The organism is Marinicellulosiphila megalodicopiae (assembly GCF_045862395.1).
Taxonomy (GTDB): Bacteria; Pseudomonadota; Gammaproteobacteria; order Pseudomonadales; family Natronospirillaceae; genus Marinicellulosiphila; species Marinicellulosiphila megalodicopiae.
On record NZ_AP023087.1, the window covers coordinates 2,364,531 to 2,422,201 of the forward strand.

51 protein-coding genes, 4 tRNA genes and 1 other RNA gene (1 of these 56 only partly in view) are annotated in these 57,671 nt (G+C 35.6%); 26 read left to right on the forward strand and 30 right to left on the reverse strand.

Annotated features, from left to right (window positions below; translation table 11 throughout):
• The first annotated feature begins 50 nt into the window (after positions 1-50).
• The gene (locus tag TYM08_RS10025; protein WP_422379011.1) at positions 51-1,004 is read left to right on the forward strand and encodes a tyrosine-type recombinase/integrase; all 954 of its coding nucleotides are present in this window, start codon (positions 51-53) and stop codon (positions 1,002-1,004) included.
• Positions 1,001-2,059, forward strand: a complete 1,059-nt coding sequence (locus tag TYM08_RS10030) for an IS91 family transposase (protein ID WP_422379012.1) — start codon at positions 1,001-1,003, stop codon at positions 2,057-2,059. The genes TYM08_RS10025 and TYM08_RS10030 overlap by 4 nt, the downstream gene beginning before the upstream one ends.
• Positions 2,060-2,274: 215 nt before the next feature.
• Here the strand turns inward: TYM08_RS10030 and TYM08_RS10035 are convergent, their stop codons facing one another.
• From TYM08_RS10035 to TYM08_RS10045, 3 genes are all read right to left on the reverse strand, one after another.
• Positions 2,275-2,547, reverse strand: coding sequence for a hypothetical protein (locus tag TYM08_RS10035; RefSeq protein WP_422379013.1), 273 nt, complete (start codon positions 2,545-2,547; stop codon positions 2,275-2,277).
• Positions 2,548-3,817: 1,270 nt separating this feature from the next.
• Positions 3,818-4,849 carry an IS110 family transposase gene (locus TYM08_RS10040; protein WP_422379014.1) on the reverse strand — a complete coding sequence of 344 codons (1,032 nt, stop codon included), beginning with the start codon at positions 4,847-4,849 and terminating at the stop codon, positions 3,818-3,820.
• A gap of 362 nt (positions 4,850-5,211) precedes the next feature.
• Positions 5,212-8,016 (reverse strand): bifunctional aconitate hydratase 2/2-methylisocitrate dehydratase, encoded by a 2,805-nt coding sequence (locus TYM08_RS10045; RefSeq protein WP_422379015.1) that lies wholly within the window; start codon positions 8,014-8,016, stop codon positions 5,212-5,214.
• A gap of 627 nt (positions 8,017-8,643) precedes the next feature.
• On the opposite strand from TYM08_RS10045, the gene TYM08_RS10050 reads away from it, so the two are divergent.
• Positions 8,644-9,444, forward strand: coding sequence for a putative RNA methyltransferase (locus tag TYM08_RS10050; protein ID WP_422379016.1), 801 nt, complete (start codon positions 8,644-8,646; stop codon positions 9,442-9,444).
• Between the two features lie 17 nt (positions 9,445-9,461).
• Here TYM08_RS10050 and TYM08_RS10055 read toward each other — a convergent pair whose 3' ends face one another.
• From TYM08_RS10055 to TYM08_RS10065, 3 genes are all read right to left on the reverse strand, one after another.
• Complete coding sequence (locus tag TYM08_RS10055) at positions 9,462-10,064, reverse strand: peptidylprolyl isomerase (protein WP_422379017.1); 603 nt, start codon at positions 10,062-10,064, stop codon at positions 9,462-9,464.
• A 25-nt stretch (positions 10,065-10,089) separates the two neighbouring features.
• Positions 10,090-10,872 (reverse strand): peptidylprolyl isomerase, encoded by a 783-nt coding sequence (locus tag TYM08_RS10060; protein WP_422379018.1) that lies wholly within the window; start codon positions 10,870-10,872, stop codon positions 10,090-10,092.
• An 81-nt stretch (positions 10,873-10,953) separates the two neighbouring features.
• On the reverse strand, positions 10,954-11,967 hold the full coding sequence (locus tag TYM08_RS10065; RefSeq protein WP_422379019.1) for a pirin family protein: 1,014 nt from the start codon (positions 11,965-11,967) through the stop codon (positions 10,954-10,956).
• Positions 11,968-12,133: 166 nt separating this feature from the next.
• Here TYM08_RS10065 and TYM08_RS10070 point away from each other — a divergent pair, with 166 nt between their 5' ends.
• From TYM08_RS10070 to TYM08_RS10130, 13 genes are all read left to right on the forward strand, one after another.
• Positions 12,134-13,168, forward strand: coding sequence for a PhoH family protein (locus TYM08_RS10070; protein ID WP_422379020.1), 1,035 nt, complete (start codon positions 12,134-12,136; stop codon positions 13,166-13,168).
• A complete protein-coding gene (gene ybeY, locus TYM08_RS10075) occupies positions 13,161-13,628 on the forward strand; it encodes an rRNA maturation RNase YbeY (RefSeq protein WP_422379021.1) in 468 nt (155 codons plus the stop codon). Before TYM08_RS10070 ends, ybeY begins: the two co-directional genes overlap by 8 nt.
• Complete coding sequence (locus TYM08_RS10080) at positions 13,625-14,479, forward strand: HlyC/CorC family transporter (protein WP_422379022.1); 855 nt, start codon at positions 13,625-13,627, stop codon at positions 14,477-14,479. The genes ybeY and TYM08_RS10080 overlap by 4 nt, the downstream gene beginning before the upstream one ends.
• 99 nt (positions 14,480-14,578) lie before the next feature.
• A complete protein-coding gene (gene purB / locus TYM08_RS10085; RefSeq protein ID WP_422379023.1) occupies positions 14,579-15,946 on the forward strand; it encodes an adenylosuccinate lyase in 1,368 nt (455 codons plus the stop codon).
• Between the two features lie 94 nt (positions 15,947-16,040).
• Complete coding sequence (locus tag TYM08_RS10090; RefSeq protein WP_422379024.1) at positions 16,041-17,153, forward strand: cupin domain-containing protein; 1,113 nt, start codon at positions 16,041-16,043, stop codon at positions 17,151-17,153.
• On the forward strand, positions 17,146-17,742 hold the full coding sequence (locus tag TYM08_RS10095) for a lytic transglycosylase domain-containing protein (protein WP_422379025.1): 597 nt from the start codon (positions 17,146-17,148) through the stop codon (positions 17,740-17,742). Before TYM08_RS10090 ends, TYM08_RS10095 begins: the two co-directional genes overlap by 8 nt.
• A 238-nt stretch (positions 17,743-17,980) precedes the next feature.
• A complete protein-coding gene (locus TYM08_RS10100; protein WP_422379026.1) occupies positions 17,981-18,925 on the forward strand; it encodes a WD40 repeat domain-containing protein in 945 nt (314 codons plus the stop codon).
• A 77-nt stretch (positions 18,926-19,002) separates the two neighbouring features.
• Positions 19,003-19,758: a ParA family protein gene (locus TYM08_RS10105; protein ID WP_422379027.1), complete on the forward strand. Its 756-nt coding sequence runs from the start codon at positions 19,003-19,005 to the stop codon at positions 19,756-19,758.
• 111 nt (positions 19,759-19,869) lie between these two features.
• The gene (locus tag TYM08_RS10110) at positions 19,870-21,120 is read left to right on the forward strand and encodes an imelysin family protein (RefSeq protein ID WP_422379028.1); all 1,251 of its coding nucleotides are present in this window, start codon (positions 19,870-19,872) and stop codon (positions 21,118-21,120) included.
• A 48-nt stretch (positions 21,121-21,168) separates the two neighbouring features.
• On the forward strand, positions 21,169-22,533 hold the full coding sequence (locus TYM08_RS10115) for a di-heme oxidoredictase family protein (protein WP_422379029.1): 1,365 nt from the start codon (positions 21,169-21,171) through the stop codon (positions 22,531-22,533).
• Entirely contained in the window at positions 22,533-23,507 is a 975-nt protein-coding gene (locus tag TYM08_RS10120; RefSeq protein WP_422379030.1) for an imelysin family protein, read from the forward strand. Before TYM08_RS10115 ends, TYM08_RS10120 begins: the two co-directional genes overlap by 1 nt.
• The gene (locus tag TYM08_RS10125) at positions 23,507-24,562 is read left to right on the forward strand and encodes a DUF1513 domain-containing protein (RefSeq protein ID WP_422379031.1); all 1,056 of its coding nucleotides are present in this window, start codon (positions 23,507-23,509) and stop codon (positions 24,560-24,562) included. Before TYM08_RS10120 ends, TYM08_RS10125 begins: the two co-directional genes overlap by 1 nt.
• Complete coding sequence (locus TYM08_RS10130; RefSeq protein ID WP_422379032.1) at positions 24,555-25,163, forward strand: DNA-J related domain-containing protein; 609 nt, start codon at positions 24,555-24,557, stop codon at positions 25,161-25,163. Before TYM08_RS10125 ends, TYM08_RS10130 begins: the two co-directional genes overlap by 8 nt.
• On the opposite strand, the gene TYM08_RS10135 is transcribed toward TYM08_RS10130, so the two are convergent.
• The 11 genes from TYM08_RS10135 to TYM08_RS10185 all read right to left on the reverse strand — a co-directional run bounded on the left by TYM08_RS10135 (position 25,153) and on the right by TYM08_RS10185 (position 35,034).
• On the reverse strand, positions 25,153-25,689 hold the full coding sequence (locus TYM08_RS10135) for a KdsC family phosphatase (RefSeq protein ID WP_422379033.1): 537 nt from the start codon (positions 25,687-25,689) through the stop codon (positions 25,153-25,155). The two genes, TYM08_RS10130 and TYM08_RS10135, sit on opposite strands and share 11 nt — an antisense overlap.
• A gap of 235 nt (positions 25,690-25,924) precedes the next feature.
• On the reverse strand, positions 25,925-27,766 hold the full coding sequence (locus TYM08_RS10140; protein WP_422379034.1) for a SurA N-terminal domain-containing protein: 1,842 nt from the start codon (positions 27,764-27,766) through the stop codon (positions 25,925-25,927).
• Positions 27,767-28,037: 271 nt separating this feature from the next.
• Complete coding sequence (locus TYM08_RS10145) at positions 28,038-28,313, reverse strand: HU family DNA-binding protein (RefSeq protein WP_422379035.1); 276 nt, start codon at positions 28,311-28,313, stop codon at positions 28,038-28,040.
• A 137-nt stretch (positions 28,314-28,450) separates the two neighbouring features.
• Positions 28,451-30,877, reverse strand: a complete 2,427-nt coding sequence (gene lon, locus TYM08_RS10150; RefSeq protein WP_422379036.1) for an endopeptidase La — start codon at positions 30,875-30,877, stop codon at positions 28,451-28,453.
• Between the two features lie 108 nt (positions 30,878-30,985).
• Positions 30,986-32,269, reverse strand: coding sequence for an ATP-dependent Clp protease ATP-binding subunit ClpX (clpX, locus tag TYM08_RS10155; RefSeq protein WP_422379037.1), 1,284 nt, complete (start codon positions 32,267-32,269; stop codon positions 30,986-30,988).
• A 102-nt stretch (positions 32,270-32,371) separates the two neighbouring features.
• Complete coding sequence (clpP, locus tag TYM08_RS10160; RefSeq protein WP_422379038.1) at positions 32,372-33,007, reverse strand: ATP-dependent Clp endopeptidase proteolytic subunit ClpP; 636 nt, start codon at positions 33,005-33,007, stop codon at positions 32,372-32,374.
• Positions 33,008-33,164: 157 nt separating this feature from the next.
• The gene (tig, locus tag TYM08_RS10165) at positions 33,165-34,457 is read right to left on the reverse strand and encodes a trigger factor (protein ID WP_422379039.1); all 1,293 of its coding nucleotides are present in this window, start codon (positions 34,455-34,457) and stop codon (positions 33,165-33,167) included.
• Positions 34,458-34,592: 135 nt separating this feature from the next.
• Positions 34,593-34,677: transfer RNA gene (locus TYM08_RS10170), tRNA-Leu, on the reverse strand.
• A 54-nt stretch (positions 34,678-34,731) separates the two neighbouring features.
• A tRNA-His gene (locus tag TYM08_RS10175) sits at positions 34,732-34,807 on the reverse strand.
• A 30-nt stretch (positions 34,808-34,837) separates the two neighbouring features.
• Positions 34,838-34,914, reverse strand: a tRNA-Arg gene (locus tag TYM08_RS10180).
• Between the two features lie 43 nt (positions 34,915-34,957).
• Positions 34,958-35,034 (reverse strand) — tRNA-Pro (locus TYM08_RS10185).
• Positions 35,035-35,263: 229 nt separating this feature from the next.
• On the opposite strand from TYM08_RS10185, the gene folD reads away from it, so the two are divergent.
• Genes folD through TYM08_RS10200 form a run of 3 tightly spaced genes read left to right on the forward strand, consistent with a single transcriptional unit; the run spans position 35,264 to position 37,371 of the window.
• Entirely contained in the window at positions 35,264-36,130 is an 867-nt protein-coding gene (gene folD / locus TYM08_RS10190; RefSeq protein ID WP_422379040.1) for a bifunctional methylenetetrahydrofolate dehydrogenase/methenyltetrahydrofolate cyclohydrolase FolD, read from the forward strand.
• A gap of 12 nt (positions 36,131-36,142) precedes the next feature.
• The gene (locus TYM08_RS10195) at positions 36,143-36,640 is read left to right on the forward strand and encodes a peptidylprolyl isomerase (RefSeq protein ID WP_422379041.1); all 498 of its coding nucleotides are present in this window, start codon (positions 36,143-36,145) and stop codon (positions 36,638-36,640) included.
• Complete coding sequence (locus tag TYM08_RS10200; protein WP_422379042.1) at positions 36,640-37,371, forward strand: UDP-2,3-diacylglucosamine diphosphatase; 732 nt, start codon at positions 36,640-36,642, stop codon at positions 37,369-37,371. Before TYM08_RS10195 ends, TYM08_RS10200 begins: the two co-directional genes overlap by 1 nt.
• A gap of 30 nt (positions 37,372-37,401) precedes the next feature.
• Here the strand turns inward: TYM08_RS10200 and ffs are convergent.
• Positions 37,402-37,498, reverse strand: an RNA gene (ffs, locus tag TYM08_RS10205) — signal recognition particle sRNA small type.
• A gap of 310 nt (positions 37,499-37,808) precedes the next feature.
• Here ffs and TYM08_RS10210 point away from each other — a divergent pair.
• From TYM08_RS10210 to TYM08_RS10220, 3 genes are all read left to right on the forward strand, one after another.
• Entirely contained in the window at positions 37,809-40,184 is a 2,376-nt protein-coding gene (locus tag TYM08_RS10210) for a sensor domain-containing protein (protein WP_422379043.1), read from the forward strand.
• Positions 40,185-40,211: 27 nt separating this feature from the next.
• Positions 40,212-40,862 carry a 7-carboxy-7-deazaguanine synthase gene (gene queE / locus TYM08_RS10215; RefSeq protein WP_422379044.1) on the forward strand — a complete coding sequence of 217 codons (651 nt, stop codon included), beginning with the start codon at positions 40,212-40,214 and terminating at the stop codon, positions 40,860-40,862.
• Positions 40,863-41,070: 208 nt separating this feature from the next.
• On the forward strand, positions 41,071-43,887 hold the full coding sequence (locus TYM08_RS10220; RefSeq protein WP_422379045.1) for an ATP-binding protein: 2,817 nt from the start codon (positions 41,071-41,073) through the stop codon (positions 43,885-43,887).
• Here TYM08_RS10220 and TYM08_RS10225 read toward each other — a convergent pair whose 3' ends face one another.
• Together TYM08_RS10225 and TYM08_RS10230 are read right to left on the reverse strand one after the other, a co-directional pair.
• On the reverse strand, positions 43,888-44,589 hold the full coding sequence (locus tag TYM08_RS10225; RefSeq protein WP_422379046.1) for a hypothetical protein: 702 nt from the start codon (positions 44,587-44,589) through the stop codon (positions 43,888-43,890). It lies immediately after the preceding gene.
• Positions 44,582-44,998 carry a cellulose binding domain-containing protein gene (locus TYM08_RS10230; RefSeq protein WP_422379047.1) on the reverse strand — a complete coding sequence of 139 codons (417 nt, stop codon included), beginning with the start codon at positions 44,996-44,998 and terminating at the stop codon, positions 44,582-44,584. The genes TYM08_RS10225 and TYM08_RS10230 overlap by 8 nt, the downstream gene beginning before the upstream one ends.
• Before the next feature lie 120 nt (positions 44,999-45,118).
• Between TYM08_RS10230 and TYM08_RS10235 the strand changes: the two genes are divergently transcribed.
• The gene (locus TYM08_RS10235; RefSeq protein WP_422379048.1) at positions 45,119-46,225 is read left to right on the forward strand and encodes a D-alanine--D-alanine ligase family protein; all 1,107 of its coding nucleotides are present in this window, start codon (positions 45,119-45,121) and stop codon (positions 46,223-46,225) included.
• Here TYM08_RS10235 and glpD read toward each other — a convergent pair.
• The 10 genes from glpD to TYM08_RS10285 form a co-directional block, all read right to left on the reverse strand.
• Positions 46,112-48,790, reverse strand: coding sequence for a glycerol-3-phosphate dehydrogenase (gene glpD / locus TYM08_RS10240; protein WP_422379049.1), 2,679 nt, complete (start codon positions 48,788-48,790; stop codon positions 46,112-46,114). The two genes, TYM08_RS10235 and glpD, sit on opposite strands and share 114 nt — an antisense overlap.
• A gap of 134 nt (positions 48,791-48,924) precedes the next feature.
• Complete coding sequence (tatC, locus tag TYM08_RS10245; RefSeq protein WP_422379050.1) at positions 48,925-49,776, reverse strand: twin-arginine translocase subunit TatC; 852 nt, start codon at positions 49,774-49,776, stop codon at positions 48,925-48,927.
• Positions 49,773-50,114 (reverse strand): Sec-independent protein translocase protein TatB, encoded by a 342-nt coding sequence (gene tatB, locus TYM08_RS10250; RefSeq protein ID WP_422379051.1) that lies wholly within the window; start codon positions 50,112-50,114, stop codon positions 49,773-49,775. The genes tatC and tatB overlap by 4 nt, the downstream gene beginning before the upstream one ends.
• A 19-nt stretch (positions 50,115-50,133) precedes the next feature.
• Complete coding sequence (tatA, locus tag TYM08_RS10255) at positions 50,134-50,385, reverse strand: Sec-independent protein translocase subunit TatA (RefSeq protein ID WP_422379052.1); 252 nt, start codon at positions 50,383-50,385, stop codon at positions 50,134-50,136.
• Positions 50,386-50,408: 23 nt separating this feature from the next.
• Complete coding sequence (locus tag TYM08_RS10260) at positions 50,409-50,747, reverse strand: histidine triad nucleotide-binding protein (protein ID WP_422379053.1); 339 nt, start codon at positions 50,745-50,747, stop codon at positions 50,409-50,411.
• A 14-nt stretch (positions 50,748-50,761) separates the two neighbouring features.
• Complete coding sequence (locus TYM08_RS10265) at positions 50,762-51,094, reverse strand: phosphoribosyl-ATP diphosphatase (RefSeq protein WP_422379054.1); 333 nt, start codon at positions 51,092-51,094, stop codon at positions 50,762-50,764.
• 26 nt (positions 51,095-51,120) lie between these two features.
• Positions 51,121-52,761, reverse strand: coding sequence for a ubiquinone biosynthesis regulatory protein kinase UbiB (gene ubiB / locus TYM08_RS10270; protein WP_422379055.1), 1,641 nt, complete (start codon positions 52,759-52,761; stop codon positions 51,121-51,123).
• The gene (locus TYM08_RS10275) at positions 52,758-53,390 is read right to left on the reverse strand and encodes a ubiquinone biosynthesis accessory factor UbiJ (protein ID WP_422379056.1); all 633 of its coding nucleotides are present in this window, start codon (positions 53,388-53,390) and stop codon (positions 52,758-52,760) included. The genes ubiB and TYM08_RS10275 overlap by 4 nt, the downstream gene beginning before the upstream one ends.
• Before the next feature lies 1 nt (position 53,391).
• On the reverse strand, positions 53,392-54,141 hold the full coding sequence (ubiE, locus tag TYM08_RS10280) for a bifunctional demethylmenaquinone methyltransferase/2-methoxy-6-polyprenyl-1,4-benzoquinol methylase UbiE (RefSeq protein WP_422379057.1): 750 nt from the start codon (positions 54,139-54,141) through the stop codon (positions 53,392-53,394).
• A 53-nt stretch (positions 54,142-54,194) separates the two neighbouring features.
• Positions 54,195-54,620 carry a hypothetical protein gene (locus tag TYM08_RS10285; protein ID WP_422379058.1) on the reverse strand — a complete coding sequence of 142 codons (426 nt, stop codon included), beginning with the start codon at positions 54,618-54,620 and terminating at the stop codon, positions 54,195-54,197.
• 162 nt (positions 54,621-54,782) lie between these two features.
• Here TYM08_RS10285 and gpmI point away from each other — a divergent pair, with 162 nt between their 5' ends.
• The 3 genes from gpmI to TYM08_RS10300 all read left to right on the forward strand — a co-directional run.
• Complete coding sequence (gpmI, locus tag TYM08_RS10290; RefSeq protein ID WP_422379059.1) at positions 54,783-56,321, forward strand: 2,3-bisphosphoglycerate-independent phosphoglycerate mutase; 1,539 nt, start codon at positions 54,783-54,785, stop codon at positions 56,319-56,321.
• A 71-nt stretch (positions 56,322-56,392) separates the two neighbouring features.
• Positions 56,393-57,541, forward strand: a complete 1,149-nt coding sequence (locus TYM08_RS10295) for a murein hydrolase activator EnvC family protein (RefSeq protein WP_422379060.1) — start codon at positions 56,393-56,395, stop codon at positions 57,539-57,541.
• 13 nt (positions 57,542-57,554) lie between these two features.
• Positions 57,555-57,671, forward strand: partial view of a S41 family peptidase gene (locus TYM08_RS10300; protein WP_422379061.1) — the 5' end (the start) only. Its footprint extends 1,233 nt past the window's final position; the window shows 117 of its 1,350 coding nt (coding positions 1-117); its start codon is at positions 57,555-57,557; the stop codon falls past the right edge of the window.

Sequence of the window (57,671 nt, forward strand, 5' to 3'; positions counted from 1 at the left end):
ATCGCTCATACTTCCAACACCAATTCTGGTTTAATTTGGGAGTCAATGCGATGAATATTCAAGATTCTACCCGTTTTCAACACCTTTACCAACAACATATTGAAACACTCACTCTTCAAGGCAAATCCCCTCGCACCATTGATATGTACTCGCGTTCCTTGCGACAACTTGCTGATTTTTTTGATTGTTGCCCTGACAATCTTTCTCAAGAACAATTAAAATCCTTTTTTCTATACGTGGTCGAAAATCTTTCTTGGAGCCACGTTAAAATAGATCGAAATGCCATTCAATCATTTTATAAACACGTATTACACAAACAATGGCAGTGGGTCGACATTATTAAACCACCCAAAATCCAACCACTTCAAGACGTGCTCACTGCCAACGAAGTCAATGACATCATCAACCATACTCGAAAATTATCTTACCAAACCTACTATCTCACCACATACAGTTTAGGATTACGTTTAAGCGAGACACTTAATTTAACGACTGCAGATATCGATCAAAATTTAATGCGTGTCCATATTCGAGCCGCAAAAGGCAACAAAGATCGTTTTGTTTCTTTGCCTAATTTTACGTTATTAGCTTTGCGCCAATTTTTGCAAACCCATCGACACCCAACACTACTTTTTCCAGGTGGCACCGCCCCAACCAATCACACCAGTTACAAAAAAATCGATAAAGGAGGGTTACAAAAAACCATAAAAATTGTCGCTAAAGAATGTCATATTTCAAAAAATGTTCACATCCACACATTGCGCCACAGCTATGCCACCCACTTACTAGAATCAGGATTAAACCTCCACTCAATTCAAATATTATTAGGACACGCAAGTCCGATCACTACCGCACGCTACCTTCATTTGACCGATGAAATCTCCCAAAACAGTACTCTAGTTTTAAATGAAATGATCGAACGACTTGAAATACACTGGCAAACCGACAAAAAAGACAACATCAACACCAACACCAACACCAACAAAAAGGAAAATGCATCATGAAACTCGTCGAATTATTTGAAAAATATCAAACTGATATTTACAAACAACCTATCAGTCAAGAACAAAAGTGGGCAGTCCATCAAATGTTACAATGCAAAACTCAACGAGCGGGACAGCTAGACTATGAATGTAACCAGTGCCATCAACACAGTTATATCGACCATAGTTGCGGTCACCGATTTTGCCCACAATGTGGATTTCAAGCCAACCAAAAATGGTTAACTCGCCAACAACAAAAGCTACTTCCCGTTGATTATTTTATGGTGACATTCACCTTGCCATTTGAATTGCGAATGCTTGCCAAACAAAAAAGCAAAGAAATTTACACGATTTTAATGCGACAAGCGGTTGCCACGGTTCAAACTTTTGCAAAAAACGATCAACACTTATCGGGTCAACTCGGTGTAACAGCCGTATTGCACACACATTCAAGAAACTTAAATTATCACCCGCATGTACATTTAATGATTCCTGCAGGTTCACTATCAAAACAAAAAAACTGGCAAGCTAAACGAAAAAAATACTTGTTTAACACCAAAAATTTAAGCAGTGTGTTTAGAGCTAAATTTATAGAATCCTTAAAAACTCAAGACATCCATTGCCCAACCACCTATCCAAAAAACTGGATCGCGCATTGCAAAAAAATAGGCAATGGTTCACCTGCATTAAAATACCTGTCTCAATATTTATATCGAGGTGTATCCAGTGAAAAAAACCAACTGTCATTAAAACAAGACCAACTGACATGGCGATATAAAGACAGTAAAAGTAAGCAATATGTCGTAAAAACAGAACCTATCATGAATTTTTTATTAAGATTATTGCAACATGTATTACCAAAAGGATTTCAGCGAGTTAGAAATTATGGATTATTGCATGGCTCAAATCGAACATTATTAATGAAAATCCAACTCATGCTAAGAGTAACCTTGCCTGAACTTTGTGAATCGTTTCATTACGAAGTCATCTGTCCTTGCTGTAAAAAAGTAATGACATTTTGTGGAATTAAAAAAACAAAAATGAAGATAGAAAAAATGCGAACGATCGGGGCGTAAAAAAGGATAGGTATACGGGATAGGTTTAAATCAGAAAACTAATGGGGTAAAAATATTATATGACACTGAATTAATTAAGCATTACTTGAATAGATGAGAGTAAGGATGCCTCTCAAATTTTAAACATGAAAAAGTTGAAGGAAGCATAATCACAGAAAAGAAATACACTATAAATGAAGACCGGGCTACGCGCAACCTATTCTTATTTATTATAGCTAAATCTGCTGCTCAAGATACTTTTTCAATAAATGAACACCTACATCACCCACCTTATCAGCGACCTTACCAAGAAATCCCTGCAGTTTTTGCCACGATACAGTTCTCTCATTTGAAGATAATGACTCATCTTTAAGCTCATCAAGAGCAGATTTTAATTCAGTCTTCTCAGCAGTGGTTGTTATGTGAGTTTCAATTAGTGCACGCAATTGATCATCTTCAAGTGTACTACTAAAATTACCTGTTACTTCGTTAGCGATAATACCTTCCATAGAATCTATGTGATTATTGGTAATATTTACTACAGACGCATTAATCTGATTCTGTGATGAACCTAGTAGCACACCACTTGGGTTGGAAATCTGGGGGAAGGAGCTTTCAACAAAGGCTGCAATATCTTGGCTAATCTCAGCTTCAAATATTTCACTTTCGAAACGTTGCTTGATGCAAAGAATCTTGCTTTCTCTTTAATGCTTCAAGTCGATAATTAATCGTTTAGATTCTTTTGTGTATCGATTAATAATCCTCCCTAAGTCTTTCTTAGGGATGCCTGATTTCTCAAGTAATCGCTTTGCCTCATCAACATCTTTTGAACAAAGATCAAGAAAAGTAGAGAACTCCTCGAACAGACTGCCAATATTATCTTTATCAATCTACCCATCATTTGAATACAGAGAAAACGTAACACCTTTACCTGTTCGATTTTGAATAACCTTGACACCACTATTCACTGCAGTTGAAGCATAGTCTCTAAAAAGAATAACAAAGCGGTCAAGTTCTCTCGCCCAAAGACGCTCATTAGGAACATACACCCTAAAAATTAGCCCTTGATCCACGCTTTCTATATAGTTCTGGCCTGCAATTTCAATATCGACTAATTTTCGATAAGGTATAACATTAAATTCAGCCTTGTTAATATCTTTTACAAATCTTTTTACTTTCTCTTCATATATATCACTATCTGTACTGATACCTTTTTGTTTTAGCCATGTTTCAAGGCTAGAGTCGCCGCTAAATGTGGAAACAAAACCCTCCTCGTCATCGATATCTAAAACATCTCGACGCCAAGGCTGATTCTTGTTACAACTAAATTCCCCGACAAAATTATTATGGTAAATAAAGATGGCATGATTTTTCTTTTTAATCTTTCCTAATAGTTTTTCACCAACTTCTTTATATTGAGGTAGACAAAATAAAAACAGTACATATTCAGAGTAGCCCTAACATATATGGACACCCACCACTTCGCAAGCATTTAGTTCGTTTTTTCATTTTATTTTCCCTGCCATAAAGGTCATGAATCAATCTTAAAAATTAAGTAGAAATAAAGCTTCGACATATATTCGGATTCATTGTGATGTTCTACACGATCCCAGATGAGCTTCAAGGCGACTTTACTCCCTTATCACACAGTAAGCTTTTTCAGCTGGTGTCTTTTATCAGGTTTAAGCAAAGTCTAAACTGGTTTATTTCATTAATTACTAGCTTTTTAAGGTTGGGGGGTTAGCCTTTTTTGACATGTATGGTTATTTTTTAATTTGTTTAAATAGTGACTATTTTACTCGGATTGTAATCCACTTTATTCTTAAGAACCGACCAAGCCACCCGCGCAATTTTATTAGCTAATGCGACCGCCACTTTATTGTGTGGCTTCTTTTCTAATAGCGATTGAATCCATAAACTGATTCGATCTTTTTTATTGGCGCAATATCGAATGACAGCTTTTGCGCCTAATATGAGATTTTTCCTCAGCGTACTATTTCCACGTTTACTGATACCGAGCATTTTTTCTTGATCGCCACTTGAATGTTGCTTTGGCGTTAATCCTAAATACGCTGAAAATTGTCTCGCACTTTTAAAGTGATCTGGGTGACTAATAATGGTTAGCAGTAAAGAACCGGCGACTTCACCAATACCGGGAATGGATAATAATCGATTATATTCTTCGTTATTTTTCATTAATGCGCGTGATTGTTTTTCTATAGATTTTAACTTTGTATCAAAATTGATTAAATCTTCATAAAGCTCATTTAAAAAATTTCGAGACACTATGGTTAATTCATTGTCCGCATCTTCTAAAATGTAAGGAATTTCATTTCTTAATTTAATGACTGTTTTATCAAATATAATGCCGTATTCAGACATTAATCCTCTTATTTGATTGGTTAATGCAGTGCGTTGCTTAATCAGCCTGTCTCGAATTTTATATAAACATTGCCCATCTTGTTGTTCGATGGTTTTAACGGGCACAAATTTAATATTAGGCCTCATTGAAGCTTCAGCAATGGCAAGTGCATCGTTATGATCGTTTTTATTGCCGTTTAGAAATGGCTTAACTAAGCGAGGAGGAATTAAATCAACATGAAACCCAAGCTTGATAAATTCGCGTCCCCAATAATTAGAGCTGTAACAAGACTCCATAACAATACGCTTGGAATCAGATTGCATAACGGTCTCGATCAGTTTTTTTCGCGTGACTTTTTTATTGCTAATTACTTTATTATGTTCACTAAGAATGCAAACTTGAAAAACGTTTTTTGCTAAATCGATACTGATTAGTTTATGATTGCTCATAGATGGATGCCTCTGGTTTTATAATTTTTGGTTGAAGATTAATTATACTATTTGCGCATTATGACGCATACCTTGGGTGTCCATCTCATCACACTAAATAAGTACAATGTAAAATTAGTGATTCATTAACTTACTACCACGACACACTAACTAAAAAACTCAAGTAAACATAAAATTAATTTGTCGTTATCACGAATTTTAATCCAGTCAAATTCGACGCACCAACAATCCTTAAAGGAAAACGATAACATCTTTAAACTAGCAGCCCCCCCCTAAAAACAAAAAAAACCAGCTCAATCAAAAGATTGGCTGGCTTAAAAAGCAATCTAAACATTCAGATCACTTAAATTTTCAACAAAGCATTATCCAACAATACGAATTGGCTGAGCGCTTGGCTCTGTGCTCATTTCATCTGCAGGTGGTTGGAAGTCAGTTAGTTTGATTCCATCAACCGCTGCTTTGTACTCTTCAATGGTTGGGAAACGACCCAACATAGTTGAAAGTACAACCACTGGTGTTGAACCTAGTAATGACTCGCCTTTCTTTTCAGAAGTATCCGCTACAACACGGCCTTGGAATAAACGTGTTGAAGTAGCGATTACCGTATCACCCGGCTCTGCTTTCTCTTGGTTACCCATACATAGGTTACAACCAGGACGTTCTAAGTACATGATGTTTTCATACTTAGTACGTGCCGCATCTTTAGGGGCAGTATCGTCAAATTCGAAACCAGAGTATTTCTCAAGAATTGCCCAATCGCCTTCCGCTTTAAGCTCATCAACAATGTTGTATGTTGGTGGAGCGATCACTAATGGCGCTTTAAATTCAATTTTTTGACCTTGAGATTCCATGTTACGTAACATTTGAGCGATGATTTGCATGTCGCCTTTATGTACCATACAAGAACCAACAAAACCTAAATCAACTGATTTGTTTGTATAAAAAGAAACAGGACGAATCACATCATGTGTGTAACGCTTTGATACGTCATCGTTGTTTACATCTGGATCGGCAATCATTGGCTCGTCGATTGCGTCTAAATCTACCACTAGTTCAGCGTAGTATTTAGCGTTGTTGTCAGGTTTTAAAGCGGGTTCTTCACCTGATTTAATGCCTGCAATACGCTTGTCAGCTAAATCGATTAAGCCTTGAAGGGTTTTCGCTTTGTTTTCCATACCTTTATCAATCATGATTTGGATACGGCTTTTCGCGATTTCTAATGAACCAATTAACGTTTCATCTTGTGAAATACAGATTGAAGCTTTTGCTTTCATTTCTGCCGTCCAGTCAGTGAACGTAAACGCTTGGTCTGCTAATAAAGTACCAATATGCACTTCAATTACACGGCCTTGGAACACGTTCTCGCCGCCAAATTGCTTAAGCATTTGCGCTTGAGTTGCGTGTACTACATCACGAAAATCCATATAACCCTTCATTTCACCTTTAAAGGTTACTTTTACAGAGTCGGGAATTGGCATGGCAGATTCACCAGTAGCCAGTGCAATGGCAACCGTACCTGAATCGGCACCGAAGGCTACGCCCTTAGACATACGTGTATGAGAATCACCACCGATGATGATCGCGCGATCATCAACTGTAATGTCATTCAATACTTTGTGAATTACGTCAGTCATTGAATGATAAACGCCTTTAGGATCTCGTGCAGTGATCAAACCAAAGTCGTTCATGAATTGCATTAATTTAGGTGTATTTGCTTTTGCTTTACTGTCCCAAACCGATGCCGTATGACAACCCGATTGGAAAGCACCGTCAACAAGTGGTGAAATAGTAGAAGCAGCCATCGCTTCTAATTCCTGACAGGTCATAGGACCGGTTGTATCTTGTGAACCAACAATGTTGATTTTAACACGAACGTTTGAGCCAGCATGAAGCGAAGTGTTAGATAATACGCCAACTGCATTACGGTTAAAGATTTTCTCAACAGCTGTTAAGCCTTGACCTTCAATTGAAATTTCTTTTGCAGCCGCATAAACATTAACAGGCTCAATACCTAACGCTTCGATTGCAAACGTTTGTAATTTCTTACCAAACGTTACCGCGTATGAGCCACCGGCTTTCATAAACTCTTGTTTTTGCGGGGTGAACGCTGATGAAATATCAGCAAGCTCTTCGCTGCCGTTAAATAATTTTTGTGCTTTTGTATCAATGGTTAATACAGTACCTGTCGCTACCGAGTACTTTTCTTCAAGTACGGCATCGCCATTTGCATCAACAACGGCATTACCATTAGCATCTACTTTCTTAACCCAGTTTTTAAGATCAAGACCAATACCGCCAGTTACATCAACTGTTGTTAAAAAGATGGGTGCGATACCATTAGTACCCGCAACAATAGGTGCAATATTAATGAAAGGCACATAAGGACTTGCTTTTTTACCGGTTAATAACGCAACGTTATTCACACCAGACATACGAGATGAACCCACACCCATAGTGCCTTTTTCAGCAATTAACATCACTTTTGCGTTAGGATGCTTAGCTTGTAATGCTTTGATTTCTGCTTGTGCTTCTGGAGTACACATACATTGACCATGTAATTCACGATCGGCACGGGAGTGAGCTTGATGACCAGGAGATAATAAATCTGTTGAGATATCGCCTTCACCAGCAATATAAGTCACGACTTCAATTTTTTCTTCGATTGCAGGTAACTTAGTAAAGAACTCTGCTTGTGCATAGCTTTCTAAAATTTCTTTAGCAATTGCATTACCCGCTTTATAAGCGACATCAAGACGAGTTGTATCTGCATCGTATAAGAATACTTGTGTTTTAAGTACTTCTGCGGCGGGTGTGGCTACAACCGCATCATCAGATAACGCTAAATCAAGTAGCACTTCAATTGAAGGGCCGCCTTTCATATGGGATAACAATTCAAAAGCGAATTCAGGTGTGATCTCTTCAACAGATTCTTCACCTAAAATAATTTGCTTAAGATATGCAGCCTTAACACCAGCAGCACTCGTAGTACCAGGAAGGGTGTTATAGATAAAAAACTGTAAAGAATCTGCACGATATTCATTGGCAGTGTCTTTAATTTGGTCGATGATTTCAGCCAATAATTCAGCGCTATCGATTGGTTTTGGTTGCAAGCCTAGCTCTTTATTGCGAAGCTCGATTTCAGATAAGTACTCAGTATACAAACTCATATAATTTTATAACCTCTTAGGTGTGGGCCGATTAATCGGAAGTTAACGCGCGGGATTTTACCTGAATTCGTGCACTACAGCACCCATAAATTTCATCCAGACAAGGATTTAAGCCAATCATAAACAAAAACCGCTTAAAACAAGGCTTTTTTACCGATGACAGAATAGGAAACACAAATTTCAAAATACTTTGTATGAAGTACTACAAACGCTTTCACTTCCAATTTTCAATCAACCCTTAAAAAACAAATACACATAAGACACTCATATTGATGAAGTATTCATCGATTGTTGTATGACTAACATTGCTTATTTGTGTGCACGAGAAAATTACTAGAAGCAATTTATAGAAGAAAAGACATCGACATCAAATCGTCACGCATCGACTACTAAAATTCTGGTGCGATTATTTATTTGTCTTCTGCTGAATTAGCTTCCGTTTGTATAATTATTGTTCACCTCCAACACTTTTTGAATACTAAGAATAGTCAAAAGATTTAGATTCAATGGCTAGCGACATATACAATTACTTCAACTTCGATACAATGTGCAATTTTTGTTGACGCAGCTAACTGAGTGATAGCAACAGATGTTTATTAATATTCCCATTTATTTTGTCGAGATTTTATGAATTACCAATGCCCTGTTTGCCAATTAGCCTTAACTCAAATCGACAAAAGCTTAAAATGCGATAATCAACACAGCTTTGATATTGCCAAAAGAGGCTACGTGAATTTATTATTGTCCAATCAAATGAATTCAAAACAGCCTGGTGATAACAAAGAGATGATATTGGCTCGCAGCCAGTTTTTAAACGCTGGTTATTATCAGCCATTAATTGAATGCATTGCCGCGCAATTTAGCGAATTGTCCGTGAAACATTTACTAGATGCGGGATGTGGCGAAGGCTATTACACCGATTACTTGAACCAAACCATTCAACATATTGATGGTGTCGATATTTCAAAAGAAGGCATTTTACAATCAAGTAAACGCAACAAAGCCATCAACTGGTGCATAGGCAGCGTGACATCACTTCCCTATCTAAATGAAAGCTTTGACGCGGTGCTGTCTATTTTTTGCAGAGTTGACGAAAACGAATTTGCTCGAGTATTAAAACAAAACGGTTATGTGTTATTTATTGGCCCTGCGGACAACCATTTACCCAATTTACGCGCCAATTTATACGAAAACGTATTACCGTATCAAACCGACAAACAAGAAGACTATTTCAGTACAGAATTTGAATTAGTCAAAGAGCAAACGCTAAGTTTTGAGTTTGAAGTAAAAGGGGAAGATATTATTCCATTGTTGACCATGACGCCGCATTATTGGAAATGCTCGGTTCAACAAAAAGAAAAACTTGCTCAATTAACGTCTTTAAAAGAGCAAGCGGATTTTAATATTAAGCTGTTTAAGAAGGGTTAAAGCATTTCTTTTTTGAATCACTTAAGCAATACATCTAATTTAGATAAAAAGTGCACAGACTCGATCATAATTGAATCAACAGGCACATCTCTCATGCCTTTTTTAACCGTTGTTTTTGCATTGGCAATCTCATCAACCACATCCATACCCTCTACAACTTTGCCAAATACAGCATAACCGGGCTTATTTTCTTTACCATCCAAAAACAAATTGTCTTTATGATTAATAAAAAACTGACTGCTTGCGCTATCAGGCGCATTGGTTCTTGCCATTGCTAACGTGCCACGTAAATTACTCAAACCACCAATCGATTCATTTACCACGGTTTGCTGGGGGGATTTACGATTCATTTCTTTATCAAAACCGCCCACTTGAACCATAAAATCTTTTATCACGCGGTGAAATATCAAACCATCGTAGAAAGATTCATTCACGTAAAATTGAAAATTCTCAACGGTTTTGGGTGCTTTTTGCGCATCTAATTTTGCAACAATCACACCTTTACTTGTAGTAATCACAACTTGATCAGACATTTGGCTATTTAAAACAGAAGCCGTAATACCTAAGCCTGCTACGACAACAACGGCAACCGATGCCAATGAAATAAGTACTTTATTCATAATATTTTCTCTTTAATAATGGAATTTATTTGCGACAACGTTTTGGGCATTTACATAAAACACGCTTTATATAAGCCAGTGTAAACGCAATCAAACTGAATAAAAGCGTGACAAACCCTGCCTCATTTTCAATTTTTGTTTTCACAGATGACGTGAGTTTATTTTGCATGGTTTGCTTAGGCGTTTCTATTGTTTCATTTTTAAAATAAATAGACTCGATGATCACAGGTTTAACCGGTGAGTTATTATGCGTAATAGCACCAGAGTACGGCGGTTTAAAACGCTGCGTTTTTACAGATTTAATGGAATCAACCACATCCATGCCTTCAATCACTTGACCAAATACGGCATAACCAAAGTTTTTATCATTTTTAGAATCTAAAGATGGATTATCTTTAACGTTAATAAAAAACTGGCTACTGGCGCTGTGCGGCGCTGAGGTTCTGGCCATTGAAATACTGCCACGGATATTGGATAACCCACCAATGGATTCATTTTCTACAGTAAAAGTCGCGGTTTTCTTTTCCATTTTATGGGTAAATCCTCCCCCTTGAATCATAAAGTCTGAGATCACACGATGAAATACAACATTATTATAAAAACCCGTTTTAATGTATTTTTTAAAGTTAGCAACGGTTTTAGGCGCGCGTAACTCGTCTAATTCAATAACGATGTCACCTTTATTGGTTTGCATGACAATAATATTGTGAGAATTATCCATCTGAGTCTGTACGTTGGTTTGAGTCACATCTTGTGCAAACACATTCAATGCAAAAAATATAAGCGCGACAGTCATAAAGGATTTCATGTTATTTCCTAATAGCAAAAAAAAGAGGATTGTAACCTTGTTTGGCGTCCTTGCCAAAGTAGCATTTCTTAAAATAAAGAATTAGCCTGGAATTTCTTCAGTGCCATCAGAATATTTAGCAAACCGCGCTCGATCACCATGGGTTTGCTCAATTTCAGGCCAAGGCCAGCCACCAAATTCAGTGTCACGATAATCCGCAAACGCCTGCTGAATTTCTGCTTGAGTGTTCATCACAAACGGGCCGTATTGGGCAACAGGCTCATTAATAGGATCTCCTTGTAATAACAAAAACTTAGCGGTTTTCGCTCCATTTTTAACGGATACATTCCCCACTGGATCTAATTTAATAGCATGACCCGACGCAACAGTAGTTGAACCAATATCAATAGAATCCCCCTCATAAAAATACAGCATTCTGTTAGTTTGAGTGGCAGCGTTGGGTAATGCCCAATTTGCATCAGCTGATAATTCAACCAACCACACACCAACATGATTATTTTCATCATGAGCCCAACTCATGTTAGGCGCGGTTTCACCTTTGGCTTTCTTATAGCGACCATTAATGACCGTTACTTTTATATCATTTTGGTTGTCGTCTTTTTCATTCACCACGGTTTTGTTTTCATTCCAAAACATTTTGAAATCAGGCTCACACATTTTATTGTGACTGGGCAAATTGATCCAAATCTGAAACAACTCAGCATCATTACCTTGTTGCTCACTTAATAATGGAAACATTTCACCGTGCTGTACGCCTTTGCCAGCCGTCATCCACTGAGTGTCTCCATCACCATATCGCCCCGCCGCCCCCATTGAATCAGAATGATCAATTAAACCTTGAGTGGCTACCGTAATGGTTTCAAATCCTCTGTGAGGATGGGCAGGAAATCCTGGCACTTTAGATCCGTGATACATGCGCCACCCGTCTTTTAACACAAAATCCTGCCCGATTTGACGACCGTTTAAATCATCAACAGGGCCTAATTTACCGTTACCTTTTGGATAATGATCAAGATGGTGTACGCAAAACAAAAATGGATCCAACGCTGGCCATTGAAAATCTAATTTTTGAATATTTAAAATTTGTTTTTTCATAAATTTACTCATTATTGAATCAGTTGACTAAAGTCTACGCTTTGGCATTTATGTGGCAACTGCTATTTGTGCAATAAAAATCCGCTTTTTTGCAAATTATTGCTTTACTCTTTAGTCGACCCTAGTATGCTAGCCAAATCTTTGTAATTAATTAGGCATACTTTCCTTGAGTAAACAAAGTAATAAATCATTGAAAACTGAACAGCGTAAAAACTTAACTTTTAATTTAACGCCCAACCACCCTAGGCGTCTTGCTAGCTTATGCGGACTGGCAAACACCCATTTAATACAGATTGAAGAACGGCTGGATATTAAGATATTAAATCGTGGAAATGGATTTGAAATAGTTGGTGATTTTACGACAGCCAAAATTGCCAAAAAAATTCTTGAGCGCTTATATGTTGAAAGTGAGCAGTCAGAAATCACTCCTGATATGGTTCACATTAATTTGCAAGCATCAAGTATCGAAGCCACTCCAGTTAATACACATGAAGAGGATCACTTATACACCCTAAGAACACCTCGCATGCAAGTTAAACCTCGCGGCCCTAATCAACAAAAATATGTTCACCAAGTATTAACTAATGACATTAATTTTGGTGTTGGCCCTGCAGGTACTGGTAAAACATACCTCGCAGTTGCCGCAGCAGTTCAATCTTTACAAAAAGAAGAGGTGCAAAAAATATTATTAGTCCGCCCTGCTGTGGAAGCTGGCGAAAAACTGGGCTTCTTACCTGGAGATTTAAGTCAAAAAGTTGATCCTTATTTACGCCCTTTGTACGACGCGCTATATGAAATGTTGGGGTTTGAAAAAGTCGATCGATTACTAGAAAAAAATATTATAGAAATTGCCCCCCTTGCTTTTATGCGCGGCAGAACCCTATCAAATGCTTATATCATTCTCGATGAAAGTCAAAACTGCACCGAAGAACAAATGAAAATGTTCCTCACTCGCATTGGGTTTGGATCCACAGCTGTTATTACTGGCGACCCTTCTCAAATTGATTTACAACGAGGGCAACGCTCAGGACTTCGCCATGCAATTGATGTGTTAGATAATGTTGAAGGCATCAGTTTTACATTTTTTGATTCTAAAGACGTGGTACGCCACCCATTAGTGCAACGTATTGTTGATGCGTACGATAAATCAGAAAAACAATTAAAATTCAAAGAACAAGCAGAAAAATCACATAATGAATAAACATATAAATTTAGATGTCGCTTGTGATTCATCTGACATTCCTAAATTAGAAGATTTCCAGAACTGGTTGAATCAAACTGTTGATTTTCCAGTTACTGTTAATATTCGTATTGTGGATGAGCACGAATCTCAAGCAGTGAATTTTGAATATCGCGAGAAAAACAAACCGACCAATATTTTGTCCTTTGAATTTGATTGCCCCGAATTTATCGATCCGAAAGAAACGGATTATTTATTAGGGGATTTATTAATATGCGCTAGCATTGTGAATCAAGAAGCGAATGAACAAAACAAACCTCTCAATGACCATTGGGCTCATATTTTTATTCATGGGCTATTGCATTTACAAGGCCATGACCATATTGATGAAGACGAAGCCATAATAATGGAAAATTTAGAACGTCAAATATTGGCAAAATTTAGTATCCCCGACCCCTATAGGCAAGAAAATACAATATGAGTGAAGATCGATCGAGCAAATCTGAAAATTGGCTTACCCGAATAGGTAAAAAGTTTTCAGATGCCCCCTCAAGTAAAGATGAACTAATGGTAGTTCTTGAACAGTGCAGAGACGACGACATTATCAATGACGATGCATTTGGATTAATCCTTGGTGCATTAGATGTTCAAGATACACATGTTCGTGAAATCATGACACCAAGGGCACAAATGTTCTGCCTTGATTTAAATGATGACTTTTTAGATATCAGCAAAGAATTGGTAAACTCTGCCCACTCCCGCTACCCAGTATTATCTAAATCTGGTGATGAAATTATTGGTGTGTTAATGGCGAAAGATTTATTAAACACCGCCCTATTACATCAGTTTGATTTTGATAAAATCAAAAGCACCCTTCCTGATTTAGTCAGAGATGTATTATTCATACCTGAAAGCAAACGTTTGAATATACTTTTAAAGGAATTTCGTCAACAGCGCACTCATATGGCAATTGTCATTGATGAATACGGCAGCTTTTCAGGCTTAGTGACCATCGAAGATATTTTAGAAGAAATTGTTGGTGAAATCGAAGACGAACATGACGAAGTCGAAGAAGATAATATCAAAAAAATTGAAAACCATTTCTTAGTCAATGCATTAACCCCAATTGATGAATTCAATGAGTATTTTAATTGTCAATTTGAGTCAGATGAATACGAAACCATTGCAGGCATTGTCACTCACGAATTTGGACATCTACCAAAACGCGGAGAAACCATTGAAGTAGAACAATTTTCATTTAAAATTAAACATTCAGATGAACGCCGTATCAAAACGCTTCAAGTTTTCACCAAAAGCACATCCGATTTATAATTTTTAATAAATTGCCCCTCACGTAATACTAGAACTCTCTTTAGTATTACGTCACATCCTTGTATAATCGCGCCTCATTTTTTATCTCAGAGTATTTTCATGCAATTGTCTGCCCTTACCGCAATTTCCCCTATTGATGGTCGATATGGTTCTAAAACTAAATCGCTACGTCCAATTTTCAGTGAATTTGGATTGATTCGAGCTCGCGTTGAAGTAGAAGTTCGTTGGTTACAAGCGCTTTCAAACCATGATCAAATCACTGAATTGCCTGCTTTTTCAAGCGAAGCGAACGCTGTTTTAGATGGCATCGTTGCCAACTTTTCTGAAGCAGACGCGCAAGCGATTAAAGACATCGAAGCGACAACGAACCACGATGTAAAGGCCGTTGAGTATTTCTTAAAAAACACAATTAAAGATCATTCAGAATTAAAAGCATCGTTAGAGTTCATTCACTTTGCCTGTACTTCTGAAGACATCAACAACCTGTCTCACGGTTTAATGCTTAAATCAGGTTTACAAGACGTGATGCTGATTGCGATGCAAGAAGTCACTGACGGCATCAAAAAGCTGGCTCATACCTACGCAGAATTACCAATGTTAAGCCGTACGCACGGTCAAACTGCTTCTCCTACCACAGTAGGTAAAGAAATGGCTAACGTTGCAGCGCGTCTAGAGCGTCAATTAAGCCAACTTAAAAAGATTGAAATCTTAGGCAAAATCAATGGCGCGGTGGGTAACTACAATGCACATTACTCTGCTTATGCGGATATCAATTGGGAACAACACGCAAAGCAATTTGTTGAGTCTATCGGTTTAACATTCAACCCATACACCACTCAAATTGAACCACACGATTACATCGCTGAAATCTACGATGCAATGTGTCGATTCAACACAATCTTAATCGATTTTGATCGTGATATTTGGGCGTATATTTCTCAAGGTTACTTCAAACAAAGAACGATCGCTGGTGAAGTGGGATCGTCAACTATGCCACATAAAGTTAACCCAATTGACTTTGAAAACTCTGAAGGTAACTTAGGGATAGCTAACGCTATTATGGGACACTTGAGCGCTAAATTGCCAATTTCTCGCTGGCAGCGTGACTTAACTGACTCGACTGTACTTCGTGCAATGGGCGTTGGTTTTTCTCACTCTTTAATCGCTTATCAAGCAACCATGAAAGGTATTTCTAAATTAGAAGCAAACGAAGCGCGTTTAGCTGCTGATTTAGACAATGCTTGGGAAGTATTAGCTGAGCCAATTCAAACCGTAATGCGTCGTTATTCAATTGAAGAACCGTATGAAAAATTGAAAGCCGTTACTCGTGGTAAAGCAATCACTAAAGACATGATGATTGAATTTGTTAACTCTTTAGAATTACCACAGTCTGCTAAAGACGATTTACTTGCATTAACGCCAGCTACTTACATTGGTACTGCAATCGAACAAGCTAAAAAAATCTAAGCTTGTTGACTCTATGCGAACAGATATTCTTTCTGTTCGCATCGCTCCACCCCATTCACTTCTTCATTTTTCTTTAAACAAGACCTCATCCATTATGTCGCATCCTACTATTTTTGATATTTCAAACACACTCGATCTTCAAACGTTTATTGAACAATATTGGCAAAAAAAGCCCTGTGTGATTAAAGGCGCTTGGACAGATTTTGAATGTCCTGTTGAGGCAGATGAGCTAGCAGGACTGTCTTTAGAGGACGATGTGGAATCGCGAATTATCAGCAACATTGATGACAAATGGGACGTTCAACAAGGCCCGTTTACGGATGATACCTTTGCACAGTTGCCTGAGCAAAACTGGACACTGTTAATTCAAGGCTCGGATCATTTTGTAGAAGAAGTACACCAATTACGCTCATATTTTGATTTTTTACCTAGCTGGTTGCTAGACGACGTAATGATCAGTTTTGCTACTGACCAAGGCACCGTTGGCGCGCATTATGACCAATTTAATGTGTTTTTATTACAAGCAGAAGGCAAGCGTACTTGGCATTTGGCCAAACAGGCCTTTACTCAAACACCAAAAATGATTGAGCCATTACCGGTTAAAGTGCTTGAAACCATGCCCGAATATGAAACCTTTGAAGTAGAAAATGGCGACTTAATTTATATTCCGCCCGGGTTTGCCCATCACGGCATTAGCCAAGGTAATAGCATAAGCCTATCCTTTGGATACCGAGGCCCAAGTATCAGTGAAACCGTGGGGCAAATTGGCTTTGTATTAGATGAAACCCTAAACGAGTTTAAGCGTTTGTCGTTTGACCCAATTCAAACCCAACCCACTTATATTTCAAAGCAACATATCGCCCAAGCAAAACAACAAATCATCGATCAATTAAGCGATGATGTGATTGCTCAATTGCTTGGCCAACAATTTACCGAGTTAAAACAATCCATCAGCGAAAATAAAATCAGCACCGAACATTTCAAAGCCATGGTTGAACAAGATCAAATTGTTTATAAAGCATTAAATGCCCGTATCGCTTTTACAGATCAAACCTTATTTGCCAATGGCGAAAAGTACAACTGCACAGATTCTCACATAATTGAATTATTAACTGAGCAATGTGAGTTTGGTTTAGGACAAATCCCTACAACTCACCTAGAATTAATTCATCAATTACTTGAGTCTGGCGTATTAGAAAGTGAATAAATTTTGGTTACTGATATTATTGGTTTATTGTCATTCAAGCTCTGGCGCTTTGTATATATACGAAAACAGTCAGGGAAAACAAATTGTCACGAATTTACCAAGCAAACAGTCCGGACACCAATTAATCTATAGTTCCGACCCAACAAACACATTAGGCTTAACGCAAAAAATACCTCCATTAGATTTTGATTCAAAACTCATAACCTGGATTAAACAAGCCTCAAAAAAACACAATGTACCGGCAGCTTTGATATATGCTGTCATACAACAAGAATCCAACTTCAAACAAAACGCCACAAGCTCTAAAGGCGCAATTGGATTGATGCAACTAATGCCAAATACCGCGCAAAGTTACGGCTTATATGATATTTACGATCCTAAAAAAAACATTGATATTGGAACTAAACACTTAAAACGATTACTAACTAAATACCAAAACGATATGAGTTTAGCGCTTGCAGCCTATAATGCCGGCGAAGGAAACGTTAAAAAATATAAAGGCATCCCACCTTTTAACGAAACCAAAGCTTATATAGTTAAGGTGAAGCAATTCTTTTTAATTGCACAGGAAAACAATTCATTACTTTAAATTTGAATGTTTTTTGCACAATTCACATTAAGACTGCTACAGTTAACTTATACCTGTTCTCCCCCTAAGACAGGTTTATTTTTGCCGGCATTAGCCGGCTTTTTTTCGTCTATTCTTTTGTTTATTTTTACTTATTGCTCTTCCACCCATTAGACCTATACTCAATTTATCACTTCAAGAAAACGTAGAATTTACGTTTTTAAATCGTTAGTTTAAGCAGTATTTGTAGTATCGATTTATGAAAATTTCCGTTTTATTATTAATCTGTATAGCTTTAATGGGTTGTGAAGAAATAAATAAACCCATAAAACAATGGTCTGTTGCAACTGAAGGTCTATACAGTGCAAAATTATCCCAAGATGCAGAACGGCTTCTTATCACGTCTTACACCCACGGAGCCAGCTTTTGGAACACAAAGAAATATCAAAGATTATTTAACTGGAATCACGCGCAAGGATTATTTACTCCATTATTTTTTAGTGCAATTTCCAGAGATCAAAAAACGGCAATTACTGCTGACAGTCAAGATTTTGTGGTGTGGGATACTTTGACAGGAAAATCTTTAGGTTTTTGGAGTGCTGGAGATGATATTTTAAGTATTGATATGGATGCAAAAGGAACTTTAGCAGCCGTCAGTACTGAAAACCATAAAGTAACAATATTTGACTTAAAGCTTGGCACAATTATCTCACAAATTGTCTTACCCGCTAAAGCTGAACTCATCAAAATGACCGACTCCGCACGATATGTCATTACAGCGGGCTCAGGACAAAAAGTTAAAGCTTGGGACGTGATTAGCAAGCAATCAAAATACGAGATTACTTTTGATAAACGCATTGATTATATAAGCATAAATGAAACCGCCGATTTAATGTTAGTCCAAGCATTTAGACAAGATGCGGCAATTCATCAATTAAGCACAGGAAAGTTCATTTCAACGCTTTCAAATAAAAATGACGCTATTACGTTTGCTGAATTTGATGATAATGGAAAGAGACTCATTATTGGAACCAGTACCAATAAAATTGAACAATGGCAGCCTATATTATCTAAAAAAATTAAAATTTGGCAATTACCAAAACAAAGTTCTAGTCAATTCTCTACAGACTCAGTTTTGGACATCAAAGAAATTAACAATCATTATTTAGCCATTTCCACTGATGGATATTTATATTTACTTTAAAAAATTTAGGGAAATTATTTACATTAGTTTACATAGTCTATACTCAAATTAACTGAGCTAAAAATGAACGAGTAAAGATGACAATTTTAGAATCTCAACCCCACACTTTTGAACCCGAGTCGCATCCTTTAAACTTTTTAAGCAGTGCTCAGGCCAAATCTAAGCCATTGGAAAATAATCGTTGCAAACGGATTTTGATAGCCAATGGAAAAGGTGGTTGTGGAAAAACCACCATCGCAACCAATATAGTAAGTTATTTTGCTAAACAGGGTCATAATACAGCATTAATAGATTGTGACCCCCAAGCGTCAAGCTTGCATTGGTGGAAAGATCGCAATCAAGAACTGCCCTTTATTTATGCTATTGATGGTTGTAAATCTCAAGGGTTAGCAACAAAAAGCTGGTTGATGAAACAATACCCCATTGATACGCGATACGTTGTGTATGATACCCCCGCAGGCTTATGTGGACATCAGCTTGATGATTTAATTCGCCAAAGTGACTTAATAGTGATTCCTGTTGCACCATCTGCCATAGACATTCGTGCAACAACTGACTTTATTAAAGCAGTATTACTTAGCCCTAATTTAAGAAACAGCAAAAAACGCCTTGCGGTTGTTGCAAACAGAGTCAGAAAAAATACGCTTATTTATGGCAAACTCGAAAAGTTCTTACAAAGTTTACACATTGATTTTGTAACCAGTTTTCGTGATACACAGAATTACGTCCGTACTAGTGAATTTGGCTTAGGGATTCACGATTTAAACCAAACAAACCCAAATGATAAATTAGAATGGGATCTTTTAATTAACTGGATTGATAACCAAGCTTAAAAACACCTTCTTACACAATTAATGCAAATCATTATCATTTACATATTGTTTCGACTTAGGTATAGTGCCGCCACATATTATAAATACTAGCGACATTAGCCGAGAATATTCATGAACAAAAAATTAATATTGACTTCAATCGCCGCATTAATTTCTGTTAATGCTTACAGCAAAGACATATCAAAACAAGACGTTGTCACCCACTATGCTGATCTTGCATTAGCTAACTACAGCGAAGCACTTATAACAGCTAAAACGTTAAATACTGCAATTGATGCTTTTATCAAATCCCCTTCACAGTCCACTCAAAATCAAGCAAAATCTGCATGGTTAGACGCTCGTGTTGCCTACCAACAGTCAGAAGTATTTCGATTTGGTAATGCAATTGTTGATGACTGGGAAGGCCAACTGAATGCTTGGCCATTAGACGAAGGCTTAATTGACTATGTTGATCACTCAAGTTATGAATTTGAGTTAGGAAATGACGGCGCTCAAGCAAACATCATTGCCAGTCCAAACATTTCAATTGGTGCGGATTCATTTGACTCATCTTTAATTACAAAAGACATATTAATCAGTTTAAATGAAGTAGCAGGATCCGGCGCTAATGTTACAACTGGATATCATGCCATTGAATTTTTATTATGGGGACAAGATTTAAATGGAACAAATCCAGGCGCTGGAGAACGTTCATATACGGATTATTTAACAGGGGATCAATGTACCAATAATAATTGCAAGCGCCGTGGCGAATATTTGGATACGGTTTCAGATCTTTTAGTTTCTGATTTAGCATACATGGTTAATCAATGGTCAGAGAATCAATCTAACTATCGCTCAGAATTATTATCAGAAGACTCAAACACAGTATTAAGAAAAATGTTATTTGGCATGGGCAGTTTATCTTTAGGTGAATTGGCTGGTGAACGCATGAAAGTAGCGTTAGAAGCGAATTCAACAGAAGATGAGCATGACTGTTTCTCAGACAACACTCATAACTCTCATTACTACAACGCTCAGGGCATTAAAAATATTTTATTAGGCACCTATAAAAAACTAAATGGTGACTTAGTCATAGGAGCGTCACTTTTAGATTTAGTAAAACAAAAAGATGATAAATTAGCTGCTCAAGCTCAAAATACATTTAATGCTACAACAGCTGCGCTACAAGCACTGGTTGATAGCGCCGAAAAAAATAATGTTCACTTTGACCAATTAATTGCTCAAGGCAATAAAGAAGGTCACGCGATTGTCAACAATGCAATCAATGCATTAGTTGCACAAACAGCCATTATTGAAAAAATTGCAACTTTATTAGAAATCGATCAATTAGATCCAGATACAGCTGATCACGAATTTTAAGAACGTAACTTATCCTGCATTAAGCATTGCTTGATGCAGGACCTCATTATGAAAAAAATATTACAACTGCTGCCGCTTATCCTCCCTATTTACACATTTAGTAATCCGCTTTTACCAGGAGGTCAAACTAGCCAACCATTTATAAACAAATATAGTTTCAATCAAGAGGCTAACAACCTTACCCTAGAAGAAAAATTAGATTTTTCAGTGGGGAATGGATTTTTTAAAAACCCATGGATTTTCTCACCTGCCACCACCATTGCCAGAGATGGATTGGGCCCATTATTTAATACGAATTCCTGTGAAAAATGTCACATTCAAGATGGTCGAGGCGAACGCTTAGTTCAAACTGGCACTCAAAAAGTATCAACACTTATCCGATTAAGTATTCCAGCAGTAACGTCCGAACAAATTACAAATCAATTAAAATACGGCCCTATTCCAGACCCCATTTATGGAGGTCAATTCCAACCATTATCATCCCCTAATGTACCCGCTGAAGGGGTTGTCAATGTCATATGGCATAGTAAAATTGAAATATTAGCTGACAATACAGAAATCGAACTACAATGGCCTGAGATCAGTTTAAACCAATTACAATACGGTGAGTTAAACGAACAAATACAACTATCGCCACGTATAGCGCCTGCCATGATGGGATTGGGTTTATTAGAACAAATTGATGAACTGGATATTCTACAAAACCAAATTAATCAAACTCATCGAACTGATGAAATTAAAGGTAAAATTAACTGGGTTTGGGATCGCCAAAAACAATCAACTTCGATTGGGAAATTCGGTTGGAAAGCCTCTCAACCAACTTTAAACCAGCAAAATGCAGCTGCGTTTCATGGTGACCTCGGGCTAACATCTTCATTATTTGATCATCCCACCTGTACAAATCACCAAACAGCATGCTTGCAAGCTCCAAATGGTGGAGAATTTGAAGTCAGCAATAATATTTTGGCATTTATTGAACATTACACACGTCACTTAAATGTGCCTAAGCGATCAAAATTAGAACCTGAAGGTGAGAAAATATTTCACGATGCTAAATGTGCTATTTGTCATCGACCAAGTTACATTACAAAAACTCAAAATAAATTACCCGCCCTTTCCAATCAAACTATTTATCCTTATACAGATTTACTATTACACGATTTAGGCCCATTACTAGCGACTAATGAGGAGTTTTTAGCAACACAAAGTCAATGGCGTACAGCTCCCCTTTGGGGACTTGGCAAACATAAATTGGTTTCTTCAGAAATAGCATTATTACATGATGGAAGAGCCACCAGTATTTTAGAAGCCATTCTTTGGCATGGTGGTGAAGCCCAAGAAAGTGTTAAAATAGTTAAGCAACTTAGCAGTGAACAAAGACAGTCACTATTAGCCTTTTTGGAGTCTCTGTAATGAGAGTATTATCTACAATATTTCTAATTTCAATTTTGTTATTCAAACATTCCATTGCTTTATCTGCGGATTTTAACCCTGCATTAACAACCTTTGAAAACAAAGTAACATCGCACATCACATCCATGCAACAACAGATTCATTCAATGCATGATTTGTCTTGTGAACTTCAAATGAAAGAAATAAAAGATCATTGGTTTAAAGCATATCAACAGTACTTAGCGATATCATACATGGACCTAGAAGTCATTAATGTCAATTTACTTAATTATAGTTTTGCGTTTTGGCCAGACAAAAAAAATTTAATTGCTAAAAAAATGAATCAATTAATCCAATTACCTGAATTAACAGCAGATGTAATTGAACAATCGAGTTCGCCAGTAAAAGGATTTCAAGCCATTGAATTTTTATTATTTGATGCCAGTCAAAACTCACTGAACTGCAATGCATTAAAAGCCATAACTGAAAATTTAATACGTAATAGTGAAAAAATACAATCACAATTAATCCAATATCCAATTATCAAACCTCAATATTTTATTGGTGACAAACAAATAGAAGGACTAAGTATAGCGTTTAATGAAATAATTAATCATTTAAGCAGCATTATTAAAAAACTTGAAACAATCACCAATGATAAAATCAATCAGAAAATATTATTCAGTGAAGCATGGCGTTCGCAAAAAGCATTTTCTTTTCACACTCAAAATACTCTTTACTCTTTAGAATACACATCCATCTTTTTTGATTTATTTAAACCTGAAAATAAATTGGCATTGCAAAACATCACTTTGACTTTAAAAAATCAATTAAATGCGCTCCCTAACACTTATGCGACAATTTATAACACTAAACAATCTGCGTTATTATTTGAGCACCAAGCAACACTTAAACAATATCATTCCATTTTAACTTCAGCATTATTGTCTGACTTCAACATTACACTTGGCTTTAATAACAGTGACGGAGATTAATGAATAAACGAGATTTTATTCAGTTTTCATTTTTAAGTAGTGTATTTATTCAAACTGGATGCTTTAATCATTCAACCCAAAATAAAACAATGCGTTTAATTGGGTCTGGTAAAGTTAATGGGGGCTGGGTACTTAGCGCTGTTGATACTGAAGGTAACCCTATTTTTCAACATGCCCTTCCATCACGCGCCCATCATATTAGTAAAAATATTGATCAGTCCAAAGGATTAGTCATTGCTCGCAGACCCGGTAATTACGCCAGACTTTTTGAAAGCAAAACAGGTCAAACGATAAAAGAAATCAGCGCTCCTGATGGTCATTTTTATTTTGGACATAGTTGCTTTACTTCAAATGAAATATTTATTTGCACAGGTAATTCTAAAAGCCTAGGGAAGATATCCGTATATGATTTAGATTTGAATTTTAAGTATTTTATTGAACTCAATAATTTTGGCCCTCATCAAATTGAAGCTTTAGATGACAATACAATTGCCATTGCCGTTGGTGGTTTAAAAACAATTGATCGCAAAATATTAAACTTAGATGATTTTAATTCCGAAGTAATCATTGTAGATACGCTTGATAAAAAAATAATCCACTCCTATAAAATCGACAACCAAAATTTAAGCTTAAGACACTTACATGTGTTCAATAATCAATTAGTTGTAGCAGCTCAAATACCTGATCGAGAATATTTATTTGATGATTTAACTACGCCATTAATTTATGTTTTGAACAACAAAAAGTTAGAGCCACTTAAACACCCAAATTGGAATGCTTTTAATCAATATATTGCAAGCATCAGTTTTAATGACAATCAATTAGTAGCAACATCTCCAAAAGGCAATACATTGAGCATATGGAATTATATCGACAATCAATTTAAATTCAGTGAACAATTAGAATTTATTGATGTGGCAGGTGTCACTCAATTTGAACAACAATCATTTTGGTCAACGGGAACAGGTGTGATTGCAAGCCAAATAAATAAAACCATTAAAATCAAACAAACTAAAATACATTGGGACAATCACTGGAATGCATTTTATGATTAATAAAAAACTGGGATTATTTAGTCATTCAGAAATTGAAAAACTACATAATTACTTAAAATCAAACACCCAATCCAATGAATTTGAAATCATTAAATCCTTATTTTTTACTATCGAACGACCCCAGCCTGATTTTTTTCAACCACTTGATTTATTTCACACGCATTTTATATTATTTAATGGACTACACCGATTAAACTGTCAAGCTGATGGGAAATTTTATATTGAAATTAAATCAACCCAAATCCAATACATTGAATGCTCAGAAAACAAACATAATAATAACAATGAGATTACTACTAATACTAAAGATCAGTCGCTGTGTGATTATTATTTAGATGAAAAAAATTTTGCTCAAGCCAGCAAACAAAAAATTGAACAAATGCTAAGTGAATTCTCAATTAAATTTCAAAACTATTTGGACGCCCAAACCACTACTCATGATTTTTTTGATTTAAATATTCAGCAAAACTGGAAGGAAATCAAAAAACATTACCAACATTTAGTGCAAGTCCACCACCCTGATAAAAGCGGGGACACCACCACTTTTCTTGAAATTCAAAAAGAATTTGAACAATTAAAAAAATATTACCCTAACGATTGAATGAATCTTGTTTAGCCTGGTGATAAAACGACATCAAGTCCCCTCTTGATGCTAATAATAGGTCACACACTTCTCTTGCTACGCCCATCCCTCCTTTTGCATTTAATTTAATATCGCAAATTGATTCGAGTAAATGATACCCATCACTTGGCATAAAAGAGACACCTACTTTTTCCAAAACTGGGAAATCCACCATATCATCTCCAACATAGGCAATATCATCAAATGACAATCCTAGCTGTTGGCAAAGTGTTTCAACTACCGATAGCTTATCTTTAACACCTAAAAATGCATACTCAACCCCTAAATCATCAATTCGTGATTTTAATGGTTTTGATTCTTTTGCTGAAATAATCCCCACATAAATTGAATGTGTTGGTAATAATTTAAATGCGACGCCATCTTTGACATTAAATACCTTAAGCAATTCTTGATCTTTGGAATAATAAAGCCTTCCATCCGTTAAAACACCATCCACATCAAAAATTACCATTTTGATTTTTTTTAACTTTTCTTCAAGCTGCATTCGACATTTCCTCTTTTTATCCTACAGTGAGTATATAGACTCATTCAATAAGCGGATCGAACATGTATTATCTGATCACAATTATTTTAGCTGCAGCGTTTATTTTTGGCTGCTTTAAACAAAACCAAACGGTTAAAAAAGCCAGATCGTATATTTCAAAAAACAAAAATACATAAAAAAACCGCAAAGACTAAAAAGACATTTGCGGCTTCAAAAGTAATTACGAGTTATTGATTTATAAACCGCTAACTTTAGCCTTTTTGATTACAGAAGCCGTGTATGCTTGCAATGCTTCTCGTGAATCCGTTGACTGTAAAGTTTGTTTAAATGCAGTGAATTCAGCTGATTGCGTATCTACATCAGCATTTTCAACACTCGATAATACGATTACAGTTTGATTTTCACCATCTTGCACCGCTTTAATCGAAACCTGTTCAGAAGATTTTGGCATATCAAACAATGCAGTTACAATCGCATTAGATTCCGAAGAATCCGTACGTTGAATTGTTTTTGCTTCACTAAAACCATCCAATTCTAAATTTGCAACTAATGCAGATTGATATTGTTCAACAATTTTTCCTGCTTCTTCTTCTGCCATTTTTTTAGCTTCTGATTTCACTAAAATATCAGCAATCTGTGAATTTACTTCATCTAGGGCTTTTACCTGCTCGGGGGTATAATCAACGATATCAATGAGAACTAGTGTATTTTCATTTAATTTAATCACTTCGCTGATTAGATCTTCGTCACGATTTTGCTCTGAAAAAGCAGCATTTTTAAAAGCTGTGGCTGAAGTTACTTCATCACCGCCATTACGAAGTACCTTTATACTCGAGATTACTTCAGCATTATATTGTTTAGCTAATTGAGTCAAAGTATCCACTTCAAAACGTGCATTATTGATATCGTCAATTTTAGCTGATAAGGCTATTTCAAGTTTGCTGTTATTTAACGACTCAACTAATTCATCACGTTTTTCCTCTAAAGATAGCATTTCAAATTCGTTTAATGCATCTAAACGTATTACATGATAACCAAATTGAGATAAAGTAGGTTTTGATACCTCCCCTACCTCAGTTAACGCTGTACCAGCTAAAATAAAGTCAGCATCGCCAAATGAATTTGTAGAAATTTCACCGTAATATCCACCAATTTCATTACTTGCAATATCTTCAGAGTATTCAGCAACCACTTTTGAAAATTCAACACCTGCTTGAATTTTGCTCAATGCTGCATTAGCAATTTCCAATGCCTCATCATTTGAACGCTCTTCAGTTGAAATTAAAATATGACTGACTGTTTTAGTTGCTTTTGCTTTTTGATCAGCAACATATTGATCGTAAGATTCATTAATTTCATCTTCAGTAATACTAATGTCACTCACCAAATCTGTTGTTTCAATTGAAAAGTAATCTACAGTTGTTACTTCCGCAGACATAAAGTCAGTACGGTTACTATCAAAATAGGTTTGAATTTTTTCTTGCGATGGCGCAACAACTTGATCTATAAAATCCGATTGGTTAATTGTTTTAACTTGATAAGTTCGAGTTTGATTCTCAATTGCATATAAATCTTTTGCTTCAGAATCTAAAACAAAACCTGTTGCAAATGCACCCTGTTGAAATTGTGTTCTCATCAATTCTTTAGCAACAAAACCTTTGTATTGTTCAACAGTTAAATAGTTTCTTCCTACAGTTCTTTTGAATGCTTCCAAATTAAATTGACCATCTAAAGTAAATTCTGGATCTGTTTGAATATTCTCTTCAACTAATTGATTAGAAGCAATCATACCTAAAGCATCAATAGTCGTTGTAAATGCCTTTTGATTGACTAATTCATTAATTGCAAACTGACGCGCTTGTTCTTCAGTAATTCCCATTTGAGAGTAAGTCGTCATAATACTGTTTGTAGCTGAACTCAACTCAACAGGGGTTATTTTTTCCCCATTTACTTTAATACTTCCAATTGAAACATTCCCAATTACGGCAATGAATCCTAAAAAAACAAATGCCACAACGGCGATAACAATAATTATTTTACCCGTGGTACCACGTGCACTCTGTCTAAGACCCTCCATTGGAGCCCTCCATTTCAAATTGAATATAAATTAATCGAATCCAATAATATCAACCTATTTTTTACAACAAGTAAAATAATTTGGAAATACTTACTTTTCTGACTATGTTCAATCAGATTTTGCACATCAAAAAAAGATGATTCTAAAGATGCGCAAATTATAATGATGCACAACAATAAAGCCAGTTCAAAAGCTTGAATACTGTGACTTTTACCGTTTTTAGAACAAAAAAAAACGTGCAAAACGCACGTTTTTTTAGAATGTGTAAATATTATTTATTTACAGCATCTTTTAAAGCTTTACCCGCTTTAAAACTAGGTACTGTTGCTGCTTTAATTTCTATTGGTGCACCAGTTTGTGGATTACGACCTGTACGAGCTGCACGATCTTTAACAGCAAATGTTCCAAAACCAACTAATACAACTTGATCCTTTTCAGATAAAGCAGTTGTAATTGATTCGATAACTGCATCTAACGCACGACCAGCAACTGCTTTTGGAATGTCTGCAGAAGTAGCAACCGCATCGATTAATTCAGATTTATTCACGGATTTCCCCTTTAAAATGTAATGAAAGCTTCCAATTATTATTCTTTTTAGAAGCAAATTAATAATCAGTCATACTGATAATTTGTAAACTGGCGCAATTTATACCAGCTATTATTTTCTTGTGTCAAGCAATTAAATCAATGAGTACTTAAGCTATCGCCCGATTTGTCGGGACGGTTCTCAATTTTCTTCATTCGTTCAGAAACCTCATCATCACTAAGCGCAATTGGTGATGATGCTAATGCAATTTCCAAAACCTCATCAATCCACTTAACTGGAATGATCTTAATATCACCAATGATATTTTGTGGAATCTCTTTTAAATCCCGTTTGTTTTCATCAGGAATAATCACAGTTTTTATTCCACCCCGATGTGCTGCTAGCAATTTTTCTTTTAACCCTCCAATTGGAAGCACCTGACCTCTTAAAGTAATTTCCCCAGTCATTGCCACATCCGCACACACTGGAATCTTTGTCAAAACAGACACCAGAGCTGTACACATGCCAATACCCGCAGATGGGCCATCTTTTGGTGTAGCACCTTCTGGGACATGAATATGAAGGTCCTGTGTTGCACTAAAATTAGGTAAAATCCCCAATGATTGCGCCCTTGACCTTACAACGGTTAACGCAGCTTGTATAGACTCTTGCATAACATCACCCAATGAGCCTGTTCGAATTACTCGACCATTGCCAGGCACAGCAGAAGCTTCTAACGTCAAAAGTTCCCCACCCACACTAGTCCAAGCTAAACCGGTTACTTGACCTACTTGATTTTCCTCTTCTGCCACACCATAAGAGAACTTCTTAACACCTGAATACTCTTCAAGCACTTCACTTGTAATATGCTCACAGGATACAGATTTAGCAGAAACATGCTTTTTCACAACTTTTCGACAAACCTTTGCAACCTCCCTCTCTAATCCACGCACCCCAGCCTCACGAGTGTAGTAACGAATTAAATCTAAAATCACTGAGTCATCTACTTTTATTTCATTTTCTTTCAGACCATTATTTTTTATTTGTTTAGGTAATAAATAACGCTTTGTAATATTTAACTTTTCATCTTCAGTGTAGCCTGGGATACGAATAACTTCCATACGATCCAATAATGGTCCAGGAATATTCATTGAATTTGAAGTACAAACAAACATCACTTCAGACAAATCACAATCTACTTCTAAATAATGATCACTAAAAGCCGAATTTTGTTCAGGGTCCAAAACTTCAAGCAACGCTGAAGCTGGATCGCCACGATGATCCATTCCCATTTTATCAATTTCATCTAATAAAAATAATGGGTTTTTACTTTCAACTTTAGCTAATTTTTGAACAATTTTTCCTGGCATTGCACCTATATATGTGCGCCTGTGCCCACGTATTTCAGATTCATCTCGAACCCCACCCAAAGCCATACGAACAAACTTACGATTAGTTGCTTTAGCGATTGACTGCCCTAGTGACGTCTTACCTACGCCTGGCGGCCCAACCAAACACAACACAGCACCTTTAAGTTTTTTAACCCTTTGTTGTACCGCTAAATATTCCAAAATACGCTCTTTTACTTCATCTAACCCGTAATGGTCTTTTTCAAGTATTTCACTGGCTTTCTCGATATCATTTCGAACTTTAGATTTTTTACTCCAAGGAATACTGACCATCCAATCTAAATAATTTCGTACCACTGATGCCTCTGCAGACATTGGAGACATCATTTTTAACTTTGCCAATTCAGCTTTTGCTTTTTGTTCAGCATCTGCCGGCATATTAGATTCTTCTATACGTTTTTGTAACGCATCAGACTCATTTGGATTTTCTTCAATATCCCCTAGTTCTTTTTGAATCGCTTTCATTTGTTCATTCAAATAATATTCGCGCTGACTTTTTTCCATCTGCTTTTTAACACGACCACGAATACGTTTTTCAACTTGAAGCAAATCAATTTCAGATTCCATCAGACTCATTAAATGCTCTAATCGATTTTTAATAGAAATTATTTCTAATACTTCTTGTTTTTCATTGATTTTTAAGGACATGTGAGCTGCAATGGTATCAGCTAATCGACTAGGTTCCTCAATACTTGAGAGTGAAGTCAAAACTTCCGAAGGCACTTTTTTAGATAATTGAACATATTTATCAAACTGAGCCATTACTGTGCGCATTAGCACATCGGCCTGACTCTCACCTAAAGAGTTTTCATTAACTATTTCAGCGCTCGCACTAATATACTCACCTTCAAAATCGATATTACTTATAGTCGCACGACTCTCACCTTCAACTAATACTTTAACTGTACCATCAGGTAATTTTAACAATTGCAAGACAGTTGCAATTGTACCAATTTCATACAAATCAGATTCAACTGGATCATCATGAGAAGCATCCTTTTGCGCAACAAGCAATACTTTTTTATCTTGCTTCATTGCAAAATGAAGTGCCTCTATTGATTTTTCTCGTCCAACAAACAACGGTATTACCATATGTGGATAAACTACCACATCTCGAAGGGGTAACATTGGAATTTTTTCGAAAAACTCTTGGGAATTATTATCCTGTGCACTCATTTACAGCCTCTTTGAATAATTATTTTGAACACAAAGACTCTTTCACTATTGTGAAAGAGCTTGTTTACTTTTGAATCAACCACGAAAAAAGCTATTTAAACTCGCTTATTAATCCGCAGAAGCCTGAGCATTTGTTGAGTCATCCGTTTGGTAAACTAATAACGGCTCAGCCTCACCCCGAATAACTTTTTCATCAACAACTACTTTTATGACATTTTTTTCAGAAGGAATTCTGTACATGGTTTCTAATAGCACATTTTCCATGATAGAACGCAAGCCTCGAGCCCCAGTATTTCGCTCCATTGCTTGATTAGCAATAGCGCTCAATGCACTTTCTCTAAACTCCAATTCAACATCTTCCATCTCAAACAAAGTTTGATATTGCTTCACAAGTGAGTTTTTTGGCTCAGTTAAAATTTTAATTAACGCAGCCTCATCTAACTCAAGCAATGTGGCAATTACAGGAAGTCGCCCAATAAATTCTGGGATTAAACCATACTTAACTAAATCTTCAGGCTCAACTTTAGATAGAGCCTCACCAATGCTCTTACGAGTATCTTTTGAATTAACCGTAGCAGCAAAACCAATACTTGATTTTTCTGAGCGGTCTCGAATAACTTGGTCTAGACCAGAAAACGCCCCACCACAAATAAATAATATATTTGAAGTATCTACCTGTAAAAACTCTTGCTGAGGGTGTTTACGTCCGCCTTGTGGAGGCACAGAAGCAACGGTACCTTCTATAAGTTTCAATAATGCTTGCTGAACACCTTCACCTGATACATCTCGTGTAATAGAAGGGTTATCGGATTTACGAGAAATTTTATCAATTTCATCCACATAAACGATTCCACGCTGCGCTTTATCTACATCATAATCACATTTTTGCAATAGCTTTTGGATAATATTCTCAACATCCTCACCAACATAACCTGCTTCAGTTAATGTTGTGGCATCTGCAATAGTAAAAGGTACATTTAATGTTCGAGCTAATGTGTCCGCCAATAATGTCTTACCACTTCCTGTAGGGCCAATCAAAAGGATATTGGATTTACTTAATTCAATATCAGATTTCATTTCACCGTATTGCAATCGCTTATAATGATTATATACAGCAACTGCCAAAACTGTTTTTGCTCGGCTTTGGCCAATCACATACTCTTCTAAAGTATTTTTAATTTCTTCAGGAGTGGGTAATTTTTCAGAACTGGATTCTGGTGCTTTATCTTGAAACTCTTCTCGAATGATATCGTTGCATAAATCAACACATTCGTCGCAGATAAACACAGAAGGACCTGCTATTAATTTACGCACTTCATGCTGGCTTTTGCCACAAAAAGAGCAATACATTAACTTACCTTCGTCTTGTTTATCTTTTGTATCGTCGGACATTCGACAACTCCATTAAAAATCAATCTATATAAAGTGTAGGTGAAAGCATTTTATTCAAGTCATATTTAGTAATATTTTTACAAATTACCACATGAATTAGCATTACGCTGGTCGTTTATCTAAAACTTCATCAATTAACCCATACTCTTTCGCATCTTGAGCACTTAAGAAATTATCACGATCGGTATCTTTGATCATTTTTTCAATTGGCTGACCTGAGTGATGAGCCATAATACTATTTAATTTATATTTTAAATCGACAATTTCTTTTGCATGGATTTCTATATCAGAAGCTTGACCTTGAAAACCACCTAACGGCTGATGAATCATTACTCGAGAATTCGGTAAACTATAACGTTTACCTTTTGCCCCAGCATTCAACAAAAACGCCCCCATTGAACAAGCTTGCCCAATAACCATCGTACTCACATCTGGCTTAATAAATTGCATCGTGTCATAAATGGACATACCCGCCGTCACCGAACCACCTGGAGAGTTAATATATAAATGAATATCTTTATCTGGGTTTTCAGACTCTAAAAATAGCATTTGAGCGACAACCAAATTAGCCATGTAATCTTCTACCTGACCAACCAAAAAAATAACACGCTCTTTTAATAATCGAGAGTAAATATCATACGCTCTTTCACCACGTGCAGACTGTTCAATAACCGTTGGAACTAATGTTCCAGCCATTTGCGGATTGCTCATTTCGAGCATTTCCTTGATTGAAGTCATGTAACCTCTCCCTAAATAAGAATTATTAATTGTTTTGTAACTTTATGGGTATCTCAAACTTATTGCAATTGTTTCAGATAAAAAAAAAGTTGGTCCCCTTAAGAGCACCAACTTATATCTTAGTTCATTAAATCTGTGTTTTCACAACAAATTTTAATTATTTCGCAATCGCTTCGAAATACGTGACGTCAACGTTATTTAATTTACTAGCATCCGTCACAACTTTAATTGCAGCCTCTTCTAATAAAAGCGCCTTTACCTGGTTCAACTGCTGTGGATTATTGTAATAAAAATCAACAACACTAGCTGGATCTTCATATACAGCAGCCATTTCAGTTAAATACGCCTTAACCGCTTCGTCTGTAGCCTCTAATTTATTAACCTTAATCACTTCATTCATTAATAAACCAATCTGCACACGATTTGATGCCTGCTCTTTAAACATATCATCAGGCAACATACTTGGATCAATCTTAGTACCTTGACCAAATTGTTGAACAGCTTCTTGCTTCAAACGACCAATTTCATCTTGCGTTAATGCAGAAGGCGCATCAACAGAGTTATCAGCCATTAATTTAGCGATGACAGCATTTTTAAGCTTGGTTTTTATTGAGCCTGCTGCTTCGCGCTTCATGTTCGTTTTAACTTCTTCTTTAAAAGTATTCAATTTAATGGATTTAGCACCAAAATCCTTAAAGAACGCTTTATCTAATTCCGGAAGTTTTTGTTCCGCAACGTCAGTAACAATAATATCAAACTGTGCCGCTTTACCCTTTAACTCTTCAGATTGATAATCCGCTGGAAAAGTAACATCAATTGTGCGCTCTTCGCCGGCAGACATTCCAATAATTCCATCTTCAAACCCAGGGATCATTTGACCAGAACCCAATACTAACTTTGAATCATTGCCCGACCCATTTTCAAACGCTTCACCATCAATTTTCCCAACAAAGTTAATCGTAACCTGATCGGTTAATTTTGCTGCGCGCTCAGCTTTTTCATATGTTGCTTTTTGCTTTTGCAGACTTTCAAGCATGGTATCAACATCTTCATCTGTAATAACTAATTTTTGCTGATCAAATTCATAACCATCAAATGAAGCCAGTTTGATTTCTGGGAAGATTTCGTACACTGCTGTAAATTCAATAGTGTCATTTTCTTCTTTAACAGAATCAATTTGTGGCATACCTGCTGGATTAACTTTTTCTTGTGCTAATGCATCACCCAAAGAACGCTGAATGGTTTCTTGCATTACTTCAGATTTAATTCCTTGACCGTAACGTTGCTTAACAACACTTACTGGCACTTTACCTGGACGAAAACCGTCAATACGAACACGTTTGGCGGTATCTTTAATACGTTGTGTAACTTGGTTGTTAAGGTTTTCAGCTGGAAGACTGACAGTCATACGACGTTGCAAACCTTCAACAGACTCAATAGAAACTTGCATAGCATTTTCCTAGATAGATTGAATAATGGAACGAGTAAACTCGTGGTTTATTTAAAAGCCGGGTTTTATACAACAAAAGTAGCTTTGCTTAGAAGTCTATAGCTAGAGTTTCAAGATTTAACTTGAACTGTGAAATGGTGCGGATGGAGAGAGTCGAACTCTCACGCCTTGCGGCACTAGAACCTAAATCTAGCGTGTATACCAATTTCACCACATCCGCACATTATAGTCGCCAAAGGCCACTAAACAAAGAAACCTATACAGGCTTAAAATATGGGGTGGATGAAGGGGCTCGAACCCTCGACCACCGGAATCACAATCCGGGGCTCTACCAACTGAGCTACACCCACCATATTTTAATTTTTAACTGCACCCTACTTTGGTGCATCCGGCAGGACTCGAACCTGCGACCCCCTGCTTAGAAGGCAGGTGCTCTATCCAGTTGAGCTACGGACACATCATTGAGTAATGCCACAACAAGATAAATAAATTTAACTCATTGGTCGGAATAGTAGGATTCGAACCTACGACCCTCTGGTCCCAAACCAGATGCGCTACCAGGCTGCGCTATATTCCGATCTATCGGAGCAAAGTAACTTGCCTCTGCCTCAATTAGGTGGCGCATTGTAAGGCCTATTAAAATTATGTCAACGAATAATTTAAAATAAATGAAAAAAACATTAAAAAACAATGAGATAGCGTATTTTTTAGCCTTTTCGCCAACCTAAAACACAACAATACTTGAGCGATACCTCTTGCCATGCGAAAATCCGCGCAAATTAAACATTCACCATTATAGGTAATCAATGTCAGCTCAACTGATTGATGGAAAATCCATCGCACAATCGATTCGCGAACAAGTCAAAATAAAAGTCGACACCATGACTTCAAAGGGCTATCGCCCACCAGGGCTTGCTGTAATTTTAGTTGGTCAAGACCCAGCTTCCGAAGTTTATGTGAATGGAAAACGCAAAGCCTGCAAAGAAGTGGGATTTAAATCATTCTCATACGACCTTCCAAGCGAAACTACACAACAAGAATTAGAATCACTTATCCAGTCACTAAACGAAAACGATGAAGTCGACGGAATACTTCTTCAGCTACCAGTACCTGCCCATATTGATTCCACCCCATTATTAGATATGATCAAGCCCGACAAAGATGTAGACGGATTTCATCCTTTTAACCTTGGAAAACTTGCTCAGCGCGCACCTCAATTAGAAAGCTGCACCCCAAAAGGCATTATGACCTTACTAAAATCTACGGGCATTGAATTAAAAGGCAAAGAAGCCGTAGTTGTCGGCGCCTCCAACCATGTTGGCAGACCAATGAGCCTAGAATTATTATTAAGTGGCTGCACTGTCACCACAACCCACCGTTTTACCAAAAACCTTCAAGAACACGTAGCTCGAGCTGACATACTCGTTGTAGCAGTAGGCAAACCAGGAATTGTCGACGGCTCTTGGGTCAAAGAAGGCGCCACTGTGATCGATGTTGGAATAAACAGATTAGATAATGGCAAACTAATTGGGGATATTGGATTTGATGAAGCACAAAAAAAAGCCGCATTCATCACACCAGTACCTGGAGGAGTAGGCCCTATGACCATCGCAACACTAATTGAAAATACACTTCACGCAGCCACCAAACTGCATTTAAACATTGAACTATAAAAAAGAGATTTTATGAATATTTTATTTGAAACAACCAAAGGCAATTTTACGATCACACTTGATACTGAAAACGCCCCCAAAACCAGTGCGAACTTTGCAGAATACGTAAAAGCAGAATTTTTTAATGACACCATTTTCCACCGCGTCATCAATAACTTTATGATTCAAGGTGGCGGATTCACTGAAGACATGAAACAAAAATCATGCAATGCACCGATCAAAAACGAAGCAAACAATGGTCTTAGCAACAAAATTGGTAGTGTAGCTATGGCTCGTACAGGTGACCCCCACTCGGCTACTGCTCAATTTTTTATTAATGTTAATGATAACGACTTCTTAAATCACACAAGTGAAACTTCTCAAGGCTGGGGTTACGCTGTTTTTGGTGAAGTCACTGATGGTATGGATGTTATTAATCAAATCAAAACAGTCGCAACAGGTAATAAATCTGGACATCAAGATGTACCTGTTGAAACAATCATCATGACAAAAGTCAGCATAAAAGAATAATGATTAGATTTATTTCTGATTTACATCTCGATCAAAAACGCCCGGGTACAATTCGGGCGTTTTTGATTTTTTTAGAAGACTGTAAAAACAACAATGTCACCGAACTCTATATTTTAGGAGATTTTTTTGAATTTTGGATTGGTGATGATGCCATTGAAGCATGGATGCACCCAATTATTGCCTCACTAAAACAATCAAGTAAACACTTTAAAATTTTTTTAATGCACGGTAATCGCGACTTCACAATTGGCAAAAAATTTGCAAAACACTGCGCTGTAAAATTAATAAAAGACCCAACTGTAATTCAACTGAATAATCAAAGAATACTAATAATGCATGGTGACCTTTTGTGCACTGATGATATTGAGTATTTACGCTTTCGAAAAATCATTAGAAATCCTTTAATACTTACAATCCTAATGAACCTCCCACTTAAAATACGGTTTAAGCTAGCAAATTCACTGCGTAACAACTCAAAAGAATCAATGACACATAAACCTATCGATATCATGGATGCGACCGAGCAAGGCGTTATAAAATTTTCCAACAAATACAATTGTGACATAATAATTCATGGGCACACACACCGACCAAAAATACATAAAGAATTACTTATAAAAAATAAATCTGTCACAAGAATTACACTAGGTGACTGGGGTACATCAGCATTAGGTTTTGAGATAAAAAATAGATTGACCAAATTAGATTTAATTGATTTTTTGGATTTATAAAAAAAGAGAGGGAGCGAGATTGGGTGGCAATCCAAACAGCCACATCCCGGCACATGATGTCACTACTACCGTTGCTCCCTTCCGGGCCTGGCGGGGTTCGTAGTTAATCATTGCGAGAGGACCGAATGGATCACCATAACAAGAGCGCGCATTATCCAAAAAAAAAAAAAAATTGCAAGTTTAATTTTTAATTGTTTTTGAACTACACTCAATTTAATTGGGGTGTTTTCAAACTTTTAAAGACAATAGATGCTGTTCTTATCATGTTTGAGACACTTCCCCACAAAAAAATAATTGCGATATTTTTGGGTGACTGCTATTTGTATGTCCATTTGTATGTCTACTCACATAATAGTTAGGAGTACGTTATTACTACTTTTATAAACAAACACCAAAGATTAACTGTTCGATTAATTCGATTCGGCATAATTATTACATTGGTTACTACATTTGTATTAGCAAGTATTCAAATTACCTCCGACTATCATGAAAAAGTTGATTACATCGATACACAAATTGATGAAATATTAAATGCAGCACAACAACCCTCAACTCGCGCGGTTCATACACTTGACGGTCAACTTGCTCAAGAAGTAATCGATGGATTAAGTCATTATAAATACATCGTCGAAATGAAAATCGAAGATGAAACACAAAAGCAACTTGCTCGATTTACTAGAAACAAAGCCAGTTATTCGAAATTAGCTGGCCTTTTATTTAAAGGTAATAAAACTTACACAATTGATCTTATTGTGACCAATTCATTTAGAAGTGATGAATATGGAAAATTATCCATTACCATCTCTAGAGCCAGTGCATTTACTGAGTTTGTTAATCAATCAGTATCCGATCAATTATTTGGATTATTTAAAAATTTAATCATCCTTGGCATATTGTTTTACGCATTTCATATATTAGTTTCAAAACCCATTATTGAACTTAGCAAAAAAGTAGATGAGATAAACCCAAATGATCCTGATGCAAATTCAATTTCACTTGAGTTCCATCATGCTGATGATGAAATAATGATTTTAACCAATGCAACCAATCAATTTTTAGATAACACTAATTTATTAATCCAACAACTCAAAGACTCTGAAGCACAGGTTAAAACATCTTTAGATACTGTTCAGGCAATTTTAAATGACCTACCAAGTATGATTTATTTAAAAAATAAAAAAGGTGAAATTTTAATCGTTAATCAACGTTTTTGTCGATTTATTATGCAATCGGCCGAAGATTTAATTGGCACGTCACAAGAAGAGTTTTTAAATACTTATGCAAGTGAATATAAAGAATTATTACAAAATAGCGATTTAAAAGTAATTGACAGCCAAAAAACACAAATGATCAGTGAAATTGAAATGCTAAATGGATACGGTAAAGTTTTTTTCCTAGAAATTCGTAATATCCCGTTTAAATTTAATGAAGAAGATTGTGTATTAACGGTTGCCCAAGACATTACTGAATCTAAAAAAGCAGCTGAGAAAATTCGCCACCTCGCCTATCACGACTCACTCACCAACCTTCCTAATCGCTTATTATTTAGCCACCACTTTGAACAGGCTATGATTCAGTCCAATCAAAATTTAGTCATGGGCGCATTAATCATGATTGGTTTAGATAATTTTAAAAACATAAATGACTCACTTAATCACCAAACAGGTGACAATTTACTCATACAATTTTCAAAACGCATTCAAGCACATTTAGGCGAAAACGATTATTTGTCTCGTTTTGGCGGTGATGAATTTATTATTTGTTCTCCAGATATCGCAAGTGATAAAAATGAAGCTGAAATGAAAGCTATGGAAAAGGCACAATATTTACAAGAACTTCTAAGCCAGCCTTATTTCAATCATGGACAAAAAATATACACCACTTGCAGCGTGGGTGTTGCAATCTTTCCAGGACAAACTCAATTTTCAGAACAGATGATTAAATACGCAAATACCTCAATGCAACACGCTAAAGAACAAGGTAAAGATCGCGTTGTATTATTTGAAAATTTTATGGCTGAAAATGTCATTCAGAGAATTCAACTTGAAGAGTTACTTCGAGATGCGATTACCAAAAATGAATTTTTCCTAGTATTTCAACCCCAAATTGATAGTACTAATAACAGTATAATTGGAGCTGAAACACTGATTCGATGGAACCACCCGAGTAAAGGGCGCGTCTCCCCTGCTCAATTTATCCCTGTACTGGAATCGTCTGGACTAATCATTAAAGTTGGGTATTGGGTTTTTGAACAATCCTGCATTTTATTAAGCCAATGGCTAAAACAAGGAACATGGTCAGACACACAACTTATCGGAATCAATGTCAGTCCTCAACAATTTAATGATCCAAATTTTGTTGAAACAATCATAGAAATTTTGCAACAAACCGGTGCTCCTGCACGCTGTATTGATATTGAAATTACCGAAGGTTTATTAATTGACAATATCGAAGATGTCATTACAAAAATGATTCAACTTAAATCTCTAGGTATCCGATTTTCAATTGATGATTTTGGCACAGGATACTCATCACTCTCTTATCTTAAAAAACTACCCGTTGATGTATTAAAAATTGATCAATCTTTTATTCGCGACATCCCAAATGATGAACAATCCATAGCAATTGTAGAAACGATTGTTTCAATTGCTCAACATTTAAAATTAAAGTGCATTGCAGAAGGCGTTGAAACTAAAGAGCAGTTAGATTTTCTAACTTCAATCAATTGTAATCGAATTCAAGGGTATTTTTTCTCCAAACCTTTAGAGGTGGATGATTTTATTAAGTTTATAAATGATAAAAAATCCGTATAATCGCGCTTTTTTAAATAATGAATAATTATGTATATTTTAAAAGAAGCCTTTTACTCATTACAAGGTGAAGGCGCCCAAACTGGTCGGCCAGCTATTTTTTGCCGCTTTTCTGGATGCAACCTTTGGAATGGTAAAGAGTCCTCCAGAAACAATGCAATTTGCAACTTTTGCGATACCGACATCATAGGCAGCGATGGCATTAATGGTGGTAAATTTAAAAACGATGCTCAGCTAGTTTCACATATTTTAAATTTATGGCCAGATTCTGACACCCCTGCCTATATCATATTCACAGGTGGAGAACCCGCTCTTCAAATCACCCAGTCTCTTATTGATTTATTTAAATCTAAAAATTGCATATTAGCAATTGAAACAAATGGCACGATTCCCTTACCTCAAAATATTGATTGGGTTTGTGTTAGCCCAAAGGGTAAAAGTGAAGTGATATTATCAAATTGCAACGAATTAAAATTGGTTTACCCTCAAGTAGATGCGCTACCAGCAAGATTTGAAACTATTAAAGCAGATTATTATTTCATATCACCTAAAAACCCTCTGGGAACCAACTCTATAATTAGCAATGAAAACAGCAGCTTAACTCAATGTTTACAATACTGTTTAGACAATCCAAAATGGAGATTAAGCCTGCAAACTCATAAGATATTAAATATTGATTAGAAACTGAAAAATATAAAAATCCTCACCTATACTGAATAATGAATACCACAAAAAGTTAAAAACAATTTACTTTTTCATTTATTTATATAGGTATATTTTGATTACTTTTTATTTAAAAAACCCTAAATCATTATTAATTTGGCTTAGCCTATCGTTGTTTGGATGTTTTTTTGGATTACAGATCCAGCAATTTTATATTGAAAAAAACATGCAACAAAATCGATTAAACGCATTTCAATATTCAGTCGAATTAAAGTCCGATATCGAACAAGCCATCAACACAAATATACAAATAGTACTGGGATTGCGAAGTGTCATTCAAGTCAATCCAGATATCGATCAAAAATTATTTGAACAATATGTACAAGGCTTATTCAATGAAAATAATCAATTACGAAATATAGCAGCCGCTCCTGATATGGTTATTCAAATGGTGTATCCATTTGAATCTAACAAAAACATTATTGGATTAGATTACAATTTAAATAAAGATCAGAAATTTGCCGCTGAACAAGCAAAAATATTAAAGCAATTAGTTCTAGCCGGTCCAGTCAATTTAGCTCAAGGTGGCCAAGGGTTTATTGGGCGCATTCCTGTTTTTCTTTCCGATGAAAAACAAAGTTTCTGGGGATTAATATCCACCGTAATTGATACTCAAAACCTTTATGATATTGCAAATATTTCGAATTCACATCACTATAATATTTCCTTAAAAGGCCGAGATGCAACAGGAAGTAAAGGTGATTTATTTTATGGATCGATTGAAACTTTTAACAATGATCCAATTTTATTAGACATAAATTTACCCAATGGATCATGGCAATTGGCAGTAACACCAAAGTCAGGCTGGCAATCATTAAGTAGTCAAATCAAACAATTAACCATTTTAATTTACACCTTAATCACAATATGGACTTTATGTATTTTTATATTTATTCGATACTTTCAAAATCATAAAATAACCGAGCAGCGATTTAATCGGCTTTTTACTCACTCTCCTATCGGTATTGGTATTATTGATGGAAAAAGCAACAAAATCATAGAAGCAAACCAAACACTACTTGAACAAATCGAATTTAACCTAGAAGAATTACAAGATTTATGTTTTTTCGATTTAACCGGCACTAAAGATAAAATAAACGAAACCAATTTAATTAATGAACTTTTTGAAAATTCAAGCAATCAACATTACCAAAAATTGATACAAAAGAAAGATGGCACTTTATTTCCTGTATTAGCAAATATATTTTTATTAGACAACCAAAGCGCCACGCCATTAATTTGTACTTTCATCCAAGATATCAGTAAAGAAAAAAGCAGCGAAATCATAATCAAACAAACTAATGAAAATTTATTAAGTCAAATGAATATATTAAAAGCAATCAGTACCCTTCAATCATTTGCTCTTAATAATTTCACCTCAAAATTAAATACAGATTCTATTATTAATTTATTTATTGATATATCTAAAAGCGATCTTTGTATTTTAAGTTTGTTAAATAATTCCGATTCACACAATTTGGATGAGATCACACAGAGTTACTCTTATATAGAAAACCACAAAACTTTTTTACTTAAACCCGAAATAAAAGAATTAATTGAAGATGTATGTAATTTGAAATGCCATCAAACCTTACAATTATCTGACACCTTCAGCTTAACAAATAAGATCGAACATATATTAATTGTACCAATTATCGAAAACACTAATTTAATTTCATTATTAATATTAGGGCGAAATAAAAAAGCATTTGAAACTGAGGTCATCCAAAAAATGGGGCCGTTATTCTCTAGTTTCGCCCAAGTTCTACAAAGTCATCAATATAACTTATTAAACTACAAAGCTCAAAAAGACATTATTCAAGCAAAAGAGTTAGCAGAACAATCATCTAATGCAAAAAGTGAATTTTTAGCTGTTATGAGTCATGAAATTCGTACCCCCATAAACGGCATTATGGGTATGTTAAATCTTTTAATCAAAACACCATTAAATTCTGAGCAATCACATAAGGTTGAAGTAGCGCTTTCAAGTTCTCAAACTTTGTTAACGGTAATAAATGATATTTTGGATTTTTCAAAAATAGAAGCGAATAAAATTGAAATTGAAAACAGATCATTTGATTTAAAAGTTGTCATTGAGCAATCCAAGCTTTGGTTCACACCAATTGCGCTTGAAAAAGGCATCGATTTACAATTCAATATAGATAACTTAAAAATTAATAACGTCATTGGAGATGCCAATAGAATTAAGCAAATCATTAATAACCTAATCAATAACGCTTTAAAATTCACACATATCGGTTCAGTTATTATAAAAGTTGATAGTAAACAAGTTGAAAATTTAGTTAAATTTCATATGAGTATTCAAGATTCAGGAATAGGTTTAAAAAAAGAAGCGATCGCGCAATTATTCAATCCTTTTGTGCAAGCTGATGCCAGTACAACTCGTAATTTTGGTGGCACAGGATTAGGATTAGCAATTTGCAAAAAATTATGTTTATTAATGAATGGCGATATTTGGGTCACAAGTAAATTTGAAAGAGGCAGTTGTTTTCAATTCTATGTAAAATTAGAGCAAGATTCTGCAAGCAGTAAACAAGTTGAAATTTCTACTGAATTTAATTTCCATGACTACCAGGACAATATCAAAATACTTCTTGTTGAAGACAATTTAGTCAATCAGGAAGTAATCAGCATGACATTACAAGAAATGGGCTTAAAGTCTTATATTGTTTCAAATGGACAACAAGCTATTGAGCATTTAAAAACCAACAAACAATACAATCTTATTTTTATGGATTGTCAAATGCCAATTAAAGATGGATTTCAAACCACCATAGAAATAAGAAATGGTTTAGCAGGAAGTCAATATAAACACATTAAAATTATTGCCTTAACTGCAAATGCAATGAAAGGCGATAAACAAAGGTGTATCACAGCAGGAATGGATGATTATTTAACCAAACCAATAGACGAACATGAAATAAGAAGAATTCTCATAGAGTTTGTGGACACTGAATTATAATTAGTTCTTAAAAAACTTTTTTTCAAACACATCCTTAAACCATTGCTTTTCAATTTGATAACGATACGCAACCACTATATTATGCTGTTGATAAAAAAAATGATTGTCTGATATTTGAGGTGCATAATTTTGCAAAACAACAGAATGATTTTTATAATTCGCTTCAAAATAAATTCCCATAGCCGTCCCAAAACCTGTGTTATCAATTGAAACCATTTCACCTGTTAACGTATGATTTGTTTTAGTAATTTTTGTATCACCATCTAAACTTACCCAGCCTAATCCAGCGCCTAACCCTAATTTATAAGTCCAATTATCAACGACCTTTTTATTAAAATGATAATAACCCACAGGTACAGCATAGATTGAAATACCTTTAATTTGAGTGCCTAGATCCTCAGATTGTTCATCAATAGTTTGTTTATCCATGGTATACCAACCTCCTTTCACCTGAACGTGATAACCCCAGTTGTCATCTTCCCAAATGTATTTGGCATTGGATGAAATCACGACACTAGGTACGATCGTTAATCCTTTTGACATTTTAGCTAACTCTGCATTTTTAGAATTTTTTTCAATGACAGATAATGATTTAAATCCTACTTCTGTACCAAAAGAAATGTTTGGCATTTTATCCCAATTAATTGCAAAGCTGTTTGAACTTAATAAAGTACAAAGTAACAATAATATATATCTATTCATTGATTTTACCTTTTTGTGCAATAAACTCTAGATTTGGCATAATAAATTTATCTTTGGATATCAAAGCAAATTCAATTGACTGATTTTCATTGATTTTTTCATTCCAATCTAAATTTTTAGCAATATATACATCCGTATCGCTCTGCTTTTGAGTGGAATTAACTAATGAATTCCATGCATTGGTTAAAGTATTATTTTTTATTTTCCAAGATATATGCCATTCATAAATAGACTGTGCATTTTTATTGGTTAATTGAGCAACGTCAGTAAATTCCGTACGCCATAATTCCGTAGCGATATATTTAGATGTAAATGCAGGATTATTAAAAGGTTTAACATCAATACTCTCAGCTTTTGCTGTCGATAATGAAAGGATTAATATCATTGTATACATTTTAAAAAATCTCATAATTTTTATCCTATGCTTAATTAGAACAATTAAAATTTGAAATTAATCAAACTACTAATTTTGTTGCGATGTTTAATCAGGCAAGTACAATAAGCCCTTTATCACTATTAACTTAATCCCATGAAAACAACTTCAGTTGCCATTATTTGCGGCGGACCAAGTGCTGAACATGAAGTATCTTTACGCTCAGCTTTAAATATTGCCAAGGCAATAGACGCTTCATTATTCACAATTATCATTATTGCCATTAATAAAACAGGACAATGGTTTCACGTTGAAAACATCAATCAACTCGAAATTTGTGCACAAAAAGGCGAAATTGGAACTGATTTTAATCAGGTAAGCATGTTACCACAAGGTCCGGGTTCACCCTTGCTAAATTTAGTCACACAGCACCCCTTAACAATTGATGTTTTTTTCCCTATTTTACACGGACCATTTGGAGAAGATGGTGCCATTCAAGGTTTAGCTAAATTTTGTCATATACCCTGTGTTGGCCCTGGTATATTAGGATCAAGCATTGGTATGGATAAAGACGTGTTTAAAATGATATTAAGACAAAACAATATTCCTGTCAGCCCATCTATCACTGTCCACAAGCATAATTTGATTAATTTTGATGTATCTGAAATCAAACATTTAGGATTACCAGTTTATGTCAAACCTTGTAATATGGGGTCTTCAGTTGGGGTATCTAAAGTAAAAACGATTGATGAATTAAATGCTGCTCTAGTCAATGCGTTTCAATACGACCAAAAAGTCCTTATTGAGCAACAAGTGATAGGACGCGAATTAGAAATTGCTATTTTAGGTAATAATGACATACAAACTTCCACAATTGGTGAAGTGTTACCTCAAACTGACTTTTACTCTTATGAGTCTAAATACTTAGATCAAACTAGCCAAACTCAAATTCCAGCTAAGCTGAATGAAAAACAAATCGCCCTTATTAAAGAAATTGCAGTGCGAACATACCAGTCTTGCCAATTATCCGGTTTAACTCGAGTGGATGTATTTTTGACAGATGATGATCAGATTATTGTAAATGAAGTAAATACATTACCTGGTTTCACCAATATCTCTATGTACCCTCAATTATGGGAACATGCTGGTTTAAGCCCTAGGAATTTGATGTCCAAATTGATTGAATTGGCTTTTGAGCAATTCACTGCTACTCAAGTCAGCACTGACTGCATGAATCTTACCACTAACATCTCTAAAACCTAATTGATCGTATTCACTTAAACGCAATTGAATGTACTTATTTAATTGCGTTTGTTCAATACTACTAAGTTGCCAATTAAATCGAGTTCTTCTTTTTAACAAATCCTCTACGCTAAAAACCCATTCTTGATTAATTAAATAATCTATCTCAGTTTGATAAACTCCTTTTGCAAATTTATGCCCAAGTGATTCTTCATTGCCATTATTAAACCAATTTAAACAACTTCGGCCATAAGCTCTAATTAATCGTGTGACACTTTTTTTATCAAGATAAGGTGCAAAGTAATGCAATCGTTTTTCTAATGTGACGACACTTAAATTCGACCCTATTAATCCATTTAATTTAATGGGAGTCTTTGAATTTAAAAAAGGAATTAATTGGTGATAAACCTGTTTAGCCAACAAACGGAACGTCGTGATTTTTCCACCTAACAAATTCACTAAAATGGGTTTTTTATTTAATTCATCACTATCAACTGTTACTTTAAATTCTCGTGATAACGCTTTATCTGATTTTTTGTGATCCTCAACTAACGGTCTAATGCCAGCATAATCATTTAAAATATCACTTGGACGAATATTTTTTTTAACAAATTGATTTACCACATTTAATAAATAATCTTTTTCTATTTTTGACATTTTAATTGGATCATCAATAGTTTGCTCAACCTCAGTCGTACCAATGATTGAAAAAGTTTGATAGGGCAAAACAAATACGATTCTTCCATCTTGCTCATTGGGTAATAAAAAAGCATCATTAGAAATTTTATTGACAACGATATGCGAGCCTCTAACTAACCTTAAAGTTTGAGGACCTTTAGGGTAAATTTCTTGAAAAAATTGATCATGAACTTTATTAGCCCATGGCCCACATGCATTGATCATTACTTTTGAAAATGTTTGATAGCTACACTGAGTTAATTTATCTTGAATAAGACAACTCCATTCACCTGGAGAAACAGAATGATTTGAATCTATGGTTTTCACCGACATTTGAGGACGAATATCTACACCCATTTGACGGCATGACTTTGCTAATTCAATGACCAATCTTGCATCATCACATTGGCAATCGTAGTATCGCATTGCCTTTTTAAAGTGCTCTGCAAATCCATGCCATTTTGTTAATTTAACCTGTTTTGATGACCGAATAGTTTTTTTAAAATACAAATGATCATAAATCCACAACCCTAATTTAAATAATAAAAATGTTTTTCGACGTGTTTTAGGGATTAAAAATGATAAGGGACGTACTAAGTATGGAGCTAACAACATCAATTCTTCGCGTTCTTTTAAAGCATTTCTGACTAACGAAAATTCTTTTTGCTGCAAATACCTCAAACCACCATGTATTAATTTGCTTGAATTTGAGGAAGTTTTTCCAGCTAAGTCATCTTGTTCAATTAATAATATTTTTTGTCCTTGCTGAGCCAATTCCCATGCGGTTGCTATTCCATTTATTCCACCACCCAAAATAATGACATCATATTTAGTATCGATACCTCTAATCAGTGATTCATTTTTGGGTTTTGGGTCCTCCAGTAACTTGGATTGCTCTTGCTTTATTTTCATAATGGGTTTTAAAAAATCAGCAATCATTTGTATAACAATTGAATTATTTTCTTTTGCAACAATATCTCCGGCAATGACATGTTGAGATTTTTTGTATTGACCAATTCTCCACAATTCCACTTTTTTAATATCACTGCCGAATTTTTTAAAAAACTTAGAGGTAATATCGGAATTAACAACAGGGTCAAATTCATTATAAATAAATAAAGTGGGAGTTTTAATGGATTGCAGATTGGATTTTTTAACCCAATCTATCAGTACCTGTAAAGGATAAACGGATTTAATTGAATAACGTGAAGTCCAATATTTAGCATGCATTGCATTTTTGGGGTGGGTAATTTGATGAGTGGGAGCAAACCAGCTCATCCAGTATTTAGCCCAGGGCAAAGTCAAAAGACCAACGGCTTTATGTTTAACTTCAAAATTTGGAGAAATGAAAATTAAACTATGGATTTGGCAAGGCAGCGTTTTTAACAGATTTTGCTGCTGAATTAACCAAGTAATTAAAGTCGCGCCTGTTGAGTTCCCAATTAATATCACCTGTTCACCTAAGCAAGCAGCAATATTGATCGTTTCCCACATTTGCTCAAGCCAATCTTCCGCCCTGCTCTCTTTTAAAAATTTTGAATGCCGTCCATGCCCATGCAAACGCGGTAATAATAAATTAGCTCCCATAGATTTTGCTACATCTTGTGGGACCGGTGATATTTCTTGATGTGTGGCGGAAAATCCATGCACAAAAACAACCACAAAAGGTTGTTTTGTTTCACCATCTAGCCATTTTATTTTGGATTGAGAATCATCAACAATATCGGTGAATTTACTTTCTTTTCGTAAAAGGTAATTTTGAGCTTGCGTGGCAGACAGTTTGTGTAACTCTGAAAATGGGCCATCTAATAAAGCCTGAGTAAATTGTGTGTTATTTACTTTAAAACGCTCTTTTGGGCCAAAAATCCAAAGTAACGAAACACTACCAATTAATAACAACCAAAGCATATATTTACCAATTTAATTAAGAATGAATACTGCTTTAAGTTTAGCGTTAATTAAAACTAACGCTCATGATTATCAAATTTTACGCAAAAAAAATGGCTTGCTGTGACACAAACCATGTTCTATAAAACTCGATATTATAAAATCGAGTTTTCTTTTTCTTTTTCTTCTGAGTCATCTTCATCATCGGATTCATCAGTGATTGGAGGTTTCATCCTCGCGGCAACAAACAAGCCTAATTCAAACAATAAAATCATTGGAACCGCTAAAATAGTTTGTGAAATCATATCCGGTGGCGTTAATACCATTGCAACAAAAAAGCAGCCAATAATGATATAACGACGTTTTGTCTTTAATGTTTCGACTTTTACTAAACCAGCTTTAACTAATAAGACTATAGCTACTGGTATTTCAAATGCGACCCCAAAAACCAAATACATTTTAATGGTGACATCAATTAAATTACGAATTTCAAAATTATTTGCCGTGTCTACTAACTCTAAGTTACCTACGAAGGCATAAACGATAGGAGTAATGACAAATTTAGTGAATGCCACCCCGCTGTAAAACAAAAACACACTAGAGACAAACAACGGCAACGCAAAGTTTTTTTCTTTACTATACAAAGCAGGTGCTATAAACCCCCAAATTTGATGCAAAATAAAAGGAAACCCTATTAATACTGCAGCATATAAAGCAAGCTTAAATGGTACAAAAATTCCATCTAATAAGCCTGTAATAATGATTTCACCTTTGCCATTTTCAGCTAAAATCGTTCTTAGATCGATGGTGACAATATCAAAGATATACTCGTGCATGGTAAAGGTAGCAACACATATAACCGCTAAAAATATCACAATCTTAACTAATCGATCACGCAACTCTTTAAGATGATCGAATATACTCATACCATCTGCAGATTCAGTATTTTGATTAGAAGACTGAGGGTCATTAACACCTAAAGTGTCATCTTGATTGGATTCACTCATGAACTTACCTGATCATTATTGGGCTTCTGTTCACTATGATCAGCAATTTTAACTGGATCATCATGGGCAACAGGCTCACTTTGTTCTTTTTCAGCAATTTTCGCTTTTTGTTCTTCAATGAATTTTTGGGTTTCATCTAATTGTGCCATCACTTTTCGATTCAGTTCTTCAAGGCGAATTTCCTGATCGATTTGACGTTGCATATTATTAAAAAAGCGCTTTAATTTACCTATATTTTTACCTAATTCCCTTGCGGCAACAGGTAAACGTTCAGGGCCCAATACGAGTAACGCAATCGTAAAGACCACAAACATTTCAATAAAACTCATGTTAAACATAATGAAACTCTAAAATGAATTAAGATTTAGTTTCGTCTTTGCTTTTCGCTTGCGTTTCAGAGAATTCAGCGTCTGCTTTTTGCTCTAAATTTGCGGTTTCAGCAGATTCTGTTGTTTCTTCTGGTTTGGTCTCTTCGTCATTCATTGCTTTTTTAAAGCCTTTGACAGCTCCACCAAAATCTTTACCCATTCCTTTTAATTTAGAAGTACCAAAAATTAAAACCACAATAACTAACACAATAATCAACTGTACTGGTGATATATTACCCATAAAACCCTCTCTACTTTTTAAGTTTAATTGTTTGAAATATGACGAACATCGCCGATTAAATGAAAATGAATGTGATCCACTTCTTGACCACCACCTGGCCCCGTATTTAATACCGTACGAAAGCCTTCTTGTAAACCATTATCTTTTGCTAAATTTGGTAACGTTAATAACATTTGCTGCAATAATACGCCATCCTGCTCTGTAACATGCTCCAATGACTGTACATGTTGTTTTGGGATTAATAACAAATGCACTGGTGCCTGGGGACGAATGTCTTTAAATGCCAACATTGCCTCGTTTTCAAATACAATATCAGCGGGGATTTCTTTTTTTACGATTTTACAAAAAATACAATCAGACATGTTTAAAACCTTTATTATTTTTGTGTGCGCGACGCTTTTTCATCATGACCTGACACCCCTTCACGACGAGCTAATTCATTGAGTATTTCTTCGGGTTTAATGTCTAAATGCGACAGCATAATTAAGCAATGAAACCACAAATCTGCAGTTTCATATATCACATCGTCTTTATTGCCTGAAATCACAGCATCTTTAGCTGCTAGGACAGCTTCAAAAGACTCTTCACCCACTTTTTCTAATATTTTATTCAAACCTTTGTGATGCAATGAAGCTACATAAGAGCTTTTTGCATCAGCATTTTTACGTTGATCAATGATTTGACCTAGGTGTTGGAGTATATCGCTCATTACTTACCCTATTAAATTGTCTTTTGTCATTTTTTGAAAATTGTTGTCAACCACATCACTGCCGCACCAGAAAAGCTGATATTTGCCAGTAATTTTGATGATAACATTTGAATTTGGATAAATTGTTCATGGAACAAAATACCGATAACAACCAGTCCAACTGTAATAATTACTCGCTTATTTCGCTTTAATCTAAACTGATTTTCTTCATTAATTTTTATAATTGATTGATGCACATCACTTGGAGAGTGTTTAATTTGATTTTCCAACACTTTGTACAACATATCAGGTATATGAGGTGCTTTTTCCAACCAAGAAGGTCCATTTTGTTTAATTTCATGAAACAGTCGTTTTGGTCCGACTTGCTGCTTAATCCAATTGGCAATAAATGGCTTTGCCGTTTGCCATAAATCTAATTCAGGATACAACTGACGACCAAGCCCTTCTGTATTTAATAATGTTTTTTGAAGTAAGACTAATTGAGGTTGTACCTGCATATCAAAACGGCGAGCAGTTTGAAACAATCTAATCAAAACTTGACCAAATGAAATTTCAGCCAATGGCTTTTCAAAAATCGGCTCTAGCACTGTACGAATCGCGGATTCAAATTCATGAACCTTTGTTTCTTTAGGCACCCATCCAGAATCCACATGTAATTGAGCCACTTTTCTATAATCACGATTAAAAAAAGCATACAGGTTTTGGGCTAAATAATTAAGATCCTCGGGTGATAACGACCCGATGATGCCAAAATCAATTCCAATGTATTGAGGGTTCTCAGGATGTTGTTTACTGACAAAAATATTTCCAGGATGCATATCGGCATGAAAAAAAGAATCTCGAAACACTTGAGTGAAAAATATTTCAACACCACGTTCGGCAAGTAATTTCATATCAATACCACAGGCTTTTAATGCTTTAATATCTCCAACAGCATAACCTTCGATTTTTTCCATGACCATTATATTTGTTCGACAGTAATCCCAATAAATTTCTGGAATATAAAGCAACTCTGAATCTTTAAAATTTCTGCGTAACGTTGCGCAATTTGCCGCTTCACGCATCAAATCTAACTCATCAAACACCGTCTGTTTATAATCTTCAACCACCTCTAAAGGTCTTAATCGCTTACCATCAGGTAGTTTATCAATCCATGCAGCGATGGTTTTGAGCATAACCATATCCTTATGGATGGTATGCTCGATATTTGGGCGAATAACTTTAACGACTACTTCTTCTCCCGATAGCAACTTCGCCTCATGCACCTGTGCGATTGAAGCACTGGCTAACGGATTGGCATTGAATTCACTGAATGCATCTAGAACGGATTCTCCTAATGCTTTTTCAATGATTGATACAGCTAAAGCTGATTCAAATGGCGGGACTTGATCTTGAAGCTTTGCTAATTCTAGTGCGATATCATCGGGTAATAAATCACGACGAGTAGAGAGAATTTGACCAAATTTAATAAAAACAGGCCCAAGGGATTCAAGGGCGAGTCGAAACCTTACGGCTCTGTTTTTTTTAGCACGAATCATATAACGCCAAGGCATTAAATAGATTAAAGGACGAATTCTGCGAGGTAATAATTGGACAGGAATTAATGTGTCTAAACGATATCTTGCAATGACATGCAAAATTTTAAGCATACGAAATAACGCTTTCACTTAACGCTTCCTTGTTGATTTGCCCGCAAGTGGAATTTTGCCTGTAAACGTTCGACTCGCATTTGTATGGTTCTAACTTCCTGAGCAAATGCGTCTAATTCATATGGCGCAACCGTCAAACCGGATTCATTTTGAATATAATTTGCAACGGTATCTTTGGCAGATTTAGATTGTTCATTTATAAAATCCAGACATGTTTTAGCAATATTATTAATAACAACGGCAGATTCATCACCTAATTTTTTGGCTAAAATTGCTTCAAAATCAATATAAAAGACAGTCATAAATTTTTGTAATGCCATCAAAGTTTGTGTATTACCACTTATATTGAAATGAGAAGTCATCATCACCTGCTGCTTATCTTCCGCTCTTGCTAACTGCAAAAAACTTTTAGCATCAGCATGGATTGAGACATCAATATTCAGTTGTTCACTTTTTTCAAGAAATTCAATGCTGTGATGGTGAAACTTAACAATAAACCTCGTTGGCAATTCCTGTATATGGATTTCAACAATTTTATTAGTTAACTCTTCTAAAGATTTATGACATTCAGGTACTTGTTCTACAGCAATATCAAATGCTTTAGAAAATTGATTAAGAATCACTAAGTACATCAAAGACGATTGCATATCAACACTTATAGCCTTTATGTAAGGCGACAATACCACTTGTCATATTATGATAAGTACAACGCTCAAACCCTGCATTTTGCATCATTGCTTTTAAGGTTTCTTGATCTGGATGCATACGAATAGATTCTGCTAAGTACTGGTAACTTTCAGAGTCATTAGCAATTAATTTACCCATTTTTGGCAAAATACTAAATGAATAAGTGTCGTATATTTTTGATAATACTGGGTTATTTGTTTTTGAAAATTCTAAAACCAAAAGGCGACCGCCTGGTTTTAACACTCGCAACATAGACTCTAACGCCATATCTTTATCTGTCACGTTTCTTAAACCAAAGGCAATGGTGATTAAATCGAATGTATTGTCTTCAAATGGTAAATATTGCGCGTTTGCTTGCACAAATTCCATATTATTAATTACACCACGGTCGGTTAATTTATCACGCCCAACTTTAAGCATTGAATCATTAATATCAGCAAGTACCACTTTACCCGTTGGCCCTACTTTTTTAGAAAATTGATATGCTAAATCTCCAGTACCACCGGCAATATCTAAAACCGTTTGCCCTGGACGCACACCACTTAATTCAATGGTAAAACGCTTCCATAAACGATGTACGCCAAAACTCATTACATCGTTCATTATGTCGTATTTGGCTGCGACAGAATGAAATACTTCTGCCACTTTGCCTTGTTTTTCTTCTACATCAACGCTTTTAAAACCAAAATGCGTTTTGTTTTCTTCATTCATAGGAACTACTTTTTTAATTCATTAATTGATAGCTTTAACATTCTAACTAATGTTTAGAATGAAAACATTGCACCCAACTCAGGAGTGTAAAAAATATCATTGCTATCAAGCATATAAGTGCCTGTCACATTTCCATAAAAAATAAAATGCAATGCTGGGCTGTGCTCATAGCCAATTTTACCAGTAATTCCAAGATCATTATTATCATTACCAAGGTTGTTTATTAAACCACCAAATTGATAGTACACACTTGTGAACATCTCTGTTGTGTATGCTTTATACCCTAGTTCTAAATCTGTTCCATCGCCCACTGCAAGATTAAATATCAAAGAGGATTTAGTACTCAAAGCATTTTGCACAATAATATTAAATTTCTTTTGATCTAACAATTTAATCGCATCAGTCCCAATAGCAATGCCAGAAGCATGGGCAGTGGACATCCCAACAAAACAGGCTAAACCTAACAATAATTTTTTCATAGTATTGATCTCTGTTATTTATAAAAGAACAAAATTATACACAGCCAAAATAAAAATGCTTTCTTTTAATCCACAAAACCAACTTTTTTCACTTAAGCGCTCGAATACATTCTCAATAAAGCGTAAAATGCGACGCAAATTCCATTTACATGAGTATTTAAAATGAGTAAAAACACCGTTGCACTAATTATTCTAGATGGCTTTGGTTACAGTGAAACCTCTGCATCAAACGCAATTGAACAAGCAAACAACCCAGTTTGGGACAATTTATGGAAAACCTACCCTCATAGTTTAATTCAAACATCAGGTATGGCTGTTGGTTTACCTGAAGGCCAAATGGGCAATTCTGAAGTTGGTCACATGAATCTAGGTGCGGGTCGTACGGTTTATCAAAACTTTACTCGTATTAATAAAGACATTTCTGATGATTTGTTTAAAACAAATGAAGTGTTAGTCAAAGCGGTTGATACAGCAATTGCGTCTGACAAAGCCGTTCACATTATTGGTTTATTATCACCAGGTGGCGTGCATTCTCATGAAGATCAAATTGCAGCAATGGTTGAGTCGGCTGTAAACAAAGGCGCGAAAAAAGTATACGTTCACGCAATTACAGATGGACGTGATACCGCACCACAATCTGCTCAAGAGTCGATTACATTATTAGAATCTCGATTAAAAGAAATAGGTGGTGGTCAAATCGCCTCTTTAATTGGTCGCTATTATGCGATGGATCGTGATAATCGCTGGGAACGTGTACAACTTGCTTATGATTTATATACTCAAGGCAAAGCTGACATCACATCTGCATCGGCAACAGAAGGCTTAGCGGCAAGTTACGCACAAGACAAGTTTGATGAATTTGTACCCGCTGTGAGTATCCAGATTGATGGACAGTCTATTTCTATTGAAGACGGCGACAGCGTCATTTTCATGAATTTCCGCCCTGATCGTGCCCGTGAATTAACTCGCGCTTTTGTTCAAGACGATTTTGAAAATACATTAAATCGTTCAGTTCGACCTAAACTGGCCGACTTTGTGATGTTAACTGAATTTGCAGGTGATATACCTGCAAATTGCGCTTATCCACCTGCAACATTAACCAATACACTTGGTGAATTTGTCCAAAATTTAGGCAAAACTCAATTACGTATTGCAGAAACCGAAAAATACGCTCACGTAACGTTCTTCTTTTCAGGCGGTCAAGAAGATGAATATGAAGGCGAAGATCGTATCTTGATTCCTTCCCCAAATGTAGCAACGTATGATTTACAACCTGAAATGAACGCCCCACAAGTTACTGAAAAATTAGTTGAAGCAATCGAATCAGGTGAATATGATCTGGTTATTTGTAACTATGCAAACGGTGATATGGTTGGTCATACTGGCAATATGGAGGCCGCAACAAAAGCCGTTGAAGCATTAGATGTTGCATTAAAAGCAGTGACTGAATCTATTTTAAAAGTAAATGGGCATTGCTTAATTACAGCAGATCATGGCAACGTTGAATTAATGGTTAACCCAGAAAATGGCGATCCAGTAACAAGCCACACAACGTTTGATGTACCTCTGGTTTATGTCAGCAATGACACCACTGGTAAATCTTTAAAAAATGGCAGCCTTGCAGATATTGCCCCGACTTTAATTGAATTAATGGGCGAACGCGCACCAATTGAAATGACTGGCGCTTCTTTGTTGAAATAAGCCCTTTCAATTTTTAGCAAAGCCAAGTAATTTACGTTACTTGGCTTTTTTTTAATTTTTTTGGAATCAAAATGCAAAAACTGTTTTATTTATTGACCTTTTTATTAAGCACCCTTGCCCTAAATGTTTTGGCCAATACTGAAAAACAACTTAAACAAGCAGAACTTGAAAACCTAAGTAAGCAAATAACCGAATTAAAATCTAATTTAAAACACCAACAACAAACACACAATCAGCAGACGAATGAACTGGCAAAAATAGAATCCAGCATTGGTAAAAATGAAACAAAAATCCAAACCATTAAACAGACACTAGTACAACTTGATCAAGAAAAAAGCAATTTACTGGTTAAACAAACCGATTTGCAAAATGACCAAAAAGCACTAAAAACTCAAATGGAATCACTCTTTTTAGATTTATATCGCCAAGGTCAACAAACCTGGCTTAAAACATTATTAAGTGAAACTAATCCTGCTAATTTTTCAAGAAAGTTGAAATACATTGAATTCATTACACAAAGCCAACGTGATGTTTTGCAATCTTTTTTTGATAATCAAACTAATCTTTCTAATACCATTGCATTAATAGAAGAAAAAACACTCAATACTCAACAACAACAATTAAACTTAAGTAAAACGCAACAAAGCCTATTAGCCAATCAACAACAAAGAAAACAAGAAGTCGACAAGCTCAACCAAGCAATCAATACAGCACAGAAGCAAATTCAAGTTAATGAAAAGAATAAAAAGCAACTGGAAGACTTAATTGAAAAAATGATACTCACATTATCCAACCAAGACTTAGGTTTAAGTGATTTACAAATCGATCAATTAAAAGGCAAACTTATCTGGCCTATCAAATCAAAACCAAGCAATCGTTTCGGGGCAAAGACTCAATCAGGCCGTGTTTGGGATGGATGGGAGATGCCAACAACCTCAGGTGAACAAGTAAGAGTCATCGCAAGTGGTAGAGTTATTTTTTCAGATTGGTTGCGTGGATTCGGATTATTGATTATTGTCGACCATGGGGATGGATATTTAAGTTTATACGGTCGAAACCAAAGCCTTTTAAAACAAGAAGGAGATTGGGTTGGACAAGCAGAAACCATTGCATTTGTTGGCGGTACTGGAGGGTATGAAAAAACCGCCCTCTATTTTGAAATAAGAAAAAATGGACAACCACAAAATCCAGCATCTTGGCTTTCCAAAATAATTAAATAAAGGTGAGACTTTCATGAATATTTTAAAATCAGCTTTCATTACAACTTATTTATTAAGTATTACTTTTACGTGTTTTTCTCAAGAGTCGACAACTGAACCAGCTATTAACTCAACTATAAACCCAGCCAAT

What these genes read in the sequence shown, in the direction of transcription:
- TYM08_RS10025 (WP_422379011.1), top strand. Translation starts at nt 51, where the DNA reads ATGAATATTCAAGATTCTACCCGTTTTCAACACCTTTACCAACAACAT.
- TYM08_RS10030 (WP_422379012.1), top strand. Translation starts at nt 1,001, where the DNA reads ATGAAACTCGTCGAATTATTTGAAAAATATCAAACTGATATTTACAAA.
- TYM08_RS10035 (WP_422379013.1), bottom strand. Translation starts at nt 2,547, where the DNA reads ATGGAAGGTATTATCGCTAACGAAGTAACAGGTAATTTTAGTAGTACA.
- TYM08_RS10040 (WP_422379014.1), bottom strand. Translation starts at nt 4,849, where the DNA reads ATGAGCAATCATAAACTAATCAGTATCGATTTAGCAAAAAACGTTTTT.
- TYM08_RS10045 (WP_422379015.1), bottom strand. Translation starts at nt 8,016, where the DNA reads ATGAGTTTGTATACTGAGTACTTATCTGAAATCGAGCTTCGCAATAAA.
- TYM08_RS10050 (WP_422379016.1), top strand. Translation starts at nt 8,644, where the DNA reads ATGAATTACCAATGCCCTGTTTGCCAATTAGCCTTAACTCAAATCGAC.
- TYM08_RS10055 (WP_422379017.1), bottom strand. Translation starts at nt 10,064, where the DNA reads ATGAATAAAGTACTTATTTCATTGGCATCGGTTGCCGTTGTTGTCGTA.
- TYM08_RS10060 (WP_422379018.1), bottom strand. Translation starts at nt 10,872, where the DNA reads ATGAAATCCTTTATGACTGTCGCGCTTATATTTTTTGCATTGAATGTG.
- TYM08_RS10065 (WP_422379019.1), bottom strand. Translation starts at nt 11,967, where the DNA reads ATGAAAAAACAAATTTTAAATATTCAAAAATTAGATTTTCAATGGCCA.
- ybeY (WP_422379021.1), top strand. Translation starts at nt 13,161, where the DNA reads ATGAATAAACATATAAATTTAGATGTCGCTTGTGATTCATCTGACATT.
- TYM08_RS10080 (WP_422379022.1), top strand. Translation starts at nt 13,625, where the DNA reads ATGAGTGAAGATCGATCGAGCAAATCTGAAAATTGGCTTACCCGAATA.
- purB (WP_422379023.1), top strand. Translation starts at nt 14,579, where the DNA reads ATGCAATTGTCTGCCCTTACCGCAATTTCCCCTATTGATGGTCGATAT.
- TYM08_RS10090 (WP_422379024.1), top strand. Translation starts at nt 16,041, where the DNA reads ATGTCGCATCCTACTATTTTTGATATTTCAAACACACTCGATCTTCAA.
- TYM08_RS10100 (WP_422379026.1), top strand. Translation starts at nt 17,981, where the DNA reads ATGAAAATTTCCGTTTTATTATTAATCTGTATAGCTTTAATGGGTTGT.
- TYM08_RS10105 (WP_422379027.1), top strand. Translation starts at nt 19,003, where the DNA reads ATGACAATTTTAGAATCTCAACCCCACACTTTTGAACCCGAGTCGCAT.
- TYM08_RS10110 (WP_422379028.1), top strand. Translation starts at nt 19,870, where the DNA reads ATGAACAAAAAATTAATATTGACTTCAATCGCCGCATTAATTTCTGTT.
- TYM08_RS10115 (WP_422379029.1), top strand. Translation starts at nt 21,169, where the DNA reads ATGAAAAAAATATTACAACTGCTGCCGCTTATCCTCCCTATTTACACA.
- TYM08_RS10120 (WP_422379030.1), top strand. Translation starts at nt 22,533, where the DNA reads ATGAGAGTATTATCTACAATATTTCTAATTTCAATTTTGTTATTCAAA.
- TYM08_RS10125 (WP_422379031.1), top strand. Translation starts at nt 23,507, where the DNA reads ATGAATAAACGAGATTTTATTCAGTTTTCATTTTTAAGTAGTGTATTT.
- TYM08_RS10130 (WP_422379032.1), top strand. Translation starts at nt 24,555, where the DNA reads ATGATTAATAAAAAACTGGGATTATTTAGTCATTCAGAAATTGAAAAA.
- TYM08_RS10135 (WP_422379033.1), bottom strand. Translation starts at nt 25,689, where the DNA reads ATGCAGCTTGAAGAAAAGTTAAAAAAAATCAAAATGGTAATTTTTGAT.
- TYM08_RS10140 (WP_422379034.1), bottom strand. Translation starts at nt 27,766, where the DNA reads ATGGAGGGTCTTAGACAGAGTGCACGTGGTACCACGGGTAAAATAATT.
- lon (WP_422379036.1), bottom strand. Translation starts at nt 30,877, where the DNA reads ATGAGTGCACAGGATAATAATTCCCAAGAGTTTTTCGAAAAAATTCCA.
- clpX (WP_422379037.1), bottom strand. Translation starts at nt 32,269, where the DNA reads ATGTCCGACGATACAAAAGATAAACAAGACGAAGGTAAGTTAATGTAT.
- clpP (WP_422379038.1), bottom strand. Translation starts at nt 33,007, where the DNA reads ATGACTTCAATCAAGGAAATGCTCGAAATGAGCAATCCGCAAATGGCT.
- tig (WP_422379039.1), bottom strand. Translation starts at nt 34,457, where the DNA reads ATGCAAGTTTCTATTGAGTCTGTTGAAGGTTTGCAACGTCGTATGACT.
- folD (WP_422379040.1), top strand. Translation starts at nt 35,264, where the DNA reads ATGTCAGCTCAACTGATTGATGGAAAATCCATCGCACAATCGATTCGC.
- TYM08_RS10195 (WP_422379041.1), top strand. Translation starts at nt 36,143, where the DNA reads ATGAATATTTTATTTGAAACAACCAAAGGCAATTTTACGATCACACTT.
- TYM08_RS10200 (WP_422379042.1), top strand. Translation starts at nt 36,640, where the DNA reads ATGATTAGATTTATTTCTGATTTACATCTCGATCAAAAACGCCCGGGT.
- queE (WP_422379044.1), top strand. Translation starts at nt 40,212, where the DNA reads ATGTATATTTTAAAAGAAGCCTTTTACTCATTACAAGGTGAAGGCGCC.
- TYM08_RS10220 (WP_422379045.1), top strand. Translation starts at nt 41,071, where the DNA reads ATGCAACAAAATCGATTAAACGCATTTCAATATTCAGTCGAATTAAAG.
- TYM08_RS10225 (WP_422379046.1), bottom strand. Translation starts at nt 44,589, where the DNA reads ATGAATAGATATATATTATTGTTACTTTGTACTTTATTAAGTTCAAAC.
- TYM08_RS10230 (WP_422379047.1), bottom strand. Translation starts at nt 44,998, where the DNA reads ATGAGATTTTTTAAAATGTATACAATGATATTAATCCTTTCATTATCG.
- TYM08_RS10235 (WP_422379048.1), top strand. Translation starts at nt 45,119, where the DNA reads ATGAAAACAACTTCAGTTGCCATTATTTGCGGCGGACCAAGTGCTGAA.
- glpD (WP_422379049.1), bottom strand. Translation starts at nt 48,790, where the DNA reads ATGCTTTGGTTGTTATTAATTGGTAGTGTTTCGTTACTTTGGATTTTT.
- tatC (WP_422379050.1), bottom strand. Translation starts at nt 49,776, where the DNA reads ATGAGTGAATCCAATCAAGATGACACTTTAGGTGTTAATGACCCTCAG.
- tatB (WP_422379051.1), bottom strand. Translation starts at nt 50,114, where the DNA reads ATGTTTAACATGAGTTTTATTGAAATGTTTGTGGTCTTTACGATTGCG.
- tatA (WP_422379052.1), bottom strand. Translation starts at nt 50,385, where the DNA reads ATGGGTAATATATCACCAGTACAGTTGATTATTGTGTTAGTTATTGTG.
- TYM08_RS10260 (WP_422379053.1), bottom strand. Translation starts at nt 50,747, where the DNA reads ATGTCTGATTGTATTTTTTGTAAAATCGTAAAAAAAGAAATCCCCGCT.
- TYM08_RS10265 (WP_422379054.1), bottom strand. Translation starts at nt 51,094, where the DNA reads ATGAGCGATATACTCCAACACCTAGGTCAAATCATTGATCAACGTAAA.
- TYM08_RS10275 (WP_422379056.1), bottom strand. Translation starts at nt 53,390, where the DNA reads ATGCAATCGTCTTTGATGTACTTAGTGATTCTTAATCAATTTTCTAAA.
- ubiE (WP_422379057.1), bottom strand. Translation starts at nt 54,141, where the DNA reads ATGAATGAAGAAAACAAAACGCATTTTGGTTTTAAAAGCGTTGATGTA.
- TYM08_RS10285 (WP_422379058.1), bottom strand. Translation starts at nt 54,620, where the DNA reads ATGAAAAAATTATTGTTAGGTTTAGCCTGTTTTGTTGGGATGTCCACT.
- gpmI (WP_422379059.1), top strand. Translation starts at nt 54,783, where the DNA reads ATGAGTAAAAACACCGTTGCACTAATTATTCTAGATGGCTTTGGTTAC.
- TYM08_RS10295 (WP_422379060.1), top strand. Translation starts at nt 56,393, where the DNA reads ATGCAAAAACTGTTTTATTTATTGACCTTTTTATTAAGCACCCTTGCC.